This window comes from Aestuariimicrobium soli (genome assembly GCF_051192575.1).
Classification (GTDB): domain Bacteria; phylum Actinomycetota; class Actinomycetes; order Propionibacteriales; family Propionibacteriaceae; genus Aestuariimicrobium; species Aestuariimicrobium soli.
Genome location: NZ_JBPJSQ010000002.1, coordinates 283,888 through 341,558, shown reverse-complemented (window position 1 = coordinate 341,558; position 57,671 = coordinate 283,888). Strand labels below are relative to the sequence as shown.

The 57,671-nt window shown below is 70.9% G+C and carries 46 protein-coding genes and 1 tRNA gene (2 of these 47 only partly in view); 24 read left to right on the top strand and 23 right to left on the bottom strand.

Going from position 1 to position 57,671, the window contains the following annotated elements; genetic code table 11:
* The 6 genes in view from ACSDQ9_RS02870 to araA are tightly spaced (at most 22 nt apart) and all read left to right on the top strand, a layout consistent with a single transcriptional unit that may run on beyond the window.
* Positions 1-1,070: the 3' portion of an alpha-N-arabinofuranosidase gene (locus ACSDQ9_RS02870; RefSeq protein ID WP_435143320.1), read on the top strand. It extends 388 nt beyond the left edge of the window; only the last 1,070 of its 1,458 coding nucleotides appear in the window; its start codon lies beyond the left edge, outside the window; its stop codon occupies positions 1,068-1,070.
* Between the two features lie 9 nt (positions 1,071-1,079).
* Positions 1,080-2,117 (top strand): LacI family DNA-binding transcriptional regulator, encoded by a 1,038-nt coding sequence (locus ACSDQ9_RS02865; RefSeq protein ID WP_435143318.1) that lies wholly within the window; start codon positions 1,080-1,082, stop codon positions 2,115-2,117.
* Positions 2,114-3,403, top strand: coding sequence for an alpha-galactosidase (locus ACSDQ9_RS02860; RefSeq protein WP_435143315.1), 1,290 nt, complete (start codon positions 2,114-2,116; stop codon positions 3,401-3,403). The genes ACSDQ9_RS02865 and ACSDQ9_RS02860 overlap by 4 nt, the downstream gene beginning before the upstream one ends.
* Positions 3,400-4,080 (top strand): L-ribulose-5-phosphate 4-epimerase, encoded by a 681-nt coding sequence (locus tag ACSDQ9_RS02855; RefSeq protein ID WP_435143313.1) that lies wholly within the window; start codon positions 3,400-3,402, stop codon positions 4,078-4,080. Before ACSDQ9_RS02860 ends, ACSDQ9_RS02855 begins: the two co-directional genes overlap by 4 nt.
* Positions 4,077-5,639, top strand: coding sequence for a xylulokinase (locus ACSDQ9_RS02850; protein ID WP_435143311.1), 1,563 nt, complete (start codon positions 4,077-4,079; stop codon positions 5,637-5,639). Before ACSDQ9_RS02855 ends, ACSDQ9_RS02850 begins: the two co-directional genes overlap by 4 nt.
* A gap of 22 nt (positions 5,640-5,661) precedes the next feature.
* Entirely contained in the window at positions 5,662-7,164 is a 1,503-nt protein-coding gene (gene araA, locus ACSDQ9_RS02845; RefSeq protein ID WP_435143308.1) for an L-arabinose isomerase, read from the top strand.
* Between the two features lie 4 nt (positions 7,165-7,168).
* Here the strand turns inward: araA and ACSDQ9_RS02840 are convergent, their stop codons facing one another.
* Positions 7,169-8,953 carry an ABC transporter ATP-binding protein gene (locus ACSDQ9_RS02840; RefSeq protein WP_435143306.1) on the bottom strand — a complete coding sequence of 595 codons (1,785 nt, stop codon included), beginning with the start codon at positions 8,951-8,953 and terminating at the stop codon, positions 7,169-7,171.
* Positions 8,950-10,845, bottom strand: a complete 1,896-nt coding sequence (locus ACSDQ9_RS02835) for an ABC transporter ATP-binding protein (protein ID WP_435143303.1) — start codon at positions 10,843-10,845, stop codon at positions 8,950-8,952. The genes ACSDQ9_RS02840 and ACSDQ9_RS02835 overlap by 4 nt, the downstream gene beginning before the upstream one ends.
* 125 nt (positions 10,846-10,970) lie before the next feature.
* On the opposite strand from ACSDQ9_RS02835, the gene ACSDQ9_RS02830 reads away from it, so the two are divergent.
* A complete protein-coding gene (locus ACSDQ9_RS02830; RefSeq protein ID WP_435143300.1) occupies positions 10,971-12,515 on the top strand; it encodes a glucoamylase family protein in 1,545 nt (514 codons plus the stop codon).
* Here the strand turns inward: ACSDQ9_RS02830 and ACSDQ9_RS02825 are convergent.
* Entirely contained in the window at positions 12,445-12,834 is a 390-nt protein-coding gene (locus tag ACSDQ9_RS02825; protein ID WP_435143298.1) for an MGMT family protein, read from the bottom strand. The two genes, ACSDQ9_RS02830 and ACSDQ9_RS02825, sit on opposite strands and share 71 nt — an antisense overlap.
* The gene (locus ACSDQ9_RS02820; RefSeq protein ID WP_435143741.1) at positions 12,831-14,369 is read right to left on the bottom strand and encodes a DEAD/DEAH box helicase; all 1,539 of its coding nucleotides are present in this window, start codon (positions 14,367-14,369) and stop codon (positions 12,831-12,833) included. The genes ACSDQ9_RS02825 and ACSDQ9_RS02820 overlap by 4 nt, the downstream gene beginning before the upstream one ends.
* A gap of 161 nt (positions 14,370-14,530) precedes the next feature.
* Here ACSDQ9_RS02820 and ACSDQ9_RS02815 point away from each other — a divergent pair, with 161 nt between their 5' ends.
* Positions 14,531-15,184, top strand: coding sequence for a ferritin-like fold-containing protein (locus tag ACSDQ9_RS02815; protein WP_435143296.1), 654 nt, complete (start codon positions 14,531-14,533; stop codon positions 15,182-15,184).
* A 32-nt stretch (positions 15,185-15,216) separates the two neighbouring features.
* Here the strand turns inward: ACSDQ9_RS02815 and ACSDQ9_RS02810 are convergent, their stop codons facing one another.
* From ACSDQ9_RS02810 to ACSDQ9_RS02790, 5 genes are all read right to left on the bottom strand, one after another.
* A complete protein-coding gene (locus ACSDQ9_RS02810) occupies positions 15,217-15,441 on the bottom strand; it encodes a DUF3107 domain-containing protein (RefSeq protein ID WP_435143295.1) in 225 nt (74 codons plus the stop codon).
* Between the two features lie 96 nt (positions 15,442-15,537).
* Positions 15,538-16,410 carry a PP2C family protein-serine/threonine phosphatase gene (locus ACSDQ9_RS02805; RefSeq protein ID WP_435143292.1) on the bottom strand — a complete coding sequence of 291 codons (873 nt, stop codon included), beginning with the start codon at positions 16,408-16,410 and terminating at the stop codon, positions 15,538-15,540.
* A 90-nt stretch (positions 16,411-16,500) separates the two neighbouring features.
* Positions 16,501-17,463: a non-homologous end-joining DNA ligase gene (gene ligD / locus ACSDQ9_RS02800; RefSeq protein ID WP_435143289.1), complete on the bottom strand. Its 963-nt coding sequence runs from the start codon at positions 17,461-17,463 to the stop codon at positions 16,501-16,503.
* A gap of 10 nt (positions 17,464-17,473) precedes the next feature.
* Entirely contained in the window at positions 17,474-18,247 is a 774-nt protein-coding gene (locus ACSDQ9_RS02795; protein ID WP_435143286.1) for a HEAT repeat domain-containing protein, read from the bottom strand.
* Positions 18,248-18,260: 13 nt separating this feature from the next.
* Complete coding sequence (locus tag ACSDQ9_RS02790; protein WP_022910439.1) at positions 18,261-18,467, bottom strand: cold-shock protein; 207 nt, start codon at positions 18,465-18,467, stop codon at positions 18,261-18,263.
* 158 nt (positions 18,468-18,625) lie between these two features.
* On the opposite strand from ACSDQ9_RS02790, the gene ACSDQ9_RS02785 reads away from it, so the two are divergent.
* Genes ACSDQ9_RS02785 through nudC form a run of 3 tightly spaced genes read left to right on the top strand, consistent with a single transcriptional unit; the run spans position 18,626 to position 26,088 of the window.
* Positions 18,626-21,844, top strand: coding sequence for an ATP-dependent helicase (locus tag ACSDQ9_RS02785; protein WP_435143282.1), 3,219 nt, complete (start codon positions 18,626-18,628; stop codon positions 21,842-21,844).
* Positions 21,844-25,101: a UvrD-helicase domain-containing protein gene (locus ACSDQ9_RS02780; protein WP_435143280.1), complete on the top strand. Its 3,258-nt coding sequence runs from the start codon at positions 21,844-21,846 to the stop codon at positions 25,099-25,101. The genes ACSDQ9_RS02785 and ACSDQ9_RS02780 overlap by 1 nt, the downstream gene beginning before the upstream one ends.
* Before the next feature lie 9 nt (positions 25,102-25,110).
* The gene (gene nudC, locus ACSDQ9_RS02775; RefSeq protein WP_435143277.1) at positions 25,111-26,088 is read left to right on the top strand and encodes an NAD(+) diphosphatase; all 978 of its coding nucleotides are present in this window, start codon (positions 25,111-25,113) and stop codon (positions 26,086-26,088) included.
* Here nudC and recD read toward each other — a convergent pair.
* Genes recD through ACSDQ9_RS02760 form a run of 3 tightly spaced genes read right to left on the bottom strand, consistent with a single transcriptional unit; the run spans position 26,057 to position 34,621 of the window.
* A complete protein-coding gene (gene recD, locus ACSDQ9_RS02770; RefSeq protein ID WP_435143274.1) occupies positions 26,057-27,913 on the bottom strand; it encodes an exodeoxyribonuclease V subunit alpha in 1,857 nt (618 codons plus the stop codon). The two genes, nudC and recD, sit on opposite strands and share 32 nt — an antisense overlap.
* Entirely contained in the window at positions 27,900-31,391 is a 3,492-nt protein-coding gene (locus ACSDQ9_RS02765) for a UvrD-helicase domain-containing protein (protein ID WP_435143271.1), read from the bottom strand. Before ACSDQ9_RS02765 ends, recD begins: the two co-directional genes overlap by 14 nt.
* Positions 31,388-34,621, bottom strand: coding sequence for an exodeoxyribonuclease V subunit gamma (locus ACSDQ9_RS02760; RefSeq protein WP_435143268.1), 3,234 nt, complete (start codon positions 34,619-34,621; stop codon positions 31,388-31,390). The genes ACSDQ9_RS02765 and ACSDQ9_RS02760 overlap by 4 nt, the downstream gene beginning before the upstream one ends.
* 58 nt (positions 34,622-34,679) lie before the next feature.
* On the opposite strand from ACSDQ9_RS02760, the gene ACSDQ9_RS02755 reads away from it, so the two are divergent.
* The 4 genes from ACSDQ9_RS02755 (at position 34,680) to ACSDQ9_RS02740 (ending at position 38,096) form a co-directional block, all read left to right on the top strand.
* Complete coding sequence (locus tag ACSDQ9_RS02755; protein ID WP_435143738.1) at positions 34,680-36,791, top strand: UvrD-helicase domain-containing protein; 2,112 nt, start codon at positions 34,680-34,682, stop codon at positions 36,789-36,791.
* Between the two features lie 132 nt (positions 36,792-36,923).
* Complete coding sequence (locus ACSDQ9_RS02750) at positions 36,924-37,115, top strand: hypothetical protein (RefSeq protein WP_435143266.1); 192 nt, start codon at positions 36,924-36,926, stop codon at positions 37,113-37,115.
* Positions 37,116-37,223: 108 nt separating this feature from the next.
* Positions 37,224-37,514 (top strand): WhiB family transcriptional regulator, encoded by a 291-nt coding sequence (locus ACSDQ9_RS02745; protein ID WP_435143264.1) that lies wholly within the window; start codon positions 37,224-37,226, stop codon positions 37,512-37,514.
* Between the two features lie 105 nt (positions 37,515-37,619).
* Positions 37,620-38,096 carry an arsenate reductase/protein-tyrosine-phosphatase family protein gene (locus ACSDQ9_RS02740; protein WP_435143262.1) on the top strand — a complete coding sequence of 159 codons (477 nt, stop codon included), beginning with the start codon at positions 37,620-37,622 and terminating at the stop codon, positions 38,094-38,096.
* Here the strand turns inward: ACSDQ9_RS02740 and ACSDQ9_RS02735 are convergent.
* The 3 genes from ACSDQ9_RS02735 to ACSDQ9_RS02725 form a co-directional block, all read right to left on the bottom strand.
* A complete protein-coding gene (locus ACSDQ9_RS02735) occupies positions 38,083-38,997 on the bottom strand; it encodes a hypothetical protein (protein ID WP_435143261.1) in 915 nt (304 codons plus the stop codon). The two genes, ACSDQ9_RS02740 and ACSDQ9_RS02735, sit on opposite strands and share 14 nt — an antisense overlap.
* 184 nt (positions 38,998-39,181) lie before the next feature.
* Positions 39,182-39,343 carry a DUF5679 domain-containing protein gene (locus ACSDQ9_RS02730; protein WP_022910427.1) on the bottom strand — a complete coding sequence of 54 codons (162 nt, stop codon included), beginning with the start codon at positions 39,341-39,343 and terminating at the stop codon, positions 39,182-39,184.
* Between the two features lie 277 nt (positions 39,344-39,620).
* Positions 39,621-41,033, bottom strand: coding sequence for a zinc-dependent metalloprotease (locus ACSDQ9_RS02725; RefSeq protein WP_435143258.1), 1,413 nt, complete (start codon positions 41,031-41,033; stop codon positions 39,621-39,623).
* 105 nt (positions 41,034-41,138) lie between these two features.
* Here ACSDQ9_RS02725 and ACSDQ9_RS02720 point away from each other — a divergent pair, with 105 nt between their 5' ends.
* The 3 genes from ACSDQ9_RS02720 to ACSDQ9_RS02710 all read left to right on the top strand — a co-directional run bounded on the left by ACSDQ9_RS02720 (position 41,139) and on the right by ACSDQ9_RS02710 (position 45,695).
* A complete protein-coding gene (locus tag ACSDQ9_RS02720; RefSeq protein ID WP_435143257.1) occupies positions 41,139-42,266 on the top strand; it encodes a YlbL family protein in 1,128 nt (375 codons plus the stop codon).
* On the top strand, positions 42,263-42,772 hold the full coding sequence (locus tag ACSDQ9_RS02715) for a PPA1309 family protein (RefSeq protein ID WP_435143255.1): 510 nt from the start codon (positions 42,263-42,265) through the stop codon (positions 42,770-42,772). Before ACSDQ9_RS02720 ends, ACSDQ9_RS02715 begins: the two co-directional genes overlap by 4 nt.
* A 76-nt stretch (positions 42,773-42,848) precedes the next feature.
* The gene (locus ACSDQ9_RS02710) at positions 42,849-45,695 is read left to right on the top strand and encodes a UPF0182 family membrane protein (RefSeq protein ID WP_435143254.1); all 2,847 of its coding nucleotides are present in this window, start codon (positions 42,849-42,851) and stop codon (positions 45,693-45,695) included.
* A gap of 60 nt (positions 45,696-45,755) precedes the next feature.
* Here ACSDQ9_RS02710 and ACSDQ9_RS02705 read toward each other — a convergent pair whose 3' ends face one another.
* From ACSDQ9_RS02705 to ACSDQ9_RS02695, 3 genes are read right to left on the bottom strand one after another with little or no spacing between them, the layout of a single operon-like run.
* The gene (locus ACSDQ9_RS02705) at positions 45,756-47,147 is read right to left on the bottom strand and encodes a M16 family metallopeptidase (protein WP_435143252.1); all 1,392 of its coding nucleotides are present in this window, start codon (positions 47,145-47,147) and stop codon (positions 45,756-45,758) included.
* Complete coding sequence (locus ACSDQ9_RS02700) at positions 47,144-48,439, bottom strand: M16 family metallopeptidase (protein WP_435143250.1); 1,296 nt, start codon at positions 48,437-48,439, stop codon at positions 47,144-47,146. The genes ACSDQ9_RS02705 and ACSDQ9_RS02700 overlap by 4 nt, the downstream gene beginning before the upstream one ends.
* Before the next feature lie 34 nt (positions 48,440-48,473).
* Positions 48,474-49,394 carry a TY-Chap domain-containing protein gene (locus ACSDQ9_RS02695; RefSeq protein WP_435143248.1) on the bottom strand — a complete coding sequence of 307 codons (921 nt, stop codon included), beginning with the start codon at positions 49,392-49,394 and terminating at the stop codon, positions 48,474-48,476.
* Positions 49,395-49,561: 167 nt separating this feature from the next.
* Here ACSDQ9_RS02695 and ACSDQ9_RS02690 point away from each other — a divergent pair, with 167 nt between their 5' ends.
* Positions 49,562-49,744 (top strand): CHRD domain-containing protein, encoded by a 183-nt coding sequence (locus tag ACSDQ9_RS02690; RefSeq protein WP_435143247.1) that lies wholly within the window; start codon positions 49,562-49,564, stop codon positions 49,742-49,744.
* A 30-nt stretch (positions 49,745-49,774) separates the two neighbouring features.
* Positions 49,775-50,761: a cation diffusion facilitator family transporter gene (locus ACSDQ9_RS02685; protein ID WP_435143245.1), complete on the top strand. Its 987-nt coding sequence runs from the start codon at positions 49,775-49,777 to the stop codon at positions 50,759-50,761.
* A gap of 3 nt (positions 50,762-50,764) precedes the next feature.
* Here ACSDQ9_RS02685 and ACSDQ9_RS02680 read toward each other — a convergent pair whose 3' ends face one another.
* The 5 genes from ACSDQ9_RS02680 to ACSDQ9_RS02660 all read right to left on the bottom strand — a co-directional run bounded on the left by ACSDQ9_RS02680 (position 50,765) and on the right by ACSDQ9_RS02660 (position 53,572).
* Complete coding sequence (locus tag ACSDQ9_RS02680) at positions 50,765-51,064, bottom strand: ADP-ribosylglycohydrolase family protein (RefSeq protein WP_435143244.1); 300 nt, start codon at positions 51,062-51,064, stop codon at positions 50,765-50,767.
* Positions 51,065-51,180: 116 nt separating this feature from the next.
* Positions 51,181-51,618, bottom strand: a complete 438-nt coding sequence (locus tag ACSDQ9_RS02675; RefSeq protein WP_435143242.1) for an ADP-ribosylglycohydrolase family protein — start codon at positions 51,616-51,618, stop codon at positions 51,181-51,183.
* 109 nt (positions 51,619-51,727) lie between these two features.
* Positions 51,728-51,801 (bottom strand) — tRNA-Met (locus tag ACSDQ9_RS02670).
* A 64-nt stretch (positions 51,802-51,865) separates the two neighbouring features.
* Positions 51,866-52,360 carry an SRPBCC family protein gene (locus ACSDQ9_RS02665; RefSeq protein WP_435143241.1) on the bottom strand — a complete coding sequence of 165 codons (495 nt, stop codon included), beginning with the start codon at positions 52,358-52,360 and terminating at the stop codon, positions 51,866-51,868.
* A gap of 18 nt (positions 52,361-52,378) precedes the next feature.
* A complete protein-coding gene (locus ACSDQ9_RS02660) occupies positions 52,379-53,572 on the bottom strand; it encodes an FUSC family protein (RefSeq protein ID WP_435143240.1) in 1,194 nt (397 codons plus the stop codon).
* Positions 53,573-53,657: 85 nt separating this feature from the next.
* On the opposite strand from ACSDQ9_RS02660, the gene ACSDQ9_RS02655 reads away from it, so the two are divergent.
* The 4 genes in view from ACSDQ9_RS02655 to ACSDQ9_RS02640 are tightly spaced (at most 4 nt apart) and all read left to right on the top strand, a layout consistent with a single transcriptional unit that may run on beyond the window.
* Positions 53,658-55,178: an ABC transporter substrate-binding protein gene (locus ACSDQ9_RS02655; RefSeq protein ID WP_435143238.1), complete on the top strand. Its 1,521-nt coding sequence runs from the start codon at positions 53,658-53,660 to the stop codon at positions 55,176-55,178.
* A gap of 4 nt (positions 55,179-55,182) precedes the next feature.
* Complete coding sequence (locus ACSDQ9_RS02650; protein ID WP_435143236.1) at positions 55,183-56,151, top strand: ABC transporter permease; 969 nt, start codon at positions 55,183-55,185, stop codon at positions 56,149-56,151.
* Positions 56,148-56,960: an ABC transporter permease gene (locus tag ACSDQ9_RS02645; protein WP_435143234.1), complete on the top strand. Its 813-nt coding sequence runs from the start codon at positions 56,148-56,150 to the stop codon at positions 56,958-56,960. The genes ACSDQ9_RS02650 and ACSDQ9_RS02645 overlap by 4 nt, the downstream gene beginning before the upstream one ends.
* A protein-coding gene (locus tag ACSDQ9_RS02640; RefSeq protein WP_435143232.1) for an ABC transporter ATP-binding protein crosses the window boundary here: on the top strand, positions 56,960-57,671 show its 5' portion. The gene runs 167 nt beyond the window's last position; only the first 712 of its 879 coding nucleotides appear in the window; it begins with the start codon at positions 56,960-56,962; its stop codon lies off the right edge, out of view. The genes ACSDQ9_RS02645 and ACSDQ9_RS02640 overlap by 1 nt, the downstream gene beginning before the upstream one ends.

The following is a 57,671-nucleotide window of genomic DNA, read 5'->3' as shown; positions in this document are numbered from 1 at the left end:
AGCTGCACGACTGGGTGGAGTACATCACTCTCGACTCGACCGGACCGATGGCCGAACTGCGCAAGAGCCACGGTCGCGACAAGCCCTGGAAGCTGCCCTTCTTCGGGGTGGGCAATGAGTCCTGGGGCTGCGGCGGCAACATGCTTCCCCTGCACTACGCGAACCTGTACCGCCAGTTCCAGACCTTCGTGCGCCAGTACGGGGACGAGCGCGTCGCCAAGATCGCCTGCGGCCCCAATGCCGAGGACTACGAGTGGACCGACGTGCTGATGGCCCGAGCCGCCGGCCACATGGACGGCCTCAGCCTGCACTACTACACGCTGCCCACCAAGGACTGGGCCCGCAAGGGACGGGCGACCGGTTTCGACGAGTTCGAGTGGCACGAGACGCTGCGGCAGACCCGTCGCATGGACGAGCTGATCGCCGGTCACGCTCGCATCATGGATCGCTACGACCCCGAGAAGCGGGTCTCGCTGATCGTCGACGAGTGGGGCACCTGGTACGACGTCGAGGAGGGGACGAACCCCGGCTTCCTGTACCAGCAGAACACCCAGCGCGACGCCCTGGTGGCCGCCATCAACCTGAACATCTTCCACCGCCACGGCGACCGGGTGCGCATGACCAACATCGCCCAGATGGTCAACGTGCTGCAGTCGATGATCCTCACCGACGGCCCGCGCATGCTGACCACGCCGACCTACCACGTCTTCGACCTGTACTGCGACCACCAGGACGCCGAGTACGTGCCCACCCAGGCCGGGGCGCTCGGCCCCGACGGCGAGCTGACCGTGTCGCGCAAGCCGACCGACGACGGCGGCAGCGACTGGACGATCAGCACCGCCAACACCTCGCTCACCTCGCCGATCACCGCCGAGTTCGAGCTGCCCGCCGAGGTGACCGGACGACTGCGCGCCCAGGTGCTGGCCTCGCCCGAGCCGGGCTCGTACAACACCTTCGACGAACCCGACGTGGTCTCGCTGAGTGACCTCACGGTGAGCGTCGACGGTGCCCGGGTCAGCTTCGTGCTGCCCCCGCATGCGGTGGCGACCGTGCGAGTGCGCACTCGATAAGTTGCCCTCATGAGCACGATGCAGGACGTGGCCCGCCACGCGGGGGTCTCGGTGATGACCGTCTCGAACGTCATCAACGGCCACCCCCACGTGCGCGACACCACCCGTCAGAAGGTGCAGGCCTCCATCCAGGCCCTCGACTACCACGTCAACACCGCGGCCCGGAACCTCAGGCAGGGACGAACCGGTGTGATCGGGCTCGCCGTTCCTGACATCGATCGGCCCTACTTCGGCCTGCTGGCCACGCTGCTGATCGAGAAGGCCGCGGCGCGTGGCTACGAGCTGGTGGTCGAGCAGACCAGCGCCAACCGTGATCGCGAACTCGACGCGGTCACCCGCTCGCGGCTGCGCAGCTACGACGGTCTGCTGTTGAGCTCGGTGCAGCTGCACGATGACGACGCCTCGCTGCTGCGCGGGGACTTTCCCCTGGTGGTCTTCGGCGAGCGCCCGTTCTCGGCGCCCATCGACCACGTCGGCATGGCCAACGAGGCCGGCACCGAACTGGCGACCGACCACCTCGTCGAGCGCGGCTGCCGGCGGATCGCGATCATCGGCGGCCGGGTGCTCGCCGACACCGTCGACGTCTCGACGACCCGCGCCACGGGCTACCTCACCGCCATGCGACGCGCCGGGCTCGAGGTCGACCCGCGCTGGGTGCGCGATGCCGACTACTCCTTCGAGGGTTCACTGGCCGCCACGGCCGGTCTGCTCGACGATCTGGGGCAGACGGCTGGTGGTGATCGGGTCATCGATGGCCTGGTCTGCGCCACCGACGTGATCGCCCTCTCGGCGATGCGGGCCCTGGCCGACCGAGGTCTGCGGGTTCCCGAGGACGTGCTCGTGGTCGGCTTCGACGACGTGCCCATGGCCGCCTTCACCACCCCGTCGCTCACCTCGATCCGACCCGACCACGACGGCATGGCTTCGGCCGCCATCGACCTGCTGGTCGAGCGCATCGAGGGCAGACGATCGTCCGACGACTACCGCGACCACGTCGGCGAGGTCACCCTCGTCGAGCGCGAGTCGACCAGGAGGCCTGCCCCGTGACCAGTGAGCGCACGCGGACGACCCGCCCGCCCATGGGCTGGAACTCGTGGGACTGCTACGGCACCTCGGTCACCGAGGACGAGGTGCTCGCCAATGCCACGTTCCTGGCCGAGCATCTCAGCGGCTTCGGCTGGGACACGGTGGTGGTCGACATCGACTGGTCCGACCCGACCGCCCGCAGCCACGGCTACAACGCCGACGCCCCGCTGGCCCTCGACGATCGCGGACGGCTCGTGCCCGACCCCGGCCGCTTCCCCTCCAGCGCCGGCGGGGCGGGTTTTCGTCCGTTGGCCGATCGGGTGCACGATCTCGGGCTGAGGTTCGGCATCCACATCATGCGAGGCATCCCGCGGCTGGCCGCCGCCTCGAACCCGGCCGCCGACCCCACCAACGTCTGCGAGTGGAACCCCGACATGCTCGGGCTCGACCACCGTCGCCCCGAGGCGCAGGCCTACTACGACTCGATCCTCGAGCTCTACGCCTCCTGGGGCGTCGACTTCATCAAGGCCGACGACCTGCTCTGGCCCTACCAGGCCGCCGACATCGAGGCCCTGTCCCTCGCCATCAGGCGTAGTGGTCGCGAGATCGAGCTGAGCCTGTCGCCCGGACGAGACCTCAGTCTCGCCCGGCTCGAGCACCTGCGGGAGCACGCCACCATGTGGCGCATCTGCGACGACCTGTGGGACCGCTGGGACGACGTCGAGGCCAACTTCGCCCGCTTCGCGCGCTGGGCACCCCATGCCGGTGGATCCGCATCCGGGGGTGGGTGGCCGGACGGCGACATGCTGCCGCTGGGGCGCATCGGGATCCGTGCCGAGCGCGGCGAGCCTCGCGACGACCTGCTCACCCCCGACGAGCGGCGCACCCTGATGACGCTGTGGGTGATCGCCCGCTCGCCGCTGATGATCGGGGGCGACCTGCCGTCGTCCGACCCGGCGACCATCGCCCTGTTCACCAACGCCGACGTGCTGGCCGTGCTCAACAGTCGCGACAACCGGGAGCTGTTCCGGGAGCGCGACACCGTGCTGTGGGGGGCGACCGGTGCCGACGATGGCCGGATCGCGGCGGTGTTCAACCTCGCCGACGAGCCCCGCGAGCTGGTGCTCGACGTCGCCAACCTCGGGCTGGGGGTGGAGCGCCTGACCGACCTGTGGTCGGGCGAGCTCCTCGAGACCGACGCCGTCACCACCCAATCGGACGACGCCCGCGGCGTCGCTCCCGGCAGCCGGGCCCTGCGCCTGCGGCTGGCTGCCCATGGCTCCGCCCTGCTGAAGGAGGTCGCATGAGCGAGGATCTCGACCGGATCAGGCAGGAACTCACCGACCTGCACGCCGAACTCGTGCGCAACGCGCTGGTCGTGTGGACCGGGGGCAATGTGTCGGCGCGGGTGCCCGGCACCGAATGGTTCGTGATCAAGCCCTCGGGCGTCTCCTACGACGCACTCACTCCCGAGTCGATGGTGGTGTGTGACCTCGATGGCCGCGCCGTGGCGGGACTTCCCGGTTCGGAGCGCAACCCCTCGTCCGACACCGCGGCCCACGCCCACGTCTACCGCGCCATGCCCGAGGTGGGCGGGGTGGTGCACACCCATTCCACGTACGCCACCGCGTGGGCGGCCCGGGGCGAGGAGATTCCGTGCGTGCTCACCGCCATGGCCGACGAGTTCGGCGGGCCGATCCCGGTGGGTCCGTTCGCGATCATCGGTGACGACTCCATCGGGCGCGGCATCGTCGACACCCTGCGCGGCCACCGCTCGCCGGCGGTGCTGATGCGCAACCACGGCCCGTTCACCATCGGGGCGACCGCCCGCGACGCCGTCAAGGCCGCCGTGATGCTCGAGGACGTCGCCCGCACGGTGCACCTCGCCAGGCAGGGCGGCGAGCTCGTGCCGATCGCACCGGCCGACATCGATCGGCTCTTCGACCGCTACCAGAACGTCTACGGACAGCGAGGCACCCCATGACCGCAACCGTGCTCGGCATCGAACTGGGCTCCACCCGCATCAAGGCCTGCCTCGTCGACGCGGACGACCCCGCGCGCGTGCTGGCCGTCGGCAGCCACGCCTGGGAGAACCAGTTCGAGAACCGCCTGTGGACCTATTCGCTCGACGCCGTCTGGGAGGGGCTGCGGGCCGCCGTCGCGGGGATCGCCGACGACGGGGGAGACCTGACCAGCGTGCGGGCGGTGGGCGTGTCGGCCATGATGCACGGCTACCTCGCCTTCGATGCCGCCGGGGAGTTGCTGGTGCCGTTCCGCACCTGGCGCAACACCACCACGCAGCGGGCGTCGGACGAGCTGGTCGCCGCCCTCGGGGTGAACATTCCGCTGCGCTGGTCGATCGCGCACCTGCACCAGGCCGTCATCGACGGCGAACCCCACGTGAGTCGGCTCGACCACGTCACCACGCTGGCCGGGTACGTGCACGAACGACTGACCGGCGCCAGGGTGCTGGGGGTCGGCGACGCCTCCGGCATGTTCCCGATCTCCGCTTCTGGGGCGCCCGGGGGTGAGGGCGTCGACTACGACGCCGGCCTCGTCGCCCGCTACGAGCACCTGGCCGCCGGACGACTGCCCCGTCCCCTGGTCGAGCTGCTGCCGCGGGTGCTCGTGGCCGGCGCCGATGCCGGACGGTTGACGGACGAGGGCGCCCGCCTGCTCGACCCCACGGGAAGCCTGCCGGCCGGGGTGGAATGCTGCCCACCCGAGGGAGATGCCGGCACGGGCATGGTGGCCACCGGGGCCGTGGCTCCGCGCACCGGCAACGTCAGCGCGGGCACCAGCATCTTCGCCATGGTGGTGCTGGAAGGCCCGCTCGAGGGGGTGCACCCCGAGATCGACCTGGTGACCACGCCGTCGGGCGACCCGGTGGCGATGGTGCACTGCAACAACGGGGCCAGCGAATTGGCCGAATGGGCCGGCCTCTTCCGCCGGTTCTCGGAGCTGTCCGGGGCGCCGCTCGCTGAGGACGAGGTCTACGACCTGCTCTTCCGCGAGGCGTCGGCGGGGGACGCCGACGCCGGTGGCCTGCTCGCCTACAACCAGCTTGCCGGTGAACCGATCGCGGGACTGGCGGAGGGTCGTCCGTTGTTCGTGCGCACCCCCGACTCGTCGTTCACGCTGGCCAACACCGTCAGAGCCCAGCTGTACGGCGTCTTCAGCACCCTCGCCCTGGGCATGGCGGTGCTCGCGGACGAGGGCGTGCGGCTCGAATCGATGTTCGCCCACGGGGGCATGTTCCGTACCGCCGGGGTGGCCCAACGCTTCCTTGCCGCCGCCCTCGACGCACCGGTCACGGTGGGCGAGACCGCCGGCGAGGGCGGGGCCTGGGGGATGGCGGTGTTGGCCGCCTTCCGCCTTGCCGAGGCCCCGGACTTGCCGGCCTGGCTCGCCGACCACGTCTTCGGCTCGGCGGCCGTCAACACCGTCGACCCCGACCCCGACGACGTCGCCGGGTTCGCCACCCACCTCGAGCGCTATCGTGCCGGGCTCGCCGTCGAGTCCGCCGCCGTCGACGCCCTCTGACCAGACCTTCAGGAGACCCACCATGACCCTCACCACCGACTTCGCCGGCCAGACGATCTGGTTCGTCACCGGTTCGCAGCACCTCTACGGCCCCGAGACCCTGCAGCAGGTGGCCGAACAGTCCCGCCACGTCGCCGAGGGCCTCTCGGGGCTGCCCGTGCGGGTGGAGTGGAAGCCGGTGCTGACCGACACCGACGCGATTCGCCGGCTCGCGCTCGAGGCCAATGCCGACGACTCGGTGATCGGCATCATCGCGTGGATGCACACGTTCAGCCCCGCCAAGATGTGGATCACCGGCCTCGACACTTTGCGCAAGCCGTTGCTGCACCTGCACACCCAGGCCAATGTCGAGCTGCCCTGGGACGAGATCGACTTCGACTTCATGAACCTCAACCAGGCCGCGCACGGCGACCGTGAGTTCGGCTACGTGCAGACCCGCCTCGGGGTTCCCCGGACGACCGTGGTCGGGCACGTCTCGCACGCGGGCGTCCGCGCGCAGGTGGAGAACTGGCAGCGCGCCGCCGCCGGCGTGGCGGCCCTGCGGTCGCTCAAGCTGGCCCGGTTCGGCGACAACATGCGCTACGTGGCGGTCACCGAGGGCGACAAGACGGAGGCCGAGCTGCAGTTCGGCGTGCAGGTGAACACCTGGGGTGTCAACGACCTGGCCGACGCCGTGGCCCGGGCCACCGACGAGCAGGTGGACGCGTTGGTCGCCGAGTACGTGGCGGCCTACGACGTGGCCCCCGAACTGGTGCCCGGCGGCGAGCGTCACCAGTCGCTGCGCGACGGCGCGGCCATCGAGGTGGGCCTGCGGTCGTTCCTCGAGGCGGGTCAGTTCGGTGCCTTCACCACCAGTTTCGAAGACCTGGGTGCGCTCAAGCAGCTGCCCGGGCTGGCGGTGCAGCGGCTGATGGCCGAGGGTTACGGTTTCGGCGCCGAGGGCGACTGGAAGACCGCCGTGCTGGTGCGGCTGGCCAGCGTGATGGGGGCCGGGCTGCCCGGCGGGGCCAGCCTGATGGAGGACTACACCTACGACCTCACCCCGGGCGACGAGCGCATCCTCGGCGCGCACATGCTCGAGGTGTCGCCGTCGCTCACGACCGCTCGTCCGCGGCTGGAGGTGCATCCGCTGGGCATCGGCGGCAAGGACGACCCCGTGCGGCTGGTGTTCACCGCCGACCCCGGCCCGGCCGTGGTGGTGGCCCTCACCGACCTGCGCGACCGGTTCCGGTTGACGGCCAACGTCGTGCAGAACGTTTCGGCTCCCGACCTGCCGAGGCTCCCCGTCGGACGAGCGGTCTGGAAGCCCGCCCCCGACTTCGCCACGTCGGCGGCCTGCTGGCTGACGGCGGGCGCCGCCCACCACACGGTGATGTCGACGGCGCTGGGGGTGGAGGTCTTCGAGATCTTCGCCGACCTCACCGGCACGGAATTGCTGGTGATCGACGAGCAGACGACGGTGCGCGGGTTCAGCCAGCAGGTGCGGTGGAACCAGGCCTACCACCGGTTGGCCCGGGGGCTGTGAGTCCTCAGCGGTAGGCGTCGGCCTGGAGACGGAACATGCGGGCGTAGTCACCGTCCGCGGCCAGCAACTCGGCGTGGGTGCCGACCTCGGCGACCCGACCGTCGTCCATCACCACGATCAGGTCGGCCATCCGCACCGTCGAGAACCGGTGCGACACCAGCACGGTGATGGCGCCGGTCTCGGCCGCCAGCCGCTTGGCGGTGGCCGCGTACTGGTCGTAGATCGTGTGCTCCGCCTCAGGGTCGAGGGCGGCGGTCGGCTCGTCCAGGATCATCAGCAACGGACGCTCCCGCATGAAGGCCCGGGCCAAGGCGAGGCGCTGCCACTGCCCACCCGAGAGATCCACGCCCCCTTCGAAGTCCGTGCCGAGTTGGGTGTCCAGGCCCGCCTCGAGCTGCGCGATCACGCTGTCGGCATGCCCCGCGGACGCCGCCGTCCTCACCCGTTCGTCGTCTCCGACCCGGGCGATGTCGCCCACCCCGATCGACTCGCGCACCAGGAAGGTGAGGCGGGAGAAGTCCTGGAAGCCTGCCGACATCCGCTTCCGCCACTCACGAGGGTCGAGGTCGGTGAGGGGCACACCATCGACCAGGATCCGGCCGGTGGTGGGGTCGTAGAACCGGCTCAGCAGCTTCACCAGGGTGGACTTGCCGGCACCGTTGCGTCCCACCAGGGCCACGGACGTGCCCGCCGGGATGGTCAGGTCGACGCCGGCCAGGGCAGTGGTGGGCCCGTCGGCTCCCGGGTAGGAGAAGGACACGCCTTCCAGCCTGATGCCGGTGCGCAACTGGTCGGGGGGAGCTGCGGTGCCGTCGTCCCACTGGTGCTCTCGGGAGTAGTCCCGCAGCCATCGGTAGCGGTCGAAGGCCGCCAGCGATTCGATCACCTGCCGGGCGTTGGCGCTGACGGCGGCCGCCGTGGTACTGATCTGGGGGCCGATCAGCAGCAGCAGGGTGACCTGACCGATGGTGGCCTGGCCCTCGGCGGCCCGCCCGGCCAGCCAGACCAGGGCGGCCAGGTGCACGCCACCTTGAGCGATCCAGGCCAGTCCCGCGTACACGCTCCACCGGCTAGCGGTCGACGTGATCGGGGCGTTCAGGGCCATGACGCCCCGGCGAATGGTGCGCAACAGGGGGGTGCGCAGCCCGAACGAGCGCACCTCGAGCCCGTGCTGGGCCTTGGTGAGCAGTTCCACCAGCATCTCGGCGGCCCGCCAGAACTTGATGTTGCGACGGTTGACCTCGACCTCTTTGGTGCGCCCCAAGGCGGACACCCCGGTGGGCACCAGCGCCGCGACCAGCACCAGTAGCAGCAGCGGGTGGATGCTCCACAGCAACCCGACGACCGTGACCACGCTGGCCACGGCGCCAATCGTCTGCAGCAGCCGGTAGATGCCTCCCAATCGCCAGGCGTCCTGCTTCACCAGGGCGAGCCGGTCGGCGATCTCGGGGTTCTCGTGGTGGGCAAGGGAGGGGATCGACCCCACCACCCGCGACAGATCGTGGTTCACGTGGCGAAAGAGACGGTCGTCCACGGTGTCACCGATGGGGCCAGCCAGTCCCGAGGCCACCGCCGAGACCAGCAGGCAGCCCCCCGTGACCAGCAGCCCCGGCCACAGGGACGTCTGGCGGGTGGCGGCGTCGATGGTGTGGCTGACGCCCCACAGGCTCAGGGGTGCCAGCACCGATCCGGCCACCGTGGTGAGCAACATCACGGCGACCAGCCACTGGGCGGCCGCGAACGAGGTGCGCAGCCAGAGCAGGGCCGCGGCGGGGTAGTTGTGCCTCACGAGTCCTCCGTCGCGGTGCGCTCGGTGGCGTCCTCGGCATAGCGGGAGGCCTGCAGGCTGAACATGCTGCGGTAACGGCCACCGGGTACGGCCATCAGCTCGTCATGGCTGCCGTCCTCGACGATGCGCCCGTGCTCCAGCACCACGATCCGCGGCACCGGCCGCACCACCGAGAACCGGTGGCTGATCACCAGCGAACTCGTGTTGCGCGCGAGATCGAGGTAGGTGCGCACGAGCCGTGCCTCGGAGGCGACGTCGAGGGCCGCGGCGGGCTCGTCCAGCACCAGCAGACCCGCTCCGTTGTCGACGGACCGCAGGGCACGCGCCAGCGCGATCCGCTGCCACTCGCCCCCCGACAGGTCGACCCCGTCGGGAAGGGTCTTGTCGAGCGGGGTGCGCCAGCCGTGTGGCAGCTTCTGGATGATCTCGTCCACGCCCGCCCGGGCGGCCACCGCGTCGATGGTGTCGGTGGGTGGGGCGGGCCGGTCGACCTCGAGCTCGCCCGACCACAGCCGACCGCTACCGAGTTCGACGTTGTCACCGGCCAGCATCGGCAGGTGCGCGAACTCCTGGGTGATCGGGGCGATCCGTCGCTGCCAGGCGCGCAGCTCGTCGGTGCTGAAGTCGGCCAGGTCTCGTCCGTCGACCAGCACCCGACCCTCGGTCGGCCGGTAGGCACCGGCGATCAGCTTGACCAGGGTCGACTTGCCGGCACCGTTCACCCCCACCAGGGCCACCGCCTCACCGGCGGCAAGGTCGAGGTCGAGGCCGTCGAGCACGGTGCGCGAGGCCCCGGGATAGCTGAAGCTGACCCCCTCCAGCCTCACCGACGGCGCACCACCACTCGGAGACGGCTCCGAGGCAGCCGTCGTCTCCGGGGCGAGCTTGCGCTCGACCTTGGCCAGCATGCCGAGCGTCGAGGAGCCCCGCTGCAACTGGCCGAACATCCAGGCGTCCGCCCCGCCGATCGCCAGCACCAACGGGATGGCCGTGGCCAGCGCCGTCAGCGAGAGGTCACCGTCGCTGGCCAGCTGCCCGACCACGGCGAGCGCCGCGACGGTCAGGCCCACCCGCACCAGGGAGACGCCCAGCGACTCCACCGTCGTGCGGCGGCGAGCCTTCCAGAAGGGTTGCAGGGCGCTGGTGTACCGGTCCCAGTAACGGGTGCTGAGCATCGGCTCCAGCCCGAACACCCGCACCTCCTTGGCGGCATCACCGGTGGTCAGTCCGAAGGCATACATGGCGTGCTTCTGGTCTTCGGTGCCGTTCACCCAGACGTCGAACTGACTGATGGTGCTGCGCCGGCGGAACTCGGCCTCGGCCGCCCAGCCGAGCAGCAGCGGGAACGGCAGCCACCACACGGTGGTGCCGGCCAGCAGCAGACACGATCCGACGAACCCCAGCAGCGCGGGATACAGGTAGACGAAGGCCATCTGCGCGGCCATCCGGATCTCCCAGTAGCGGGGCCGCAACTGCTGCAGTGCGTCCGCCACGTCGGGGGACTCCAGCACCGGCAGCCGGGGATCCCGGGCCCCGATCGCCCCCAGCCGCAGCTGGATGCCGACGTCCAAGTCCTGGATCAGCTTCCAATCCAGGGGATTGCGCACCTGGGAGAGGAGATGCCCCAGCACCGCGCATCCGACCAGGGCCAGCAACCACCCGAACAGTGCGCGCACCCCCGCGCCGGCGCCCACCAGTTCGGGGAGGGCCCCGATCGCTCGTCCCAGCAGCACCGGGGTGACCACCAGCAGTGCGGCCTCGACGGTTCCGACGGCCAGTGAGATCGTCGCCGGCCCGCGGGCGACGGCCCAGGTGAATCGAGCGATGTTGCCCAAGGGTGCGCGCAACACCGTCCGCACCGCGGCGGCATCATCGGTGATGGGATTCGGCATGGCGTTCCCGAGCCTAGACGCATGCGGTTCAACCGACCACCGAATTGCCGCGGGCAGGCGGGTTAGGCTGACCAGATCGGGGACGGACTCCCCGCCGAGGCTCGACGACGCACTTCGGAGGACCCATGTCGCAGCAGTTCCAGCACACCCACCAGGCGCTGGGCAGGCGCGCACTGATCGCCGGAGGGATGGGCGTCGGCGCCAGCGCCCTCGGGGTGGGCGCCCTGGCGGGCGCCGCGCCGACCGCCGCGGCCCGCGGGAGTGACCGACGCACGCTCCAGCGGTGGGCGGCCGACACCTGGCGCAGCCTGGCGGCGATGGCCGACCGGCGCACCGGCCTGGTCACCGATCTGATCCAAGCAGACCTCACCGACCCGGTGACGGTCACCTCCCCGACCAACATCGGCGGCTACCTGTGGTCGACGGTGGTGGCCCGGGATCTGGGCCTGATCACCGGGGGAGACGCCAGCCGACGGATCCGGCAGACCCTGACGACCCTGGAGCGGATGGACCACCACACCGCCTCGGGGATGTACTTCAACTGGTACGACCCGCGCGACGGGTCGGTGGTGACCGCCTGGCCCGGCAGCGGTGACCCGGTCGAGCCGTTCGTGTCGTCCGTCGACGCCGCGTGGCTGGGAGCGGCGCTGCTGGTCGTCCGCAATGCCGACCCGGGCAACCGACGGCAGGCGGGGCGAATGTTCGACCGCATGCGGTTCGACGTCTTCGCCGACCCCACCTTCTCGAAGCACTACCTCAACTACGGCGGCTTCTACGAGACCGAGCCGACCCGCCTGCCGAACCCGCCGGCCACCGAGGCCCGTGACCTGATCGGGTCGGGCAGTCCGGTGTGGTACACCGCCAGCCACCACTACGACACCATCGTCTCGGAGACCCGCATCACCACCTACCTGGGCATCGCCAAACAGCAGGTGCCCGCCAGCGCCTACTTCCAGGCCTGGCGCACGTTCCCGCCCGACTGGGACTGGCCCGAGATGCCGCCGGTCGGTGAGTGGCGCACCTATCTGGGCGTCGACGTGTTCGAGGGCGCCCACGACTACCTCGGACGACGCACCGTGCCCGGCTGGGGAGGCTCGATGTTCGAGGAGCTCATGCCCAACGTGTTCGTGCCCGAACAGACCTGGGCCCCGAACTCCTGGGGACGCAACCACCCCAACCACGTGGCCGTCCAGCGCGACCACGGGCTCAGCGCCTACGGCTACTGGGGTTTCTCTCCCGCCAGCGATCCGCTGGGTGGCTACGCCGAATGGGGGGTCGACGCGTTGGGGCTCAAGCCCGACGGCTACTTCAGCGATGTCGAACACACCGACCGCACGCCGACCAACCCCGACCCCGACTACGGCAACGGGGTGGTGACGCCGCACGCGGCGTTCCTGGCCATGATGCACGACCGGTCCGGCGCGATCGCGAACCTGCAGGCCCTGCAGCGCGACTTCGACTGCTACGGGCCCGGCGGCTTCCACGACGCGGTGGCCGTCGGTTCGGGTGACGTGGCCCACCGCCACCTCTCCCTCGACCAGGCCATGATCATGGGGGCGCTGGGCAATGTGCTGGGCGACAACCTGCTGCAGCGCGCCTTCAGCGCCGGCGAGGTGGAACGGTTCGTTCGTCCGGTGATCGCCCTGGAGGAGTTCGGGGCGTCGGCCTGACGGCCTCGAAGGCGGTGGCCCAGGCCGGCAGGTCGGCCCGGTGGGCGTGGATGCGGCAGCCTCGTCCGCTGGGTTTGAGGGTGATGCCCTCGTCGGCCCACCGGGAGGCGGCCTCGCCCAGCAGATGCGCCGGCAGCTCACCGGAGGAGTTGGTGACCCGCCACCAGGCCACCGACGACCCCCACTGGCTCATGATGCGGCCCACCAGGCGTGGCCCGGTGCCGACCAGTTCGGCAATGTCGCCGTAGCTGACGACCCGGCCGGGCGGGACGAGCTCGACGGCTCGCAGCACCCGCTCGACCAGATCGTCGGCGATCACTCGCCCGCGGCGGCCGACGAGCCGGACGAACCGCCGCGTGAGCGACGGCGGCGGCGACGGCGCGGGGCCTGGGGCTCGGCGGTGTCGCCGGTCTGGCCCTGGTCCTGGTCAGTCACGGACTCCCCATTGCGGGTGCGGCGACGCTCCCGGGGCTGACGCTCGCGGCGCGGGCGCTCGTCCGAGGTCGACCGACCGCGACCACCGCGATCCTCGCGGGGCTTGGGTTCGTACGGCTTCTCGGGGACGAGCCGCCCCTTGGTGCCCTCGGGAATGTCCAGATCGCTGAACAGGTGGGCGCTGGACGAGTAGGTCTCGACCGGCTCGGGGAAGTCGAGGTCGAGCGACTTGTTGATCACCTTCCAACGGGTGACGTCGGCCCAGTCGACCAGGGTGACGGCGACGCCCTTGGCGCCGGCGCGACCGGTGCGGCCGATGCGGTGCACGTAGGTCTTGTCGTCGTCGGGGCACTCGTTGTTGATCACGTGGCTGACCCCGGTGACGTCGATGCCACGGGCGGCCACGTCGGTGGCGACCAGCACGGTCACCTCACCGGCCCGGAACCGCTTGAGCGCGCGCTCACGGGCGGCCTGGTTGAGGTCACCGTGGATCGAGGCGGCGGGGAAGCCGCGGTCGACCAGGTCGTCGGTGAGCCGCTGCGCGGCGCGCTTGGTGCGGCAGAAGATCATCACCTTCTCGACGTCGGTCGACTGCAGGATGCGGCCGATCACCTCGGGCTTGTCGAGATCGTGGGCCTGGTACACGAACTGGGTGGTGTCGGGCACGGTGGCCTGGGCGTCGTGTCCCTCGGCGCGCACGTTGACGGGGCGCTGCAGCCAGGTGCGCGCCAACGACACGATCGCGGCGGGCATGGTGGCCGAGAACAGCAGGGTCTGGCGCGACTTCGGGGTCATGCCGAGCAGCCGCTCCACGTCGGGCAGGAAGCCCAGGTCGAGCATCTCGTCGGCCTCGTCGAGCACGGCGACGCGCACGTGGGACAGGTCGAGGGAGCCACGGTTGGCCAGGTCGATCAGGCGACCGGGGGTGCCGACCACGACGTCGACGCCCTTCTCGAGAGCCTCCAGCTGGGGTTCGTAGCCGACCCCGCCGTAGACGGTGAGCACCCGAGCCTTGCGGATCGTCGACCCGGTCTCGAGGTCACGGGCGACCTGCACGGTCAGCTCGCGGGTGGGGGTCACGATCAGGGCCTGCGGCTTGCCGGGGTGCTCGAGCTCGTCGAAACCCTCGTCGCCCTCGATCAGCACGCGCTGCAGCGTCGAGATGCCGAAGGCGAGGGTCTTGCCGGTGCCGGTGCGGGCCTGGCCGATCAGGTCGACGCCCTCGAGGGCCAACGGAATCGCCAGCCGCTGGATCGCGAACGGGTGGGTGATGCCGACCTTCGCGAGGGACTGTTCGATCGCGGGCAGCACGCCGAGGTCGGCGAAGGTCTGCTGATCGGTCGGGATGGCGGTGTCGTCGGTGTGGAGAGTCAGGGTGGTGCCTTCGTCGAGCGGCGCAGGGGCGCCGGTGGGGTGCAGGGCTCGTCGACGGCGCGAGGATCGCGGATCGCACGACGAGGGCGCGGAGTTCGACTCCGCAGCGCTTCGCTGCAGGTGGGCACGGTTGCCCAACCTTGGCCAGCCTACCGCGCCGGGCGTGCCACGGCTCAATCGGGCGTCACCATGGCTACCGTGGGGGGGTGAGCACCCTGCTTGGACACGACTCGGCCGGAACCGGCACTCTGCAGACCCTCGTGGTGCTGGGCCAACTCGACGCCTTCGAAACCATCGTCGCCGACGCCCGGCTTGCCCCCGACCTGGCCCGCCGCACCCAGCTCACCCGGCTCGGGCTGTTGCAGTTCGCCCCCGTCGACCACCTGCTCGAGACGGTCGACCAGGCAGAACTGGCCGACACGCTCGCCCAGGCCCTGCAGGGATTCCACCAGTACACGCCCGTCACCTCGTGGCCACAGGCGCTGGTCAAGGCCGTCGTCACCTCGGGCATGGCCGGCGACCTGCTGTCGTTGGTCGACCCCGAGGCCAGCACCGAGGTCGACCTGCGGGCCGTCGCCGTGGCGCATGCCGAGGTGGGCGAATGGGCCCGGGCGCAGTTGGCGGACGTGCTCGCTGAGCCCGGCCCCGAGACCTCGCGGTTGGCGCTGTTCGCCCGGCGCATGCTGGGGGAGGCCAGCGCTCAGGCCCAGCGCGTGGCGGGGCGGGCGACCGACCTGACCGGCATGCTCACCGGTCATGAGCCCGGCAGCACCGACGAGATCGCCGCCACCAGCGATCTGATCGGACGACTGGTCGAACTGTCGTCTCGTCGGCTGGAGGAACTGGGCCTGCAGCCCTGAGCGGTCAGCAGCTCTGACCGGCCGCGGACGACTCAGCCGGCGCCGAAGCCCACCTGACGGGACTGCTCGATGCCCAGCTCGACGTAGCCGATCTGGGAGGCCGGCACGGCGATCGTGCGCCCCTTGTCGTCGGTCAGCCTCAGCAGACCGTCCTTCGTGCGAGCCTCCTCGAGGGCCGCGAGCACCTCGTCCGCAGACGACTTCGACTCGAGCTGAACCTCGCGGGCAACGTGCTTGACACCAATCTTGATCTCCACACCCCCACCGTAGCGGGCCCTACGGACAGATCGTGGTGCCCCGGTTGCGCTGACGGCTGAGGCCCGGTGCCCCGCGTCGAAGGCACCCGGGTGGAATCAGTGCACGCGGGCGAGGGCGACCGTGATGTTGTCGCGGCCGCCCTGCTGATTGGCCCACTGCGTCAACGCCCGCGCGAGTTCTCGCAGGATCTCACCGGACGAGGGTTCGCCCAGCTCGGCCACCAGGCCACGCACGAGGCCATCCATGGCCTCGGGGGCCGAGGCGTAGTTCCACAGACCGTCGGAGCAGACCACCAGCAATCCGGGCCCCTCGGCACGGAAGTGCCGCATGCGCGGATTGAGTTCCGGTGCGTCGGGGCCGATCCAGCGGGTGATGGCGTGCGCATGCGAGCCCGACTCGGCCTCCTCGCGGCTGACCCCCAGGTCCATCTGCGCCTGAGCGAGCGAGTCGTCCACGCTGAGCTGCACGGTCTCGCCCGCGTGGTCGGGCGTGGCGTCGGCCACCCAGTAGGCCCGGGTGTCGCCGATGTTGCCCAGATGGATCTCCCGCCCGGTGACCAGCGCGGCCACCAGGGTGCACGAGCCGACGGGAGAGCCGTCGTGCCCGATCGAGAGCACCTCGGTCTGCGCGGCGGCGTAGGCCTGCCGGAAGGTGGCATCCCAGTCGCCGGGGCGCTCGACGGCGCTCAACAATGCCGAGCGCACGGTGGTGGCGGCCGTCAGCGAGGCCCGCTCGGCCCCGATCGAGCTGGAGACACCGTCGGAGACGACCAGCGCGGCCCAGTCACCGCTGACCCCCGCGGAGTAGGCGTCCTGATTGGTGCGGTGGCGTCGTCCGATCTCGGTCGCGACGGCAACCCACTCGGCGGGCGCCTCGGCGTGGCGGGTGCGCTCGGGCGCCTCGAGGGGGCGCTGCAGCACGCGGGTGGGCTCACTGGCCTCGTCGTACCTGCCGCCGACCTCATTCATGCTGCCCATGATGCACAGTTCACCATGGGGGCGGGTTCGTCGGCCACTCACCCCGATCGCTCACGAGTCGGTCGTTCAGGGGCCGGTCGTTCAGGGGCGGGGGGCGACGAAGGCCGGCAGGGGAGCCGCGGCGTCGGGGTCGAGCAGTCCCTCCCACAGGTCACCGTGTTCGGCGACCCGGTCAGGCACGTCGCGAATGGTGAAGTGCAGGCTGTCGCCCGGTTCGACGGCGGCGACCTCCTCCCACGTGAGCGGGGTAGACACCCGCGGCTGGTCGCGCCCCCGGGCCGAATAGACGCTGATGGTGTTGCGGTCGGCGCGGTTCTGCAGGTGGTCGACGTAGATGCGGTCGGCGCGGGCGGCCTTGTTCATCGTGGTGACGAACAGGTCTGGCCGGGCGTGGGCCAGCCGCAGGCCCAGCAGGCGCACCTGCTCCATCACGGCCCGCCAGTCGCTGGGCTCGAGCGCGCAGACCACCTGCAGTCCCTTCGATCCGGACGTCTTGACGTAGGGGACGAGGCCCTCGCCCGCGAGTTCGGTGGCGGCCATCATGGCGGCGGTGGCCAGGTGGTGGGCCTCGATGCCGGGGCCTGGGTCGAGGTCGACGACCAGAGTGCTGGCCCGCACGGCCCGCTCGCCCTCGAAACCGATCGGTTCACCCGGCTCGGTCGGGGAATCGGTGAGCCGCCACTGCGGGGTGTGCAACTCGATGGCGGCCAGATTGGCGAGCCAGACCAGGGTCGCGGTGTCGTCGGCCACCACGTAGTCGATCCTTGACCCGGCGGCCAGCACCTGCTGAACGTGCACCCAGTCGGGCGTGCCAGCGGGGGCGTTCTTCTCGTAGAACGACGGGGCATCCACGCCATGGGGGAACCTCAACCGGGTGAGGCAGCGCTGCGCCAGGTGCGGCAGCAGGGTGGGGGCGATGGCGAGGTGGTAGGCGATCAACTCGGCCTTCGTGGTGCCGTCGGGGAAGAGCACCTTGTCGAGGTTGGTCAGGGTCAATACCCGACCGTCGACCTCGGTGCGCACACCCTCGGACTCGCCCGCCATGCTCGGCAGCCTACTGGCCGCCGAGCTGGGGATCGCTGGCGCGGCGTTCGGCCTCGTCGAACCCGAGGTCGGGATCGACCAGCAGGTGTCGGGTGGCGCGGGCGTGCAGCAGGGCAGGGTCGTCGGGCTCCACCGACGCGGCCAGGCGCGCCTGCTCGCTCTCGACCACGGGCAGGGCCGCGTCGTCCAGTGCCAACAGGGCCCGGGTGAGGGCCCAGCGCAGGCCGCGGTCGCCTCGTCCGAACTCGGTGCTCAGGTCGGCGGCGAGCTCGGTGCGCTGGTCGCGGGGGACGACCGCGACGGCGGCTCGCCAGGCGGTGCGGGCCAGTTCATCGTCGGCGTCGTGCAGGGTGTGCCGCGGGATCCACGTCCACGTGGCGGGGTCGGCGATCTTCGACAGAGTATGCAGGGCCTGGGTGCGGGCCTGCAGTCCGTCGGCGTGCAGTTCGCGTCCGATGCGGGGCAGGGTCAGCTCGCGGGGCAGCATCGTCAGCGCCCACGAGAGGGTGTCGCGCACGTGGAAGTCGGGTTCGACGCCGCAGCGCTCGACCAGCGGCTCGAGCAGGGCTGGGTCGGGCTGGCTGCCGGCCGCCAGGGCCGCGCGCAGGCGCATGGAGGGGTCGTCGTCGCTGAGGGCGAGAACGAGGCGGCTGGGCTGGGTCACCATCGTGACGGCTCCGATGTTGGTCGGGATGGGGCTGGTGGGGGTGTGGTGTGGGGTGACGACATGACAACGGGGTCCGCCCTTGTCAGGACGAACCCCGTTGGAAGTCTGGAGTGTCACCAGACGGGTGGTGTCAGCCGATCACGCGAACGTTCTCAGCCTGCTGACCCTTCTGGCCCTGCGTCACCTCGAACTCAACGGCCTGGCCCTCTTCGAGGGTCTTGAAGCCCTTGGTCTCGATGGACGAGTAGTGAACGAAAACGTCCTCGCCTCCGCCATCGATCGCAATGAAACCGTAGCCCTTGCCGGCATCGAACCACTTGACGGTTCCCTGTGCCATGTAAATCTCCTCGTGCACCGATCGGGGTGGATGCTTCCGCCCCCTGCCGCCAACGGTCTCTCCGTTGGCTCGACAGTGCCCCCACTCTTGCACAGTGGAGGGCCATGCCACACCTGCGGGCCGAGGAATTTGTCGGGGGCGGCTGATTGGATGGTCGGGTGAGTGAGCTGACGACCATGCAGATCGTGCTGCCGAGTGCCCCCGTGCGGCCCGTGCCCGATCGCGCTCAGAGCCAGGCGTTGAGCTGGTGTGGGCAGGTCGATTCGCTGTTGGTGCTGGGCGGTCCGGGAACGGGCAAGACCAGCCTGGTGGTCGAGTCGGTGTGCGCCCGTGTCGAGGCCGGCGCGGCGTTGGAGTCGTGCCTCGTGCTGGCCCCGACCCGACCCGCCGCCCAGGCCCTGCGGGCGCAGATCGCACGGACGATCGGCGGCTCCCACGTGCGGCCCCGGGTGATGACGCTGCACGCGTTGGCGCACGCCATTCGCAACCTGGCCGCCCCGGCCGAGACCCTCGCCCTCGACCGGCCCGCCCCCGCCAGGCTGCTGACCGCGCCGGAGTCGGAGTTCCGGATCAGGGAACTGCTGGCCCACCACGACGTGTCGGCCTGGCCGGAGCACCTGCGACCCGCGGTCACGACCCAGGCGTTCGCCAGCGAGGTCAGGCAGGCCATCTCGCGGGTGCGTCAACTGGGGCTCGACCCCGCCGCGGTGGCGCAGTTGGGTGGCGAGGCGGCTCGTCCCGAGTGGGTGGCGCTGGCGGAGTTCTTCGAGGAGTACCTCGACGTGCTCGATGCCGAAGGGGTGCTCGACTACGCCGAGGTCGTGCACCGCGCGCGGCTGGCCTTGCTCGACCCGGCCACGGTGGCGGCTGTGCGGCAACCGATCAGCGGTGTGTGGGTCGACGACCTGGGGGAGCACGATCCCGCCCAGATCGGCCTGCTCGCCGACGTGCTCGGTGCCGGCCTGCCCCTGGTGGCCACGGGCGATCCGGGCACCAGCGTCTTCGCGTTCCGGGGGGCCGACCCGCGCGTGCTGGCCGACTTCGACTCCCTGTTGGCCCGCGACGGTCGCAGCAGCCGGGTGGTCACGCTCGAGGTCAACCATCGCAATCGTCCCGGGGTGGCCAGGGCCGTGGCCCGGGTCGAGGCGCGTCTCCCGCGACCGGTGGCCCACCGCCCGGCGTCGCCCGAGTCGGGTGTCGAGGGGGAGTCGGCGGGGGTGGTGAGGGTGCGCATCTTCGACTCCGTCGGGGCCGAGGCCGAACACATCGCCCACACCCTGCGCGAGGCCAGGCTCGACGACCAGATCGCCTGGGAACGGATGGCGGTGATCACGCGCACCGGACGATCCCTGCTGCCGCTGCTGGCCCGCACCCTCACGGTGCAGGGCGTGCCGGTGCGGTTGGGCGCCGACGACATGCCGTTGCACGAGTCGGCCGCGGTGAAGGCCCTGCAACACGGGCTGGAGGCCGCCCTGCTGCTCGCCCAACGCGACGGCGACGACCCGGGCGGGCCCGATCTGCCGCCCGACACCGTCGACGCGTTGTTGCGGTCACCCCTGGGCTCGCTCGACGGTCTCGCCCTGCGGCGACTCGGTCGTCAGTTGCGCAGCCAGGCCGACGACGTTCACCTCGACGTGCTCTCGTCGCAGGCCTGGCGGGCCGCGCTGGTCTCGCACCCCGACCTGCTGCCTCATGTCGGTGCCTCACCGGAGGCGGAGTCTGCCCGCACGCTGGGTCGCCTGCTTCAGCGTGCGGCCGATGTCATCCGACGCAACCAGAGCGCTTCGGCAGCGCTCTGGTGCCTGTGGGACGGCACCGGCTGGCCCGCGCGGCTGGAGGCCCTCGCCCTGGCGGACGGCGAAGGGGCGGCGGCCGCCCATCGCGACCTCGATGCCGTGGTGGCGCTGTTCGACGTGGCCAACCGTGACACGGTGCTGGTCGGGGCTCGAGCGGTGCGGGCCCTGGTCGCCGAGATCGACGCCCACGACATCGCCGCCGACCACGCCCGTGAGACCGGCGCCCGTGCCCGCGGCGTGCTGCTGACCACGGCCCACCGGGTCAAGGGTGAGGAGTTCGACGTGGTGGTCGTCGCCGGCGTGCAGGAGGGCGCCTGGCCGAGCACGCGCCGGATCGGCACGGTGTTGGAGGCCTCGCAGCTCACCGAGGACGGCGTGGCCGGGCCCGAACCGTTCTCGGTGCGGATCAACCAGGAGCGGCGGTTGTTCCTGCTCGCCGCCAGCCGAGCCCGGCAGCGCCTCGAGGTGACCTGTTCGACGGGTGTCGAGGGTGAGGCCGACCAGCCGAGCCGGTTCCTGACCGAACTGTTCGACCCCGGCGAGGCCGGGCCCGAGCGGGTCGTGGGTCGTCCGCGTCGCCCATTGACGATGACGGCGCTCGTCTCCGACCTGCGCCGGGTGCTGGAGGATCCGGCGGCGAACCCGCACCTGCGCGAGCACGCCGCGGCACGGCTCGCCCAGGTCTCCCGGGTGCGTGGCGCCGACCCGCGCTGGTGGTGGGGCGTGCACGAGTACAGCCAGGCGACCACGCCGGCCACCGACCCGCGCCGGGCCGTGCGACTCAGTCCGTCGGAGGTGGAGAGCCTGCTCGGGTGCAGTCGCCGATGGTTCCTCGACCGCAAGGCCCGGGCCCAGTCGACCCGCGGTTCGGCGGCGAGCCTCGGCTCGGTCATCCACGTGTTGGCCCAGCACGCCTCGCAGGCCGATCTGCCCGTGGACGAACTGTCGCGTCGCCTCGACGAGGTGTGGGACCAGATTCCCTTCGACGCGGCCTGGCTGTCGCACTCCGAACGGGTGGTCGCCGAGGAGGCGCTCGGCCGGTTCGCCGTGTGGCATGCGGCGTCCCAGCGACGGGTGCTCGGCGTCGAGGTGCCGTTCCGCGTGGTCGCGGACGTGCCCGTGACCGACGGCACCGACCGGGTCGAACTGGTCGGCGTGGTCGATCGGCTCGAGGTCGACACCGAGGGACGACTGCACGTGGTCGACCTGAAGACCGGGCGCATGACCCCGACCCAGAAGCAGGTGGACGAGCACGCGCAGTTGGGCGTCTACCAACTGGCGGCCGAGTTGGGCGCCTTCGACCACCTCGCCCCCGACCATGCCGGGGTCGGCGGGGCGGAACTGGTCTACCTGCGCAAGGACGACAAGTCCGGCGGGCCCAGCGTGCTCAGGCAGGCGCCGCTGGTCACCGACGCCGATGACGAGACCTGGGTCTCCCGCCAGCTCGGTGGTGCCGTCGAGACGGTGCGCGGGGAGGACTATCGCGCGACCCCCAACGACATGTGCCGCTTCTGCGCCCACGTGGGCTCCTGCCCGGTGTGGGCGACCGAACGCGGCACCGGCCAGCCCGGGAGGCGCTGATGACCGAGGTGAGCCGACCCGCCCACGGGTTCGAACGTCCCGAAGACCTGGTCGATGCCATGGGCATTCCCTTCTCGGACCAGCAGTTGGCCGCCATCACGGCCCCCCTCGAGCCGGCCGTGATCATCGCCGGGGCGGGCTCGGGCAAGACGACGGTGATGGCGGCGCGGGTGGTGTGGCTGGTCGGCACGGGTCAGGTGCGGCCCGATCAGGTGCTCGGCCTCACCTTCACGCGCAAGGCCGCCGCCGAATTGGGTCATCGCGTGCGCCAGGCACTCGTGCGCGCGGGTGTCATCGCCGAGGGGGTCGACGAGCAGGGCGAAGAGGTGGTCATGACCTACGACTCGTTCGCCGGCCGCCTCGTGTCAGAACACGGCGCCCGGATCGGGGTGGAGAGTTCGTCGATGTTGATCACCGGGGCGGCTCGCTACCGCCTGGCCTCGCGCACCGTCAGCCGCGCGCCGGGGCCGTTCGCCCACCTGAGCCGGCTTCGTCCCGACTCACTGACCGAGCGGGTGCTGGGCCTCGAGGCGATGATGAGCTCGCACCTGGTCACCGGCGAGCAGATCACCGAGCACGCTGCCCGCTTCCAGCAGCGGCTCGACGCGGCGCCACTGTGGCGGGGCGCCCCCTACAAGGCCATCGAGCAGGCCGGTGCGACCAGCGCCGAGCGCGTCGAGTTGCTGGGCCTGGTCAACGACTTCCGGGCGCTCAAGGCCTCGCTGGGTGTGACCGAGTTCGCCGACCAGATGGCGACGGCGGCCGCCCTGGCCGAGCGGGTGCCCCACGTCGGGGCGGTGCTCCGCGACCAGTTCCGGGTGGTGCTGCTGGACGAATACCAGGACACCTCGTCGGCGCAGGCCCAGTTGCTGCGGGCCCTGTTCTCGGGCGACGACGTCGAGGGCTCCGGTCTGGGTCACCCGGTGACGGCCGTCGGCGATCCCTTCCAGGCCATCTACGGGTGGCGCGGCGCGGCGGCCAGCAACATTCTCGCCTTCCACCGCGAGTTCCCCCGACGCGCCGGCACCGAGGTGCTCCCGGCGGCCTCGTACCAACTGACCGTGAACCGGCGGTCCGGGCAGCGGGTGCTGCAGGTCGCGAACACCATCGCGGCCTCCCTGCGCGATGACCCCGTGCTGCTCAAGCACGACCCCACGGGCGCGCAGACCCCCGGGGTCCTGGTGGCGCCGGACGACAGGCAGGGCGGCGTCGTGCGGGTCGCCAGCTTCGAGACCTGGCCGGAAGAGGTGGCGTGGGTGGCCGACGACATCGTCCGCCAGCACCACGAGAACCCCTCCTTGGCATGGCGCGACCTGGCCGTGCTGTTGCGCCGCAACGCCGATTCCGCCGACCTGCACCAGGCCCTGGTGGCGCGTGACGTTCCCGTCGAGATCGTCGGGCTGGGTGGGCTGCTCGGGCTGCCCGAGGTGGCCGAGGTGGTGGCCACCCTCAGGTTGGTCAACGACGTCACCGCCAACCCCGAACTGGTGCGGTTGTTGACGGGCCCACGCTGGCGGATCGGGCCGCGCGACCTCGCCCTGCTCGGCGTGCGGGCCCGTGACCTCACCGCGCGTGAGCCCGCCGACCAGGCACCCCTGCCCGACCTGTTCAACGAACTCGCCGAGGCCGTGGCCGACACCGACGTCACCGACGTGGTCAGCCTGCTCGACGCCATGAGCGACCTGGGCGACGCTCCCTTCTCGCCCGAGGCCCGCCAGCGTTTCGCGGCGTTCAGCGGCGAGATGGCGCGACTGCGGCAGCATTCCAGCGAGCCGGTGCTCGACCAGGTCAGGCGGGTCATCACCACGCTCGGGCTCGACATCGAACTGGCCTCGTCGGGGCGGGCCGGCGCCGGAGACCAGCTGGCGGCCTTCATGGATGCCATCGCCGACTACGTCGACGTCGACGGCGACTCGTCGTTGTCGGGACTGCTGGCCTGGTTCCAGGCCGAACTCGACCACGGTGTCGGTCTCGAGCGGGCCACACCCAGCGCCCGCGACTCGGTCAAACTGCTGACGGTGCACCGGGCCAAGGGTCTGGAGTGGGAGGTGGTGTACCTGCCCGCGCTGGTCGACAAGACCTTCCCCTCCGACCGGCTGACCGACAACTGGGTGACGACGGCCAGTGCGCTGCCGGCCGAGCTGCGGGGCGATGCCGACTCCATCGACCAGTTGCCCCACCAGGTCACGAAGAAGGCGTTGGACGACTACGTCGAGGCCCAGCGCTCGTCGAACCGGCTGGCCGAGGACCGGCTGGCCTACGTCGGGGTCACCCGGGCCCGCGAGGAACTGGTCGCCACCAGCCACACGTGGCGCCCGGCTCAGGCGCGCCCGAAGATCACCAGCGACTACTTCACGGCCGTCGCCGAGGAAGCCCTCGAGCAGGGGCGCGTCGACCACCTCGCACCAGATCCGGTGGCGGCCACCAACCCGCTGCTGGGAGGCGCTGAATCGCTGGACTGGCCGGCTCAGTTGGACGAAGCCCAGCGCACCCGCAGGTTGGATGCCGCCGCCCTCGTGCGTCGTCACGCCGCCCATCCGCAGGGAGCCCTGCCGCCGCTGGCGAGCGAGGACCAACGGGTGGTGGACGACTGGGACGCGACGCTGGCGGCGCTCACCCACGAGCAGGACGAGGACCGGTCGGCCCAGCGCCGGGTCACCCTGCCGCCGTCATTGTCGGTGACCCAGGCGATGCGGTTGGCGGCCGACCCCGACGACTACGTTCGCCGCATTCTTCGTCCGATGCCGCAGGCGCCGTCGTCGGCCGCCAATCTGGGCACGTTGTTCCACGCCTGGGTCGAGGCCCGGCTCGGTCAGCAGTCGCTGGTCGACCCGACCGCCGAGGACGAGCGCGATGAGGTGGCCACCGGCGCCCAGTTGGCCACCCTGCAGCGACGGTTCGAGCAGTCCCCGTGGGCCTCGCGAACGCCGTTGGCGCTGGAGGTGCCCTTCGTGCTGACCGTGACGGAGCCCACCGGCGGCACGCTGCAATTGCGTGGCCAGATCGACGCCGTCTACCCCGGTGAGGATGCCGACACCGATTTCGTGCTGGTCGACTGGAAGACCGGACGAGCCGCCGCCGACGAGAACCAGCTGGCGCTCTACCGGCTGGCCTGGGCGCGATCGCGCGGGGTGCCGCTGGAACGGGTGGCCGCCGGATTCGTGCACGTCGCCACGGGTGAGGAGCGGTGGTCGGACCGCAGGCTCGACGAAGCCGGACTGTTGGCGCTGATCGGGGTGGACGGCGCGGCGGACTAGGGTCGAGTCGTGACCGACACCGCGCCCCCCGCCGCCAGCACTGCCCTGAATCCCAGCGCGCCCTTCATCCTCATCCTCGACCGCCGCGCCGACCTGCGCTCGGACGAGGCCGCTCTCGCCGGCCAGTGGGCACGACCCGAGGCCCAGCTGGTGAGCGTCACCACCGCTGGGGGGCTGGCGTCGATCGGCCCCACCGGGGGCACTCACGACCCCGCTCGCCACATCTTCCTGGGGGTGGCCGAGGATCGTCCATGGTTCGCCGTCGAGGTGCGTGATCCACAGTCGAGTGGTACGGGGTCGGGTGCCGCGACACGCACCCTGCGGGAGGGGGGCTTCTCGGCCCTCGAGGAGGAACTGCTGACCGCGGCGGTGGCGGTGCTCGCCTGGCACCGGCTCGACCCTCGGTGCGAGCGCTGCGCCGGGCACACCCGCCCCGTGGAGGGCGGCTTCGTCCGGCAGTGTCTCGAGTGCGGTGCCCAGCTGTTCCCGCGCACGGATCCGGCGATGATCGTGGTGCTGCTCGACCCGGGCACGTCGGTGGTCGAGGAGCGGCTGCTGTTGGCCCACCAGGCGAGCTGGCCACCTCACCGCATGTCGTTGCTCGCTGGTTTCGTCGAGGCGGGCGAATCCCTCGAGGCCTCGGTCGTCCGCGAGGTCGCCGAGGAGGCCCAACTGGCGGTCACCGGCTTCGGCTACCTGGCCAGCCAGCCCTGGCCGTTCCCGCGCTCGTTGATGCTGGGCTGCGTGGCCACGGTCGCGCCGGCGCCGCCCGTCGTCGATGGGGTCGAACTCGACGAGGCCCGCTGGTTCACCCGCGCGCAGATGGACGAGGCGGTCGCCTCGGGCGAACTGGTGCTGTCCGCACCCGGGTCCATCGCCCGCCGGCTGATCGAGGGGTGGCGGGCGGGGCAGATCACCGCCGCCCACGCCGGCGTTCCCGTGGTCACGCTGCCCATCACGGGGTCGTCGTCAACCTCAACCCGCTGACTCGCCGGGTGTGGTGGTCGATGGCCGCCCGCACGGCGGCGGCCGTTCCCACCACCCGTACCCGCTTCCGGGCGCGCGTGATCGCCGTGTAGAACATCTCGCGGGTCAGCAGGGGAGACGTCTCGGGTGGCAGCACCACCGTGACCCGCTCGAACTGCGACCCCTGGGCCTTGTGCACGGTGAGGGCGTACATCGACTCCAGACCGTCGACCAACGATGGGCTCAGCAGCCGGGGGCCGTGCGGCGTCGGCAGCGCCAACTGCGGGCCACCGCGCCCGTCGGGTGAGTTCACGATCACTCCCGAGTCGCCGTTGAAGACCGCGATGTCGCGGCTGTTGGCCGTCACCAGAATCGGACGACCCGGGTACCACTCGGCATCCCTGGCGTGAGCGCCGGCGCCGCCGTAACCGTCGATCGCGTGGCGCAGCAGCCCCTGCACCTGCCGCGACCAGCCGCCGACCCCGTGTCGTCCCTCCCGATGGGCCACCAGAATCCGGTGGGTGTCGAGCGAGGAGAGCGCGACGGCGGCATCGCCCGCCAGCGCGGCCGCGTGGCTCGTCCGGGCCTGGTCGACCAACTCCCCGGCCAACCCCGGCACATCGGCCAGTTCGGGACCGTCCAGTTCGTCCCACACGAGGCTGCCGTCGGTGCTCGCCCCCAGCAGGGCGATCGCGGCGTCGGCGTCACCGGCCTTCACCGCTCGGGCCAGAGCGTCGATGTCGCCCGTGTTGCGCCAGTTGCGCTCCAGTTCCACCACCGCCGAGGTCGGCTGGTCGCCGCCGGTGGTGAGGCCACCCGCGGCGATGTCGGCCAGCACCCGGCCGGCGTCGACCGAACTGAGCTGGTGCGGGTCACCGACGATCACCAACCGGGAGGTGGGGCGCAGCGCAGCCAGCAGCGCGGCGAACATGGCGACGTCGACCATGCTCGCCTCGTCGAGCACCACCACGTCGTGCGGCAGCGGATTGCCGGCGTGGCGCGTGAAACCGTTGCCCACACCGCGGGCCCCCAGCAGCCCGTGCAGGGTCTGCCCGGCCGGGATCGGGGGAAGTGTGCGGGTCAGCTTGCCCGCCTCCTCACGCACGGACTGCTCCAGTCGCGCCGCGGCCTTGCCGCTCGGAGCCGCGAGGGCGGCCGTGAGCGGCCTCTCCGACTGGTCCTGCAGTGCGGCCAGCATGCGGGCCACCGTGGTCGTCTTGCCCGTGCCCGGCCCACCGGCCACCACCGACGTCCAACTGCGGGCAGCGACCAGCGCAGCCTGCCGCTGCAGGCCATCGCCGCCGCCGGCGTCGTGCTCGAACAGCGCGGTCACCGTGGCCTCGAGTCGCGGAAGGTCGACCCGGGGCGGGGGAGCGGACTCGCGGGCCCGCAGGATGGCGGCGATGTCGCGCTCGTGTCGCCACCAGCGAGCAAGGTAGAACAGGGTGCCCTCGAGCCGGTACGGGTGGTCGTCGGACGCCGAGACCTCGAGGGACGAGGCCCACGTCGCGGCCTCCGGCCACGGCAAGGACTCCACCAGGGCCAGGCGCTCGCGGATCGCGGAGTCGGCGGCACCCGCGCCGTCGCTGAGGCCCTCGCCGGTGAGGTCGTAGGCTCGCAGTTCGGCCAGCACCTGGTCGCGGATCGTGGCCAGGTCGACGCAGACCGACCCTCGACGCAGCTCGCGCACCGCGAGCGCGGCCGCCAGTTGGGTCGCCGGATCGTCGATGCGGCTGAGGCGGCAACTGACCTGCGCCAGTTGCACATCGGCCACCTGCAACACGCCGGCGGCGTTGAACTCGGCCAGCACCCCGGTGGCGCTGATCACCGGCTCATCGACCCTCATGATGGGCTCCCTCCACGCCGTCGGTCGGTGCGTTCCTGCCGGCCAGCACCCGGTCGGCCGCCAGCACCAGCGCAGGGCTCGGTTGCCAGGTGAACACGCCCAGGGGCATGGCCGCGGCGCCGCCGGCGCCCCCCTGGTCGAGGGGCGCGTCCGGCCCGGCCATCCCACGCACGAACAGGTACCCGACGCCGCCCAGGTGCACCGCCGGGTCGTAGCCGGGCTGACGCAGGCGCAGGAATCGGTGCAGGGCGACGCAGTACAGCAGGGCCTGCAGGGGGTAGTGGGCGGCGATCATGGCGTCGGTCATCGCCTGGGCCGTGTAGTCCTCGACTCGCAGGGGCGTGCCCGGAGGCAGCCAGATGCGGTTGGTCTTGTAGTCGACCACGACATGGCGCGGCTGACCGTCGGCCCCCGGCACGCGCAGCACGGCGTCGATCGACCCCGTCAGCCATCCGGCCAGCACCTCAGTGGCGGCGGGGCTCTCGGCGAGGGCGGTCCCGTAGGCGGCCAGTGGATCGTCCGCCGGTACGAGCTCGGGGTCGCCGAACAGCGCGGCCACGTCGGCCAGCGTGCCAGCATCGGACGACGACCCGGCCAGCGGCAGTTCGAAGTCCAGCTCGGGAAGGCGATCGCGCACCGGCAGGTCGAACAGTGCCCGCCCGCCGGTCAGGGTTCCGAGGGGGGTGCGCACCACCAGATCGAGGCCGGCAGCCAGGTCGTCCAACCCGACGTCGGGCACGGGATGTTCGGCATGGGCGCGGGCCACCACCGCGGTCAGCTCGGCCCCCAGATCGGCGGCCTGCCAGTCGAGCCGCTCCATCACCAGGTGCACCAGCCCGCCGAACTCGGTGCCGCCGGGCAGCGCCGTCAACGGCTGCGGGAACCGGGTCTGGGGCACCGCATCGGCAGCGTCGAGGGGTGACGATGGCATCTCGTCGGCCGCTTCGTCGGGGGCGAGCGGTTCGGGCTCGTCCGTCGTCACGGCGGGGCCGGTGGGCAAGCCGTGGGCCGAGCGGGTCAGCGCCGAGTACGACGTTCGCCTCCAGGTCTCGTCGATGTGGCGGTCGAAGGCACGCTCCCGCTCGGGCAGAACGGCGAGGCCGACCTCGACCGGCGGCAGGGCGGGGGTGCGTGCCTCGCTCACCCGACGCACGTCGACCACGCTCGACCACTGGTCGACGATCTCGTCGGCCCGCAGCCGATCGGCCGTGACGTGGGCAGCCGGAACCCCTGGCTGCCCAGGCTCGTGCAGCAGTCGGTTCACCGCCGACTCGCCGGCCGCCGGTTCGGCCACCCACCACAGTCGCAGCAGGTACTGGGGGCGGGTGGCCGCCACGTAGGCCAGCCGCAACAGTTCATCGCGGTCGTCATCGTCCAACCGGGCCAGCTGGGCCGTCGTGGGAGTGGTGGCGATCACGGGGTGGCCACTCTCGTGCAGCACCACCGGATCGTGTCGCGAGGGCTTGCGTCGACGAGCGTGGCTGAGGTCGGGCAGGAAGACCACGGGCAGGCTGAGCCCCTTGGCACGGTGGATCGTCATGATCTGCACGGCCCCACCGTCGGCCTCGAGTCGTCGGGTCTGCTCGTCGGCGGCCGCTCGGTCGCCGATGCGTTCACCGAGCCAGCGAGCCAGGTGGACCGCCATGACGGCGCGCGGTTGGGAGGCCGACAGCGCGACCGCCTGCTGGTGCAGCAGTTCGGCGACATGGCGCAGGTCGGTGAGGCGTCGCTCGCCACCGGGGGTGGCCAACAGACGCGCCGGCACGCCTCGTCGCCCCGACAGTTCGTCGAACATGGCCGCCACCGAGGACTGTTCCAGTGTGCGGGCGGCTCGGCGCACGTCGAGCCCGAGGTCGGCGAGCTCGGTCTCGGGGGCGGCGGCCAGTTCGGGTGCCGTCAACCCGAAGAAGTCGGTGAGGGCAACCCGTCTCAGCGTGGCACTGGTGGGGCGGGTGATCGCCTGCAGCAGCGCCGCCCAGTCGAGGGCCGCGGGTGAGCCGAAGACGGAGTCGGCGCCGGCGAACACCGCCGGTACCCCCGCCGCGGTCAGGTGGGCGCGAACCTGCTCGGCGCGCCGGTTTGCCCGCACCACGATGTTGATGTCGTGCGGACGAATCCTGCGCCCCGGCTCGTCCGCGGCCAGCCCGGGGTCGCGCACCTCGACCTGGGCCAGGGTGTCCTTCACCTGCTGCGCCAGGTCGTGCAGCACCAGCTCCCACTGGTCGCCGTCGCCATTGAACTGGGGAGCGTCGTCGGGCGTCACCAGCCGCAATTGGAGGGGAGAGAGGTCGGTTCCGTCGGTGCGGGCGACCCGGTGCCCGGTGCCGCCGAGCGCCGGTGGGCAGGTGATCTCGCGACCCAGATCGCGGCGGCCGAACAGTCGGTCGACCTGAGCGACCAGTTCGGAGGTGCTGCGCCGGTTGTGGCGCAGGGTGAACTGTCGGTCGGCCGTCGCCCGGGCCGTCAGATAGGCGTAGACGTCGGCACCGCGGAAGGCGTAGATCGCCTGCTTCGGGTCGCCGATCAGGAAGACCTGGCTGTGGTGGTGGAAGGCGGCGCGCACGATCTGCCACTGCAGCGAGTCGGTGTCCTGGTACTCGTCGATCATCACCAGCCGGAAGCGTCGGCTGAGGGCGTCGCGGGCGGTGGCCACGGAGGCGGGCAGCTGCGTGCGGTCGAGCCGCTCGTCGTGGCCGGCGACGGCCCGGTGCAGGCGCACCACCATGTCGTCGAAGTCATAGGTGCGGCTGTGCCACTTGCGCCGCTCGACCGCGTTGCGCAGGTCAACCCCCAGGGCAACCCGCTCCTCGCCGACCGCCCCGTGCGCCGGGTCGAAGTCCACCTCGCCCGACGTGACCAGCTCGGCGAGTTGGCGCGCGAAGCTAACGAACGGCGGACGGATCTCGGTGGCCTTCAGGTAGCGCCGCACGTAGGTCTCGTGCAGCACGTCGTCGACCAACTCGTCGGGATCGTCGACGAAGGCGGCGGTCGCGTCGAAGTCGGCCAGCACTCCCAGCTCGGCGAGCATGGTGTGGCAGAACTGGTGGGTGGTGGCGATGGTGGCCCGGTCGAAGTCGAGCCGGGCCTGGCGCAACCGGGCGAGCCGACGACGCCGGTCGTCCTCGGAGCCGCCCAGCAGTTGCGCGCGGGCGCCGTCGAGGATGACCCCGTCCGTGGCCTCCGGGCGTCCGGCGAGCACGTCGTCCAGGGCCGTGATCGTCTCGAGCAACCGTTGATGCAGGCTGGCCCGCAGTTCGCCAGCGGCCCGACGGCCGAAGGTCACCAGCATCACCTCGGAAACCTCGTACCACCCCTCGGCCAGGGCCAGGGTGGTGAGCGCGGCAATGGTGGTCGTCTTGCCGGTGCCGGCGCTGGCCTCGATCAGGGTGGTGACCAGCTCTGGGCGCACACCGACGGGGTCGAAGTCGGGCGCAGTCTCGTGGAGGGCCGGCCGGGTCGTGGTGGTCTGGTCGGTCACTGTTGCACCATGGCCTTCCGCATGGGGGCGAACAACCGCTCACCGAGGTCGGCCACGCTCAGGGGAAGGTCGGCGTGGGCGGGGGCCTGTAGGAGGGCCTGCAGAGTGGTGGGCAGGAATGGCTGCCAGTCGGGGTCCTGCCCCAGCCGGCGGAACTCGGAGGTCAGGCTGCGCTCGAGCCGGCTGCGTTCGTCCGGCGGCATGCCACGGGATTGTTCACCGACGAGGTACAGCACCCGGGTCGGCGCCAGCAGCACCGAACCCAACCCCAGCCCACGCCAGTCCAGCAGGTCGACCAGCAGGTCGCGGCAACGGGCCGGCGAGGGCGCCTGCAGCACCAGGTTGCGGGAGTCGAGGTGCACCCCGTGGGCCCGCAGGGGCCGATCGAGTTCGACCGAGCAGGCGAGCACCTGCAGCCACAGGTCGAGCAGGGCGGAGCCATTGAGCCGACCGTAGGTGACGTTCGTGACCAGATCGCCGGTCAGTCGCACCACTCCGGTGAGCTGCCAACGACCCAGGGCGAGCGAGATCGGCCGGTCGAGCTCGGCCCCGGTGTGCTCGGCGGCGGCCGTGGCCAGCTGGCCGGCCGTGGTCAACACCTGGTTCAGTTTCACCTCGCCGAGGCTTCCCGGGGGAACGTCGCCGCCGAGCACGGCCGCCGCGCGCGCCTGCTCCGGGCTGGCCCCGGCCAGCAACTGCTCGAGAGCGGTCTGCCCGACGGTGTACTCCGACAGGCCCCACAGCTCCAGCGGCACCTGCAGGCTGGAGGCCCGATCGTCCCGCCCCAGGCCGGTACCCAGCGCCTGTCGCAGCATGACCCGCGCAGGGTGGCGCCAGAACGACTGCAGCTCGGCGAGCGCCACGGAGTTCTGGGAGAGCGCATCGTGCGCCGGGAACCGCCAGTCGCGCGGTTCGACCACGACCACCGGCGGTGACTGCTGGGCCTGGGCCAGTGCCTGGGCGGCGGCCAGGGCTTGAGCGTCGAAACTGAAGGGTTCCTCGGACGAGCCGCCGTCGGGATCGGTCACGAAGTTGACCGGGCTGTGCGGCTGCAGTGACATCGATCGAGCACGGAACCCGGGTGCGACCGCGCGCACGGCTCGCTCGATCTGGGTGACGGCAACGGGCGGTTCGACGCTGGCGCCGGTGCGCTGGTCGGTGCCCTGATGCACCACCAACAAACGGTCGCGGGCCGCCATCAGCGTGCTCAACAGGGCGCCCTGCGACTGGGTGCGTGGGTCGTCCTCGGGGCTCACGTCGGCTGGGAGAAGATCGTCGCCGATGCGGGCCGCCTGCCGGGGGAACGTCCCGGCGTCCAGACCGAGCACGGCCACCACCCGGTGGGGAACACCACGCAGGTCGTCGAAGCCCACCACGTGCACCGCGCCATTGCCGAACGACGGACGCGCGGCCCACCCCTGGGCCAGGTGGGCGACCACCTGGCGAACGTCATGCTGGTCGAGGGGTGCGGACGACGACGCCTGGGCCCAGCGACGCAACGAGGCGACGGTGGCGGTCATGGCCCACTGCTGGTCCCACGGGAGGTCGACGAACAGCTCGATCGCCCGCACGAGCCAGTCGGCCCAGGCCGATGCCGGTGCCGGTGTGGCGAACTGGCTGTCGAGCCAGCGGACCCGGGAGACCAGCTCGGCCAACTGACCGATCAGCCGCAGATCACCCGCCTCGATGTCGTCGACGGGCAGCGCGGTGCCCACCCAGGTGAGCGGGGTCTCGGGGAAGTGGGCGCCAGCGACCAGGCGTTCGATCGCGTTGAGCCACGTGCCCTGGGGCACCCCCGACATGCCGTGCTCGGATCGGGTGCGGGTGTCGAGGCCCCAGCGCAGGCGCGCCTTGTCGACCAGGTCGCGGATGCGGGCATGGTCGTCGGCGGAGAACCCGAACCGACGCGACACCGGCTGCAGCGCCACCAGGGCATGCAGGTCTTCGGCGGTGGCGCGCCCGATCGCCAGGTCGAACAGGCGGGCGAGCACCTCGTTCACCGGGCCGGCGCCGCCAGAGCCGGGTACCTGTACGCGCAGGCGGTGCCCGGGGTGGGCCAAGGGCTCGTCCCGATCGCCGAACGTGGCCTCGAGCAGCGGCGCGACCGCCTGCACGTCGGGACACACGATCACGACGTCGCGCGGCTCCAGCGTGGGGTCGTCGGCGAATGCCCCGCACAGCGCCTCGCGCAGCACCTCGACCTGACGATTCAGGCCGTGGCTGCGCAAGATCTGCACGCTGGCGTCCGGTTCCGTGACGGTGTCGTCCGCGCGGGCCAGCACGGAACGCTGCAGCCGCTGCAGCACCGAGCGGGACTGCCCCGGGGCGGGGATGTCATCGGGGTCGACCACGCGCGCTCCCAGCTCACGCCACCCCGAGACGGCGAGCTCCGTGGCGGTCTGCAGGGGGGCGAACACCGGATCGCCGGAGCCGGCGACCAGTTGGAGGCACTCGAGGTCGGTGACGCCTGCCAAGGCTGCCACCAGCTCGCGGTCGGCCCGTCGCACCGGGGCGGTGGCCGCCACCGTGACGCGTGCCCATGGCAGCTGGGTCCGGGGCAATCGGGTCGGGTGCAGCGGGGCAGCCGTGACCGACTCCCGCAGCCGCTTCTCCCGCTCCCAGGGGTGCAGCGGACCGCAGGCCTCGACGCAGGCCCGCCACAGTTCGAACTGCCAGCGGTCGAGGGGGCCCAGATCGGCGCCACCCGGGCCGACGGCACGCCCCTGCGACCAGGCGGCCACCAGCTCGGGTGCGGTCATCGAGTAGCGCCGGAACAGCCTCGCCACTCGGTGCGCCGTGGCCCACAGTCGACCGGGCCGATCGGTGCCGGTGGCCGAGGGAGGCCGCAGGTGGGCGATGAGCACCTCGGCCCACGGCGGCGGGGGCGTCTGCAGCAGAAGTTCGGCGATCACGTCGGCCAGGGTCAGGGTGAGAGCGTCGGCCGCCCAAGGGTCGTCGTCGTCGGGCCGCAGGCGTCGGCGCAGCTGCGCCACCGTGAGCAGGTCGACGCCCGCCGTCACCCCCCACCGCGTGGCGATGGCCTGCGAGAGCCAGCGGGCCTGCCCGGCACCCTGCACGACGACGAGTTGGCTGGCGAAGGGGTCGCCGAGCGGCAGGCCCACCCGGTCGGACACCAGGGCGGCGAGGGTCTCGCCCCGGGTGCACAGCCGCACCGTCAGGGCCCCCGTGGCTGGCGGGGTTCCGGGCGTGATCGGCGTCGTCGAGTCCATGATGGAACGAACCTAGCGGGCCGCTGTGACATTTCCGGTGGGGCGGGCGTTTCAGGAGTTGTCGGTGCCCCCGACTACAGTCACAGCCGTGAATCCGACCGCCGACGCCATCCTTGACGCCCTCGACCCCGAGCAGCGGCAGGTGGCCTCGGTGCTGGATCGTCCGATGGCGGTGATCGCCGGAGCGGGTACCGGCAAGACCCGGGCCATCACCCACCGCATCGCCCACGCCGCGGTCTGCGGGGCGAAGGATCCGCGGCGCACCCTGGCGGTGACCTTCACCACCCGCGCCGCCGGTGAGATGCGCGGACGACTCGACCGGTTGGGTGTTGCCGGGGTGCAGGCGCGCACCTTCCACTCCGCGGCGCTGCGGCAACTGCAGCACTTCTGGCCGCGGGTGCACCGGCGAGAACTGCCCCCGGTCTCGGGCTCCACCTTCCCCTTGGTGGCCGAAGCGGCGGGTCGGCAGCGGATCCGCACCGACACCGGGCTGCTGCGCGACCTGTCGGGCGAGATCAGTTGGGCCAAGGTCTCCAATGTCGCGCCGGGGGAGTACGCACGGCTCGCCCCCGCGGCGCACCGGTCGATCTCGGGGCTCGACGCCACCACCATCGCGCGGGTGCTCACCAGCTACGAGCAGGTGAAGACCGAGCGTGACCTGATCGACTTCGACGACATCCTCCTGCTGACCGTCGCGCTGCTCGGTGACCATCCCGACATCGCGGACGAGGTGCGCGGCCGCTACCGACACCTGGTCGTCGACGAGTTCCAGGACGTCTCTCCGTTGCAGCGCAACGTGCTCCACGCCTGGCTGGGGGATTCCGACGATCTGTGCGTGGTGGGTGACCCCCACCAGTCGATCCACGCGTTCGCGGGGGCTCGTCCGCACTACCTGACGGAGTTCACCACGACCCATCCCGATGCCGCCGTCGTGCACCTGGTGCGCGACTACCGGTCGACCCCGCAGGTGGTCGAGCTGGCCAACACCGTGCTGCGCGCCGGTGCCGGGTTGGTGAGCGGCCCGGCGACACTGGTGGCGCAGCAGCCCCCGGGGCCCCGCCCCGAGATCGCCGGGGCGACCACCGAGGCCGACGAGGCCCGCGACGTGGCCCGCTGGCTGCGCACCCGGCATGCCGACGGGGTGGCCTGGGACGAGATGGCGGTCCTGTTCCGCATTCGCGCGCAGTCGCCCGCCATCGAGGCCGCCCTGGACGACGCAGGCGTTCCCTACGTCGTGCGGGGCACCGAGAAGTTCTACGAGCGCCCCGAGATCCGTCAGGCCCTCGGGCAGGTGATGGCCCACGCCGCGCAGGGCCCCGACCAACCGGGGCTCAGCGCCCTGCAGGGCATCCTGGCCGGGCTGGGGTGGCGCGACGTCGCTCCCGAAGGGGCCGGTTCGGCCCGGGAACGGTGGGAGTCGCTGAAGGCTCTGCTCGACCTCAGCCAGGACTTCGACGACGAGTACGACGGGGTCACCCTCGGCGTGCTGGCCGAGGAACTGCAGAAGCGGGCCGACCTGCAGCATGCCCCCGTCGCCCACGGCGTGACTCTGGCCACCATCCATTCGGCCAAGGGGCTCGAGTGGGACGCGGTCGCGGTGACCGGCGTGCACGAGGGCAGCATCCCGTTCGTGCTGGCCACCACCGACGACCAACTCGACGAGGAACAGCGTCTGCTCTACGTGGCAGTGACCCGCGCCCGTTTCCACCTGCGGGTCAGCTGGTCGCGCAGCGCCACCCAGGGACGCGGGAACCGGCAACCCTCACGATTCCTGGGCGGGCTCGCGCCCCGGGTCGCGGCGCCCGCCCGGCTCGAACCCCAGGGCGGACGACGCCGGCGCGGCACCAGTCAGAGCGATGTCTGCCGAGTGTGCGGCCAAGGACTGCGCACCGGCTCGGAACGCAAACTCGGGCGCCATGGCGACTGCGCCAACGACGTCGACGAGGTGGTGTTCGAGGCGCTGCGCACGTGGCGCAAGCAGGTCGCGGACGAGGCGTCGATGCCCGCCTTCGTGATCTTCACCGACGCCACCCTGATCGCGTTGGCCGAGCGCCGGCCCACCACCGATGCCGATCTGCTGAGGGTGCCCGGGGTCGGGCGGACGAAGGCGGATCGGTACGGCGAGCAGGTGTTGGCGATCCTTGCCGACCATGCTGGCGAAAAAAACTGAAAGTCCTCGTCAAAAATGGGTTGTCACCGACCCCGCCCCAGCAGGTAGTCTTCTGGGCAGGTCGTGGAACCCCAGGACCAACAAGCAAGCTGCACCGCACGGTGGAGCGATCATCGAGAGGAGGGCAAGCCGATGTGGAACATCAAGATCGAGTCGATCATGACTGAGGTGACGGAGAACGTGTTCGTTCTGCCGACCGTTTCGCGTGCCGCCCTCCCCGTCCTCTCGACTCGCTATGGCAAGCCCTTCGGCGCCGATTTCGGCGTCTCGGCTGTCGCCGACCCCACCCCTGCGGATCGCCGCTTGAGCGGAGCCACCTGCTGACCCAGGTACCTCCAGACAAGGCTCAGGCCGTGAACCCGCCCCCGGGATTCACGGCCTTCGTGTTTCCCGGCCCAGACCAGACCACACCACACCGGAAGAAACCACCTCATGAGCCTCGACATCCTGCTACCCGACCTGGCAGCCGATGACTTCGACCTTCCTTGCCACCGTGTCGACCCCGAACTGTTCTTCTCCGACGTGCCCGCCACCGTCGAAGAGGCCAAGGCAACCTGTGGGCCCTGCCCGCTGCGCGCCGAGTGCCTGGCCGGCGCCCTGGAGCGGCGTGAGCCCCACGGCGTGTGGGGCGGCGAACTGTTCGAGAACGGCGTCGTGATTCCTCGCAAGCGCCCCCGAGGGCGTCCGCGCAAGCATCCGCTGCCCGAGCACGTGGCTGCCTGATGATCACCTCGTCCGTCACCGCCACCCACCCCCCAGAGAACCTGGCCCTCCACGGAAGGCCAGGTTCTTTGCTTTCCGGCGCCGCCGCTCGGCAGACTCGGTGCCATGGCTGAGCTCGTGTTCGTGTGTTGGGGCAACATCTGCCGCAGTCCGATGGCCGAGGTGCTGGCGCGGGACTGGGCGCGCGACCACGGCATCGACGCGGTGGTGGCCAGCGCGGCCGTCAGCCGTGAGGAGGAGGGTCGCCCCATGGACCGGCGGGCCCAGCAGGTGCTGCGTGAGGCCGGCCACGACGTGGCCCGCGGCCGGGCGGCCACCCTGATTGACGACGCGATCTTCGGCTCGGCTCGGCTGGTGGTCGCAGCCGAGCAGCACCACGTGGCCCGGATGGCCCCGCTGGCGGAGCGCCACCGGGAGGTGTCGGTGCGGCTGGTCACCGACTTCATTCCGGGCGCCACCCCCGGCTCGCCGTTGGACGACCCGTGGTACGGCGACGTGACCGACTTCCGCGAGACGCTGGGTCTGCTCGAGGCCGCGATGCCGCAGATCTTCGCCGAACTGGAGCGACTCAGGCAGCGTTGACGGCGACGTCGACGCGGCAGGGGCAGTCGGGGTGCGGCGCCCAGTCGCGCGACCGGATCCCGCCCGTCACCGACGCCGACCACAGCTGACCGGGGACGGCCCGATCGAGCCCGCCCGCGACCGTCAGCGCCGCCTGCTGGGCGGCCCAGTCGAGCATGCGCGGGTCGCCGGTGGAGGCCGTGCGCGACAAGGTGGCCACGCACCCCGGCCACGCCGGATCGGCGGCCGAGCGCACGATGTCATCGCAGCACAGGCAGGCGCCTCGTCCGGGAACCACCACGGGGCCCACGTGTGCGGCCTGCCGGTGTTGGTTGGTCACCAGATGGGGAATGCGGGTGCGCACCAGGTGGTCGGTGATGGCGCGGTCGGGCAGCACCGTGGGGGTGGCGACGACGGCGACGTCGACCTGCTCGCGGTTCAGGTCGATCCAGTGCCCGCCGACGACCAGGTCGTGTTCGACTCCCACCTCGGCGCGCAGGGCCTGCTGCAACGCGGCCGCCCCGGTCGAGGCGAGCGTTCGCGGGTAGAGCATCATGTCCGGTGGCCCGACATCGGTGAGCACCAGCCGGGCCGGCCCCAGGGCGCACAGCGCCAGGCAGGTGGCGAGCGCGAGTCGTCCCGATCCGATGACGGCCACCCGGGCGCCCGTGGAGACGGGGCGGAGCACCCCGGCCTCGGCGAGGTCGTCGATCAGGTTCCAGAAGGTGGCGAGCACGTCGTCGGGCAGATCGCCCGCCAGAGCTGCCGGGCTGAGGTGGCCGGTGCACTGCTGCAGGGCCCGGACGACGGCCGGTTCGACCTGCCCGAGCCGCCAGACTCGTCCGAGGTCGTCGAGCACACGCCAGCCGTCGACCTCCCGGACGAGGTGGCCGGCCAACACGACGGGGGAGAGGTGATCCATGCCCTCATCCCAGCGGGACGACCGGGGTGCGCGGAAGGGCCAGGGGTGGCCGGACAACACTCGGACAACACTTCAGCCCTGAAGTGTTGTCTCCGCGGGCGACCGGGCCCGGACACGCAGCCCCCGGACACGCAGACAGGGCGGGGGTTCCCGAAGGAACCGCCCGCCCTGCCGTGGGAAGAGCTCAGGCCTTGCCGAGAATCCGGTTCAGGTTGGTGCCGCACTCGGGGCACTTGGCCTTGGCCATGCGGGTGCCCTTGTCGTTGACGACGACGTTGCCCTCAGCGGTCCGCTTGGCCTTGCACTTCACGCAGTAGAACTCGCCGTTGTAGGTCTCGTCAGCCACTTTTCCTCCTTGTGTATGGGTTCACCCGCACGGCGATCGGAGTGATTCCGAGCGGGTAGCTACCGCATCACTGTAGCCAACTGAGCGTGAATCACGCTCAGCCACGCCTGAACGCCCCGAAAAGTTGGCGCCACCGGTGGGTGACATGGTGAAACCCCCGGAACCGGATCGCTTGCCTTCCCCTGCACGCGATCGGCCCTCCGGGGGCTTCACGAGAAACCGTAGGGGGAGCCTCGACCGCCCGTCAAGTGGTCGGTCGAGACCCTCGAGTGGAGTCTCAGACCTCGTCGTCGCGACCCGACTCCTCGGCCAGGAGTTGGGCCAATGCACGGTCCATGTCGTCACCCTCGCCCGCTTCCTGCTGGTCGGGGTCGGCGAACCCGACGGGGTCGTCGAGGGCCGCGGCCGTCGGCAGCAGATCGGGGTGGCTCCAGAGTCGGTCGCGCTCGACCTGACCACGCAGTTCGGTCACGGCCGCCCACAGGTTGGCGGCGTCCCGAACCCGTCGCGGACGAAGCTCCAGCCCGACGAGGGAGGCGAAGACCTCCTCGGCGGGGCCACCGGCCCCGCGGCGTCGCCGCCAGGTCTCGGCGAGGGCCGCATGGTTGGGCATGTAGCGGCTGGCCGCCTTCGCCACGAGTTCGTCGACCCAGCCCTCGGTGAGCGCCAACAGGGTCTCGAGTCGGCCCAGCACCTCGATCTGCTCGGGGGTGCGGGTGGGCTCGAAAAGCTTGCCCTGCAATTGCTGCGACAGCTCCTGCATGCGCTCGGGGGTCAACTGGTCGAGCTCGTCGGCATCGAAGACGCTCTCGACGGCCGACTGATCGATCTTGGTCTCCGACGCATAGTGCTCCACGTAGGCCAGCAGCTGCGGCCCGAGCCAACCGACGTGCGCGAAGAGGCGCTGACGGGCGGACTCGCGCAGGGTCAGGTAGAGGCGGACGTCGTCCAGAGGGAGCTCCAGCTCGCCGAACTGTTCGCCCATGTTGTCGGGCAGGATCGTGACCCGGGGTTCGGAGAGCAGCTGGAACCCGATCTCGGCACCGGAGACGACCCGCTTCGACAGCGCCGCCAACGCCTGCGCGAACTGCAACTGGTACATGCCCGCAGCCATCTGCCGCATCATCGGCGTGAGCATCTGCGACAGACCCGCCAGCGGGTCGTCGGCGGCCAGATCGGCCTGCTGCTGCGTGAGCAGGCCGGTCATCGCCTCACCCAGCGAGCCCACGATCGGTTCGACGATCGGCTTCCAGGAGGCCACCGTCGACTCGATCCATTCGGCCCGGCTCCACGCCTGTGGGGTGGTGGTCACCTGGGGGAACTCGCACACCTCGTCGAGCCACAACTCCGCCAACCGGGCCGCTGCGCGCACGTCGTTCTGCTCGTGCAGGCTGGGCGTCGGGTCGGGGCCGGCCTGGGCCGACAGTTGGCGGGTCAGCTGCTTGACCTGGGCCCAGTCGAGGGCACCACCACCGGACGAGCCCGAGCCCTGCCCGGGCATGCCGAAGCCCAGGAAGCCGGGCATCGACCCGGGGGCACCGGCGCCACCGAACATCTGTTGCAGCCGGGAGGCCAGCTCGTTGAAGTCCACCTGTCCGCCCTGGCCCGACAGACCCAGCTGTTCGAACAGCGCCTCGAAGGGATCCCGGGGCTGGTCGGGATCGTCCTGGCCGGGGTTGTTCGTGGTCAAGGGGTACCTCCTGGGACTGCACGGCTGTCGACCTCCATTGAACCGCAGCCGACCCCGCGACCCAAGGGCTCGGCGGCCTTCGCCCGGCACGGTAGGGTTCAGCCCATGACCGCCGGGCCGAGGACCACCCTGCCGGGTTGGCGTGCCCAGGAGGGACGACGCCTCCGCCAGAGCCGCGGCGGCTGGTCGTCCAACTCGGTGACTGCGATGGTCGCCGCCGGGGCGTTGGTGCTGTTGGCGGTACTGGTGTTCCTGCTGCCGGTTCCCTACGTGGCGTGGTCGCCCGGGGGCACTGTCGACGTGGCCGGGCGCACTGCCGACGGCACCCCGATGATCGAGGTCAAGGGCTTGCCCACCGAGCCTCTGCACGGTCAACTGCGCATGACCACCGTGTCTGTGACCCGGGTCGACGCTCGGCTCGCGTTGCCCGAGGCCCTGGCGGCCCACTGGTTGCCGCGGCACGACGTGTTGCCCCGCGACTTCTACTACCCGCCGAACAAGTCCGAGGAGCAGGTGAAGGCCGAAGAGGTGGCCATGATGGACACCTCCCGCGCCGACGCCGTCGTCGCCGCCCTGCGGGCCGCCGGCCAGCCGGTGCTCGAACTGCCGCAGGTGCAGGGGGTGTCGCTCTCGGGTGCCTCCCACGGCAAGCTGCAGCCCGGCGATCTGCTGCTCAAGGTCGACTCCGTGGCCGTGCAGACCCTCGAGGACGTGCGCGACCGGATCCGCCGCCACAAGGTGGGGGAGCAGGTGGTGTTCACCGTGGAGCGCAACGGCAAGCAGCTGACCCAGACCGTGACCACACAGGCATCGGCGAAGGATGCCACGGTTCCGGTGGTCGGCATCACCACCGGCATCGGGTACAAGTACTCCGCCGAGGTCGTCTACCACCTCGACAACCGCATCGTCGGGCCCAGCGCCGGACTGGTGTTCGCCCTCGGCATCTACGACCTGGTGCAGCCCGCCGACGTGCTCGCGGGTCGGGTCGTCGCGGGCACCGGCAGCATCGGCCCCGACGGGAACGTGGGCGCGATCGGCGGCATCCAGGAGAAGATCGCCGGCGCCGAGAAGGCCAAGGCCGACATCTTCCTGGTGCCGGCCGCCAACTGCAAGGACCTCGGGGGCCTGCAGACCGACCTGCAGTTGGTGAAGGTCGGCACCCTGCGTGACGCCATCTCGGCGCTGTCGCAGCTGCAACAGGATCCATCAGGCAAGGAGGTGCCTCGCTGTTGAACGAGCAGACCGACATCCTGATCGCGGCGTTGGCCGAGATCGACCGTCACGTGGCCCGTGCGGGGTGGGACCAGCCCGCCCGACTGTTCGCCCTGGTCTCGACCGAGGTGCTCATCCGGCAGGAGCCCAGCCTCGCCGCGCACCTGACCTCGGGTTCCCCCGATTCGCTGTCGAGCATCGAACAGGAAGACTTCGTCATCGGGGACGACGTGTTCGAGACCCTGGGTCGGATGCAGTGGCCGGCCACGGTGCAGGGGTGCGCCATCGTGATGGAGCGCACGTTCCTGGGGCCTCGTCACGAGGCCGACATTCCCTCCGACCCGGCTGCGGCCGAGGCGTTCGTCCGGGAGCATCCCGATCGGCAGGAGGCCCGCGTCGTGGTCGGGGCGATGCGGGAGGACACCGTGCACGGCCTCGCGCGACTGCGCAGCCACCCCGAGGAACTGTTGTCCTCCGACGACCTCGTGCCCGCCCTCTCGCGGGCACTGTTGGCCACCCTCCGGTGAGCCACCCCGCCCCACCTTTCACCGCCACCCTGTCTTTCACCGCCACCCTGTCTTTCACCGCCCCGAGGAACCCGTCATGACGACCGCCAGCATCCGCCGCCCGGCCACCCATCACCGGCGCCCCAGTCTGGGCTGGGTGCTGCTCGCCGTGGCCGCACTGGTGGTCGCCTGGCTGGTGGCCAGCCGGATCACGACCACCGTGCTGTGGTACCGGTCGTTGGGCGTCACCTCGGTCTACGTGACCCGACTGGTGACCTCGCTGGTGCTGTTCGCGGTGTTCGCGGCGGTGATGACCACCTGCGTCGCGCTCACCGTGCTGGTGGCCCATCGGATGCGGCCGAAGGTGCGCACCCCTGCCGCGTCGCCCGTGCTGGCCCGCTACCGCGAACTGATCGAACAACGGTGGTGGATGGCCAGCCTGGTGCCGGCCGGTGTGCTGGGGCTGCTGGCCGGTCTCGCCGCCGCCGACCAGACCGACCGCTACCTGTCGTGGCGCCACGCGACCGACTTCGGGGTGAGCGATCCCTACTCGGGCCACGACGCCTCGTTCTTCGTCTTCGACCTGCCCTGGTGGCGGTTCGTGGTCGGTTACGTGATCGCGCTGCTGATCGCCTGTCTCGTGGTGGCCGCCGTCACCCATCTGGCCAACGGCGCCCTGCGCGCCATGACGCCCCGGCTGGGGCTCGCCGGTCGTCCTCAGCGGCCGCCGGCACCGTTCGACTCGCCCGCCCAGGCCCACCTGTCGCTGCTGATGGCCGGCATCCTGGTGGCCTACGGCGCGCTGCAGCTGCTCGACCGCTACTCCTACCAGGTGAGCCCCAACTACCTGTTCACCGGTGTGGGGTACGCGGACGACCACGCCCGCATCACCGGCAAGCTGGTCATGGCCGTGATCTCGTTCCTGTGTGCCGTCGGCCTGATCGTGAACGCCCGGCTGCGTCGCTGGCCGCTGGTGGGGTCCACGCTGGTGGTGATGCTGGCCACCTCGGTGGTGATCCAGGGCATCTACCCCGCCGGCCTGCAGCGATTCAGTGTTCGTCCGAGCTACCAGTCGAAGGAATACCAGTACGTCGCCACCAACATCGCTGCCACCCGGGCGGCCTACGGGATCGCCGGCACGGAGGTCACCGACTACCCGGCCGTGACCACCGCCACTGCCGGGCAGTTGAAGCAGGACGCTGCCGCCCTGCCCTCGATCAGGCTGATGGACCCGGCCGTGATCTCGTCCGCCTTCGACCAGCAGCAGCAGGTGCGCGGCTACTACTCCTTCCCGGCGGAGCTCGATGTCGACCGCTACACCGTCGACGGTCAGGTGACCGATGCGGTGGTCGCCGCGCGCGAGGTCGACGTCAACAAGCTGGCCGACAAGTCGTGGAACAACCTGCACACCGTCTACACGCACGGCTACGGCCTGGTGGCCGCCTACGGCAACCAGCGCGAGTCCAACGGCGAGCCCGTGTGGCTCGAGGGCGACCTGCCCTCGCGCGGCAAGCTGGGCGTCGAGCAGCCCCGCATCTACTTCGGTGAGAAGTCGAACCAGTACGTCGTCGTCGGAGCCCCGACGGGCACCGCGCCGGTGGAACTCGACCTGCCCACCAGCGGTGATCTGGGTAAGGACCAGAAGGTCACCTACTCGGGCACCGGTGGGGTGTCGCTCCGCAACTGGCTGGTGCGGCTGATGTACGCCACCACCAATGTCGACATCAACCTGTTGCTGTCGAACCAGGTGAGCGCCGATTCCAAGATTCTCTACCACCGCGAGCCGAGCGCCCGGGTGCAGCAGGTGGCGCCGTGGTTGACGATCGACCAGGACCCCTACCCGACCGTCGTCGACGGGCGCATCGTCTGGGTGGTCGACGGCTACACCACCAGCGACTCCTACCCGAACTCCGAGCGCATCGACCTGCGCGCGGCGACCACCGACTCCCAGTCGATCGGGGCGGTGCAGAAGAACATCAACTACCTGCGCAACTCGGTCAAGGCTGTCGTCGACGCTTACGACGGCACCGTCACGCTGTACGCGTGGGACGAGTCGGACCCGATTCTGCAGACGCAGATGCAGGTCTATCCCGGGGTGGTCAAGCCCAAGTCGTCGATCCCCAGCGCGCTGCTGAGCCACATGCGCTACCCGCAGGACCTGTTCAAGGTGCAGCGGCAGGTGTTGGGCAAGTACCACACCACCAACCCGCTCACGCTGATGCAGAACTCCGACCTGTGGCGGGTGCCCGCCGACCCGACGCAGACGGGCGGCAAGCTGGAGCCCCCGTACTACCTGAGCATCAAGTGGCCGGGGGATTCGGCGCCGGTGTTCAGCCAGACCTCGGTGTTCGTGCCCGACAAGCGCGAGAACCTGCGCGCCTACGTGTCGGTCAACGCGGACGCGACCAGCCCCGACTACGGCAAGATCCGCATCCTGCGGATGGACGACTCCCAGCAGATCCCGGGGCCCTCGCAGACCATGAACGCGATCACCACGAACCCCGTGGTGGCCGAGAAGCTGCGCCCGTTCCTGAACCAGGGCTCCGCCCAGGCGATCTTCGGCAATCTGCTCACCCTGCCGCTCGGCGGAGGGTTGCTGTACGTGCAGCCCATCTACACCCAGCGCCAGTCGAGCGCCAACGGCGGGTACCCGGCCCTGCAGTTCGTGGTGGTGCGCTTCGGCGAGCACGTCGGCATCGGTGACACGTTGCAGCAGGCCCTCGACCAGGTCTTCGGCGGTGACTCGGGCGGTCAGACCGAGGAGAAGCCCGACCAGCCGAGCGACCCGGGGTCGAATCCGACGGCAGCGAAGCTGCTGGGCGAGGCCCAGGCCGCGTTCGTGGCGGCCGATGCCGCCCTGAAGCAGGGGAATCTGTCGGAGTACCAGAAGCAGGTGGGCATCGCCCAGACGAAGGTGGACGAGGCCCTCAAGCTGGTCAAGTAGGCGCAGCTCGTCACGTGGGCGCAGCTCGTCACGTGGGCGCAGCTGGTCAAGGGGTGGGGCTCACTCCTCGACGTCGTGGCTGACCACCCGGAACCCGCGCGCCTCGAGGTCGGGGGCCAGCGTGTCGGCGGGGCCGACCACGACCACCTGGTGCCGGTCGGCCGCCACCACCCGTGAGAACACCTCGGTCGCCTCGTCGGGGTCGATGGCGCTCATGCGGGCGAAGTGTCGGTTGATCCAGTCGACGTCGAGCCGGTCGACCGCCAGAGAGGCGGCCTGCCCGACGATGGCCGAGGCGGTCTCGTAACGCAGCGGGGCCATGGTGACCAGCTGCGCGCGGGCGTCGGCGAGTTCTCGATCGGTGAGGCCGTGGGTGGTCAGGTCGAGCAGGGTCTGGGTCTCGTCGAGGGCCGCCGCCACCACCTCGGTGCGCACGCTGGTGCTGACCTGCCACCGCGGGGTGGTCGGGTTCGGCTGGTGCCCGAACGAGATGCCATAGGTGTAGCCGAGCTCCTCGCGGATGCGCTTGTTCAGCCGCGACAGGAAGCTGCCGCCCACGGCCACTCCGGCCAGCTGAAGCGCGGGCAGGTCGCGGTCGCGCCGCGAGAGCCCGATGCCGCTGATGCGCACGTCGGCCTGCACGGCCTCGGGTCGGTCGACGAGATGGACGACCCGGGCACCGCCGGCGGGCAAGGCGACCGGCGACTCGAGGCTGGTGACGGCCTCCACGTCGGGACGAGCCCAGCCGCCCAGGCCGCGGGCCACCTGGCCGATCAGATCGGGGTGGTCGCCGGCGATCACGATGCGGGCGACGTCGGGGCGCCACGTGCGCTGATGGAACTCGGCCAGATGGTCCCGGGTGAGGCGACCGAGGGTGTGCGCGTCTCCGCCGCTGGGTCGTCCCCGACGCTGCTCGCGACCCCAGACCACCTGGCGGGTCGCCCGGCTGGCGGTAGCGGGGCCGGAGGCTCGTCCCTGTTCGATCTCGGCCAGCCGTAGGGCCACGTGCCTGTTCAGGTCGGCCGGGTGGTGTTCGGGCCGGGTGAGGATCTCGCGGAACAGGTCGAGTGCCGTGTCGATGCGGGTCGCCGGGGCGTCGAGACTGCAGCCGGTGAACTGGTGGTTGATGGCCCCGTCGTAGACGGCGCCGGCCGATTCGAGGGCCTCGGCCAGACGGGCACCGGGATGGTCGAGGCCACCCTCGTCGGAGGTGCGCAGGGTCATCGTGGCCACGCCCTCGAGCTCACGGGGCTCAACCGAGAGGTGGACATCGAGGGTCAGGTCGAGGGCGATCACGTGCTGCCCGGGTAGGCGGTAGGCCCAGACCTCGAGCCCGTTGTCGAGCCGGGCGATCTCGGGGGTCGGGAAGAGCCACGGATTGGCCGACAGCACCCCGGGGCGCACGTGGCGGGGGTCGCGGGGAGCGGTGATGCTGGGCTGGGTGGCGGTCATCGGGCGACTCCGTCGGTCGACAGGTAGTTGAAGGTGAAGACCTGCTCGGGCGCCAGGTGCGCACGCAGGGCAGTGGTGACGTCGTCGGCGGTGACCGCCAGCACCTCGGCGAGGTGGCGGTTGATGCCCTGCGGGTCACCGGTGGTCGAGGTCCAGTGGTTGATCTCGTCGGCGCGGGCCTCGACGGTGGCCAGTTCCTCGAACCACTCCCGTTCGGTCTGGGCGTCGGCTCGATCGAGCTCGGCCTCGGTGGGCCCCTCGCTGGAGAGGCGGACGAGCTCGGCGAGCAGTTCGTCCCGCACCCGCTCGGGGGTCGATTCGGGGCGCACCCGCGCGCTGATCAGGGCGAGGTTGGTGTCGGCGGTCAGCCCCAGGGTCGAGGCGCTGACGCCCTCGGCGACCTCGAGTTCGCGGACGAGGCGCTGGTGCAGGCGGGCCGACTGGCCCCCCGACAGCACGCCCATGGCCACGTCGAGGGCGACGTCGTCGCCCGAGTGTTGCGGTGGGCACCGCCACACGAGGTGAACGCTGTCGCGCGGCACGTCCCGGTGCACCGTGTGGGTTCCGCCCCGCAGGTCGACCTTCGGCAGCCCGACCACCGGACGATCGGGGCGCGGCCTGGCCTGGATGGCTCCGAAGTGGTGCTGGGCGCGGGTGAGGGCCTCGTCCGCGCCGATCTGCCCGGCCAGCACCAGCACGGCGTTGGCGGGGGAGTACCAGTGGTCGTAGAAGGCCTGCACGTCGGTGAGGTTGGCGGCGTCGAGATCGGCCATCGAGCCGATCGGGGTGTGGCCGTAGGCGTGGTCGGGGCCGAACGCCAGTTCGGTGAGCAACTGGAAGGTGTCGCCGTAGGGCTGGTTGTCGTAGCGCTGGCGCTTCTCCTCCTTGACCACCTCACGCTGGGTGTCCAGGTTGACCTGGTCGACGCGCAGCGCCTCCATGCGCTGGGCCTCCAACCACAGCGCCAGATCGAGGGCGCCGGGCACGATGGTCTCGAAGTAGTTGGTGCGATCGAAGCTGGTGGTGGCGTTGGCTCCGCCGCCGGCGGCCTGGATGGCCGCCAGGTGTTCGCCGACGCCGACGCCGGTCCAGGTGCCCTGGAACATCAGGTGCTCGAACAGGTGCGCGAAGCCGGTGCGGCTGGGATCGCCGAGGGCCTCGTCGCGCGAGCCCACCTGGTACCACAGGTTGACCGCCACTCCCGGGGAGGTGGGGTCGGGGTTGACCACCACGCGCAGCCCGTTGTCGAGGGTGTGGTCGACCAGGTCGTAGTGGAGCTCGGGTGAGGACATGAGGTTCAGCTTGGCACAGGCGCCCGCGCGGGGCTCATTCATCCAGTCCGGCCGAGGCCTCGGGGTTCAGCGCCCCGGGGTTCAGCAGCGCCGCGATCACACGTTCCACGTGCGGGTACTCGGCCACCAGGTCGTCGAGCATGTCGGCGAAGAAGTCACCGTGGAAGGGCTGGGCGTGCAGCGTCGCCTCGAGGCTCACCGTCGGGCCGTCCCGCACGACGTCGAAGACCCCGCCGACGGGATTGTCCATCCCGTGCTCTCCGCAGCCCGCACACTCCCGGGTCAGCAGGGCATCGAATCGGGCGGGATCGTCCATCTCGAGGTGCAGCACGGCGCTGAGAACCACCGTGTCGAGCCCTTGTGCCGTGGCGCACACCTCGACCCCGCGCCACGAGCCCTGGACGCGGCCGTCGCCTCGCGTGGCAGTCCCACCCCGGGCTCGGAAGACAAGGCTCAGCAGGTCGACGAGGTGGTGCACATCGACCACCTCGACCTCGTCGGTCAGATGGTCGGGGACCTCGGGCGCCTCGTCGGCGCGAATGGCCTGGGTCGGCACCAAGGGCTCGGCGAGCAGTGCGGGGTGGAGCACCTGATAGGCACGCCGCAACGCCTCGACGACGTGATCGGCGGCCCGCTGGTGCAGGCCGGGGGCGAAGTGGGCCAGGTAGTACCCCGGCACGTTGCGCCACCGCTGGAACCCCAGTCCGCGCAGGGCTGCCATGCCGGCCCGAGTGATCGCCCGGTCCTTGGGCAGGGAGGTGTTGTCCAGCGCCCACACGGTGAGCCCCGACCTGGTCTTGGCCAGTCGCATGAGCTTCTGGCTGCGGTGACCGGCCAGCCGGCGGATCACCAGCTCGTGGTCGAGCTCAAGCGCGTCGAGCCGCTCCTCGAGCAGATCGGTGAACCAACCGAAGGCTTCCTCGGTTGCAATGTCGAAGTCCAGGTGACGAGCCATGACCTCCCCCTTTCGTCGGCCGACCATCCGTCGGCGTCCTGACAATGACGGTAGGGAGCGGTTCCGACAATTTTCGTGAGCGTGCGGCGTGGCCCGCGCGTAGTCGAACACCTGTATGATATTGGGCGCGTGGAAACCTCAGGTTCCCCCTCCGTGCCCCCGCCGGGGTGGCTGGTCCCGTCGTCATCCCCCTCACCGTCGTGTCGGGGGCGACGTCGTTCACCACCTCCGATGGTGTGCCCCTCGACAAGGTGCTGGGTCGGGAGATCCGCAAGGCGCCGGCGCAGTTCTACGTCAACGTGCACACCACCACCTACCCGGGAGGGGAGATTCGGTCCCAGCTCGGCTGATGACGGCTGTGGGCGGCCTACACTCGGCCAGTGACCGCCCAGCCAGTGACCGCTCAGCCAGCTTTGCCGCAGCCGCCGTCGTCCGAGAATGAGTCTCTGCTCACCGTTCTGGTGGCGCTGACCGCGAACACCCTGATCGCCATCGCCAAGTCCGTCGTGGGCGCGCTCACCGGGTCGGCGTCCATGGTCGCCGAGGCCGCCCACTCGTGGGCCGACACCGGCAACGAGATCTTCCTCCTCGTTGCCGAGAAGAGATCGTCCAAACCAGCGGACGAGAAGCAGCCCCTGGGGTACGGCCGCGAGGCCTACGTGTGGTCGATGATCGCCGCCTTCGGCCTGTTCGCGGCTGGCTCCATCGTGTCGATCTGGCACGGGATCACGTCGCTGACCGCCCCGGAGGTGGAGGCGGACTACACGTGGGGCTACGTGGTGCTGGCCATCTCGTTCGTGCTCGAGGGCATCTCGTTCCTGCAGGCGCTTCGCTCGGTGAAGTCGCAGGCCAGACGCCTCAGCATGCACCCCCTGCGCTTCGTGAGCTCCACCTCGAACCCGACCCTGCGGGCGGTCTTCGCCGAGGACTCCGCCGCGCTGGTCGGCCTGCTGCTGGCCGCCGGTGGCATGGCCCTGCACCAGGTGACCGGCAACCCGGTGTGGGACGCCGTCGGCTCGATTCTGGTCGGGGTGTTGCTGGGCTTCGTCGCAGTCTTCCTGATCGGTCGCAACCGCGACTTCCTCACCGGTCAGTCGGTGTCGGCCGAGATTCGCGAGGCGACCATGTCGGTGCTGTTGGCGCAACGCGCCATCGACTCGGTGTCGTTCCTGCACCTGGTCTACGTCGGTCCCGGCAAGGTGCTGCTGATCGCGGCCGTCGATCTGGCGGGGAACCTGCCCGAGGACGAGGTCGCCGTCGAACTGCAGGCCTTGGAGGACCAGTTGAACGACCACCCCCTGGTGGAGCGGGCGATTCTCACCCTCAGCGCCCCGGTGCGTGCGGACGGTGAGCGCGGCGGGCTGTGAACCTCACACGCCCGGGTAGCGCTCGAACCATCCGGTCTCGAGGCCGTACGGGCCGCGGAGCTGCTTGCCCTGGGTGAACTCGAGCACGAGGTCGTCGGCCAGCTCGGCGATGGTCGCCCGACCTTCGGTGCGGAAGAGCAGTGCGGCCGGCAGGGCGCCCTCGCCGTGCAGTGCGCCCAGGATGTTGCCGCAGATCGATCCGGTCGAGTCGCTGTCGCCCGAATGGGTGACGGCCAGCGCCAGGGCATCCAACATCTCGTGCTCGCCGGGGTGGCAGAGCGCGGCGTAGATGCCGATGGCCAACGCCTCTTCGGCGACCCACCCGCGTTGACGGCCGGGTCACCGAACCTGTCCGGATCTGGGCCGCGGCGCCGTTCTTGCAGGGCTGTCAGACAGGTCACGCCCGGTTCACGCCGGGCCTACAGCCATGGTTCCCGGACGAGCCAGCCGCCCCCGGGTCGCTCGACCCCGGGGCCGGGCAGCAGCTGGGTGTCGAGCCAGCGATCGTAGGCGTGGTGGATGGGTGCGGGCCCGAGGGCCGTACCCCGGGTGGCGGAGCGGACGGTGGCCCGGATGAGCCCCTCGACGGTGAACAGGGTCATCTGGGTGTCGTCGGTGATGTGCCCGATGATGGGGTGGTTCCCCTCGTCGGAGGTGTGGCCGACGAGGCCGTCGTCCGGCAGATAGTCGCGCACCCCACGCGGTCCCACGCGTGAGGTGATCCGGTCGAGACTCCAGAACTCGACGGGCCCGCCCAGGGCGTCGCCGATGGCGCCGCCCAGCAGGCAGCCTCGGACGTGGGATCGGTAGCGATCCAGGTCGCGGGTGGGGGAGTTCGGCGCTGGTGGTGACCGCATGGGCCCAGCATGACCGACGGCTCTGACACTTCTGCCGCGGACCAGCGGGAAAAGCAGAACTCCCGAGCCCTGATGGGCCCGGGAGTTCCTCGTCCTACGTGGACTTGTGTAGCGGGGACAGGATTTGAACCTGTGACCTCCGGGTTATGAGCCCGGCGAGCTACCGAGCTGCTCCACCCCGCGTCGGCATTCAGCAACTCTACACAGGCCCGACGCGGGAGCCAAATCGAGCCCCGTCAGGCGTCCGTCAGCCCTCAGTGGAGCCCGAACCCGCCTCCGCGGCCGCCGCCAGCCGGTCGATCGAGGCCAGCAGCGCCTCGGGCTTGAGGTTTCGTCCATACTCGATGCGACCCTCGTGCGTCTGCTTGGAGTAGTCGTAGATGTGGGTGACCAGCGTGCCGTCGTCGGCGGGCTCGAGGTCCCACCGCCAGACGTGACCGGTGGGCTCCTGGCCGGCGTCGGCGGGCGCCCAGGCGATCGTCCGGCCCTCTTCGAAGGCGACGACGTGGTTCTCCTTGACCTTGCCCGGCTTGCCGGGTTCGCGAGACGAGTTGTGCATCACGAAGACGTCACCGACGGCGTGCACGCGCTGGCCCTCGTCGGCGTGGCTGAGGTTGTCGTTGCCGTCCCACCGCGGCTGGTGTGCGGGATCGGCGATCAGCTCGAAGACGATCTCGACGGGGGCGTGCACGAGGCGGGAGGCGGTGACGACGGCCTCGGCGGGGGTCTGTGGATCGGTCATGCCCCCATCGAAGCAGCCTCAGTCCATCTCGGGGACGAGTTGGCGCGCATCGGCGTAGTCGAGACCCGTCAGCTCGAGCAGGTCGACGCAGAGGGAGCGCAGCTGGGCCACGATCACCGTGCCCGAGAGGGTGTCACCCACCGGCAGGTGGCTCGTGGCCTCCGCCACCTCGACCACCCGCTCCCGGGCCCTGGTCGGCAGGCGCCTGGCGTGCAGTTCCGCGGCGCAGAAGTCGGTGACCAGCGCCAGCTCTCCGATCACCCGCAGGTGTGCCTCCGAGATCTCCTCGGAACGCCAGACCGCCACCACGGCCCGCCGGGCCAGCACGCGCAGATTGCGGGTCAACCGGTCGAGCGGTGCCACCAGGTCGGCGACCTGCTGCACGTGCTCGCGATTGCCCCGCTGGAACGGGGAGTAGCGGACGACGGCCACCCCCTCGGCGGCGGCCTGCGTCAAGGCCGACAGCGCCTGTTCCGACCCGCGCGCCATCTCGAGGGTGCGGTCGGCGGCGTCCTGGTCGTGGGCGGCCAGGGCATCGCGCGCCGAGTACAGCGTGCGGCCGGCCAACCCCAGCACCTCGGCGGCTCGGATGCGTGGCCGCTGCACCGGTGAGGTCGGCGCCACCAGCGCGAACACCAGCGCAATGGCGCACCCCAACAGGGCGTCGAGGAAGCGCGAGCCCGACCGGGTCGGGTCGGGCAGCAGGGTCATCACCGTGGCCGCCTGAATGCCGGCCTGGTTGATCATCAGCGGACGAGCCCCCACCCACGTCGCCACACTCATGGACGCGAAGACGACCAGCGCCACCTGCCACCAGCCGGTGCCGAACACCAAGATGAACAGGTCGCCCACCAGCACGCCGATGGCCACGCCGAGACAGACCTCGAGCACCCGGCTCGTCCGCTGACCGAACGACATCCCGAGCGCCAGCATGGCCGACACCGGCGCGAACACCGGCAGGTAGCGGTGCAGCACGTCGTCCGCGATGAACCAGGCCAGCGCGGCCGCGAGCGCCGACTGGGCGATCATGAACGCGCGACCCCGCCACCGGGCCACGCGGGCGTGCTGTTCGGCGCGCGACCAGCGGGCCGTGCGTTCGCTGAGATCGAACGCGCGCAGGGTCAAACGGCGGGCCGCGGCCAGCGGTCTCCCCGTGAATGGGGCTCGCGGGGGCGTCCCGGGGGTGTCGGGGGCGGCGTCGGGCGATGTCACCCCACCAGTCTCCACCGGCTCACCCGGTAGACTCCATGCCGTCGCTGGACCGAACGGGTCGAGGACTGACGGAAGGACCCACCCCATGGGGCACATTCTTGGTCGACGCGCCCTGCTCGGGGGCCTCGCCGCCGCCACCCTGGCGACGGCAGCGGCCTGCACCTCCGGTCCCGCGCAGACCACGCCCTCGTCCAACCCGGGTCGCAACCTGATCATCGGTGCCGTGACGATGCCCGAGACGTTCGACCTGGTCACCAACAACGACGCGGCCATTCCGCAGCTGCTGCTCTACAACGTCTACGAGACGCTGGTGAAGATCGACGGTGACGGCCAGATCAAGCCGCTGCTCGCCACCGCCTGGACCGTCAGCGAGGACCGGCTGACCTACACCTTCACCCTGCAGGCCGGGGCCAAGTTCGCCAGTGGCACCCCCGTCAACGCCGATAGCGTCAAGCAGTCGCTCGACCTGCTGCGCGACAAGGGCAACGCGGTCATCAAGGCGCGTCACGCCGTCGTCGACAGCATCGAGGCCACCGACGACAAGACCGTCACGGTCGTGCTGTCGAAGCCCAGCTACGAGTGGCTCTACAGCCTGACCTCGAGCTCGGGAGTGATCATCGACCCCGCCGGTTTCGCAACCCTGGCCACCAAGCCGCAGGGATCGGGCCCGTTCGCGTTCGACTCGTGGAACAAGGGATCCGACATCACCCTGGTGAAGAACGGCGCCTACTGGGGCACGGGAACCCGCTTCGAGAAGGTGACCTGGCGCTACTTCAAGGACGCCAACGCCATGAACGCCTCGATGCTCGCGGGCGACCTCGACATCATCTCGAACGTCGCGGCCCCGCAGACCCTGCCGCAGTTCGCCGACACCTCGAAGTTCACCGTGCTCGAGGGCACCACCAACGGCGAGGTCGTGCTCGGCTTCAACCACGACACCCCGGCCCTGAAGAACCTCAAACTGCGCCAGGCCATCTGCCATGCCATCGACCGGCAGGCCGTGATCGACACCGTCTGGGGTGGCAAGGGTTCGCTGATCGGCTCGATGGTTCCCCCCACCGACCCGTGGTACGAGGACCTGTCGAACACCTACCCCTACGACGTCGAACTGGCCAAGCAACTGGTCGCCGAGTCGGGCATCAAGAACCCCACCCTGCGCCTGCGCGTGCCGAGCCTGCCCTACGCCTCGGGTGCGGTGCAGCTGATCACCGCGCAGCTGGGCGCCGCCGGCATCACCGTGAAGGCCGACGTGCTCGAGTTCCCGGGCCGCTGGCTCGATGTCGTCTACACCAAGGGCGACTACGACCTGACGATCGTCGCCCACGTCGAATCGCACGATCTCGTGAACTGGGCCAACCCCGAGTACTACTGGCACTACGACAACGCCCAGTTCCAGACGCTGATCGCCGAGGCGGACGCCTCCGACGAGCAGGGGGCCATCGAGAAGTACAAGGAGGCAGCGACAATCCTGGCCGACGATGCGGCCGCCGACTTCCTGTTCCTGCTGCCCAACCTGATCGTGACCAAGCCCGACATCCATGGTGTCTCGCCCAACGCGACCGCGCTGAGCTTCGACCTGACCACGGTCACCTCCAAGCTCACCTGAGCCGATGAGCGGACGACTGCGGCTGGTCGTCGAGCGCGTCGTGGTGCTCGTCGTCAGCCTGCTCCTGGCCTCGGTCGTCGTGTTCGGCCTCGTCAACGCGCTGCCCGGTGACGTCGCGCAGGTCATGCTCGGCAACTCCTCCGACCCTGCGTCGGTGGCCGAACTGCGCGCCAGGCTCGGTCTCGACCGCCCCCTGACCGTGCGCTACCTCGACTGGGTCACGGGCCTGGCCACCGGAGACCTGGGCACGTCCGCCTTCACGGGCGAGAGCGTCGCGGGGCTGGTGGTTCGTCCGTTCACGATCACGTTCTGGCTGGTGACCCTGGGCACCCTCGGATCGTTGCTGGTCGCCGTGCCCGCGGGGCTGTGGGCCGCCCATCGCCGGCGTCACTGGGACGGTTTCGCCGTGAACGCGCTGAGCCAGCTCGGCATGGCGGTTCCGGCCTTCCTGGCCGGCATCGCCCTGGTGGTGCTGTTCGCCGTGCGCCTGCGCTGGCTGCCGGCCAATGGCTGGGTGGGCTTCTCGTCCGACCCCGTGGGGTGGCTGCGGACGATGGTGCTGCCTGTGCTGTCGATCTCGCTCATCCAGGGGGCGGCGCTCACCCGCTACGTGCGCTCGGCGTTCGTCGAGGTGGGCACCTCCGACCACATTCGCACCGCCCGTTCGATCGGTTGGGGACGATTGGCCGCCCTGTGGCGTCACGGACGACGCGAGGCCTCGCTGCAGGTGGTCACCGTGCTCGGGCTGCAGGTGGCCGCCAGCTTCGCCGGTGCCATCGTGGTCGAGCAGGTGTTCGTGTTGCCGGGGCTGGGGTCGATGCTGATGAGCGCCGTCGCCAGCCGCGACCTGGTGATCGTGCAGTCGGTGGTGATGGTGCTGGTGACCGTCGTGCTCGTGGTGATGGCCCTGCTCGACCTGAGCTATGTGGCACTTGACCCCCGGTTGCGCTCCCGGCGTGGGGGGCAGCGATGAGGCGCGCCTCGCTGGTGATCGGCGTGACCCTGGTGACCCTCACCGTGGTCGCCGGCCTGCTCTCGCTGGTGTGGACACCCTTCGACCCGGTCGGTGTCGACCCCCGATCGGCCCTGCAGGCGCCCGGTGCCACGCACTGGCTGGGCACCGACCAGCTGGGAGCCGACGTGTTCTCGCGGCTGATCACCGGCGCCCAGATCTGCCTGCTCGTGGGCGTGGTGTCGGTGGCGATCGCGGCCGTCGTGGGCATCCCGCTCGGGCTGCTGGCCGGCATGGCGCCCGGGTGGCTGTCGCGGCTGGTCGTGCGGGTGACCGACGTGCTCTACGCGTTCCCGGCGGTGCTGCTGGCGATCCTGCTGGCGGCGGTGCTGGGCGGTTCGACGGTGACTGGGTTGATCGCCATCGGCATCTCGTCGGTTCCGGTGTTCACACGCATCACGCGAGCGGGCGTGCTGCAGGTGATGAGTCAGGACCACATCACGGCCGCCCGGGTCTCGGGCATCGGCTGGCTGACCATCGCCCGGCGGCACGTGCTGCCCAACGTCGCCCCGCTGCTCGGCGTGCAGGCCTCCGTCAGTTTCGCGATGGCGGTGCTCGCCGAGGCCGCGCTCAGCTACCTCGGGCTGGGCACGCAACCGCCCACCCCCACCTGGGGACGCATGCTCTACGACGCCCGGGTGATGCTGTTCACCCATCCGGGGCTGGCGCTGTGGCCCGCAGCCGCCATCGCGGTCGCGGTGCTCGGCTTCAACCTGCTGGGCGACGGGTTGCGCGATCTTCTCGACCCCCGACTGCGGGAGGTGCGCTGATGGCCGACGCTGCTCCCACCCCCCACGACAGGGGTCTGCGGGTGCGCGACCTGACCGTGCGGTTCGGACGGCGCCAGCAGGTGGCCGTCGAGGGCGTCAACCTCGACATCGCCCCCGGTCAGCGCGTCGGCCTGATCGGGGAATCCGGGTCGGGCAAGTCGGTGACCGCCCTTGCGATCATGGGGCTGCTGCCCGAGAACGCCACGGCCACCGGGTCGGTCACCCTCAACGGCGTCGAGTTGCTCGGACGACCCGACCGCCACCTCACCCGACTGCGGGGCGAGGCGCTGGGCATGGTCTTCCAGGAGCCGATGACCGCCCTCGACCCCACCATGAAGGCGGGCCGGCAGGTGGCCGAGGTCTTCCGGCTCCACGGTGTCGTCAAGGGTGCCCGGGACCGACCCGTGCGCGGCACCACCCGGGTGGCCGTGCTCGACGAACTCTCCGCCATGGGCATCGCCGACCCGCAACGAGTGGCCGACTCCTACCCCCACCAGCTGTCCGGCGGCCTGCGCCAGCGGGTGCTGATGGCGATGGCGCTGGCGAATCGTCCCGACCTGCTCATCTGCGACGAGCCCACCACCGCGCTCGACGTCACCGTGCAGGCGCGGGTGCTGGCCACCCTGCGGCAGCGGCTCGACGAAGAGTCCGCCGGGTGCCTGTTCATCAGTCACGACCTGGCCGTGGTCGCCTCGATGGCCGAGGAGTTGG

What these genes read in the sequence shown, in the direction of transcription:
- ACSDQ9_RS02865 (WP_435143318.1), top strand. Translation starts at nt 1,080, where the DNA reads ATGAGCACGATGCAGGACGTGGCCCGCCACGCGGGGGTCTCGGTGATG.
- ACSDQ9_RS02855 (WP_435143313.1), top strand. Translation starts at nt 3,400, where the DNA reads ATGAGCGAGGATCTCGACCGGATCAGGCAGGAACTCACCGACCTGCAC.
- ACSDQ9_RS02850 (WP_435143311.1), top strand. Translation starts at nt 4,077, where the DNA reads ATGACCGCAACCGTGCTCGGCATCGAACTGGGCTCCACCCGCATCAAG.
- araA (WP_435143308.1), top strand. Translation starts at nt 5,662, where the DNA reads ATGACCCTCACCACCGACTTCGCCGGCCAGACGATCTGGTTCGTCACC.
- ACSDQ9_RS02835 (WP_435143303.1), bottom strand. Translation starts at nt 10,845, where the DNA reads ATGCCGAATCCCATCACCGATGATGCCGCCGCGGTGCGGACGGTGTTG.
- ACSDQ9_RS02830 (WP_435143300.1), top strand. Translation starts at nt 10,971, where the DNA reads ATGTCGCAGCAGTTCCAGCACACCCACCAGGCGCTGGGCAGGCGCGCA.
- ACSDQ9_RS02805 (WP_435143292.1), bottom strand. Translation starts at nt 16,410, where the DNA reads ATGAATGAGGTCGGCGGCAGGTACGACGAGGCCAGTGAGCCCACCCGC.
- ligD (WP_435143289.1), bottom strand. Translation starts at nt 17,463, where the DNA reads ATGGCGGGCGAGTCCGAGGGTGTGCGCACCGAGGTCGACGGTCGGGTA.
- ACSDQ9_RS02790 (WP_022910439.1), bottom strand. Translation starts at nt 18,467, where the DNA reads ATGGCACAGGGAACCGTCAAGTGGTTCGATGCCGGCAAGGGCTACGGT.
- ACSDQ9_RS02780 (WP_435143280.1), top strand. Translation starts at nt 21,844, where the DNA reads ATGACCGAGGTGAGCCGACCCGCCCACGGGTTCGAACGTCCCGAAGAC.
- recD (WP_435143274.1), bottom strand. Translation starts at nt 27,913, where the DNA reads ATGAGGGTCGATGAGCCGGTGATCAGCGCCACCGGGGTGCTGGCCGAG.
- ACSDQ9_RS02760 (WP_435143268.1), bottom strand. Translation starts at nt 34,621, where the DNA reads ATGGACTCGACGACGCCGATCACGCCCGGAACCCCGCCAGCCACGGGG.
- ACSDQ9_RS02750 (WP_435143266.1), top strand. Translation starts at nt 36,924, where the DNA reads ATGTGGAACATCAAGATCGAGTCGATCATGACTGAGGTGACGGAGAAC.
- ACSDQ9_RS02745 (WP_435143264.1), top strand. Translation starts at nt 37,224, where the DNA reads ATGAGCCTCGACATCCTGCTACCCGACCTGGCAGCCGATGACTTCGAC.
- ACSDQ9_RS02740 (WP_435143262.1), top strand. Translation starts at nt 37,620, where the DNA reads ATGGCTGAGCTCGTGTTCGTGTGTTGGGGCAACATCTGCCGCAGTCCG.
- ACSDQ9_RS02735 (WP_435143261.1), bottom strand. Translation starts at nt 38,997, where the DNA reads ATGGATCACCTCTCCCCCGTCGTGTTGGCCGGCCACCTCGTCCGGGAG.
- ACSDQ9_RS02720 (WP_435143257.1), top strand. Translation starts at nt 41,139, where the DNA reads ATGACCGCCGGGCCGAGGACCACCCTGCCGGGTTGGCGTGCCCAGGAG.
- ACSDQ9_RS02710 (WP_435143254.1), top strand. Translation starts at nt 42,849, where the DNA reads ATGACGACCGCCAGCATCCGCCGCCCGGCCACCCATCACCGGCGCCCC.
- ACSDQ9_RS02705 (WP_435143252.1), bottom strand. Translation starts at nt 47,147, where the DNA reads ATGACCGCCACCCAGCCCAGCATCACCGCTCCCCGCGACCCCCGCCAC.
- ACSDQ9_RS02700 (WP_435143250.1), bottom strand. Translation starts at nt 48,439, where the DNA reads ATGTCCTCACCCGAGCTCCACTACGACCTGGTCGACCACACCCTCGAC.
- ACSDQ9_RS02695 (WP_435143248.1), bottom strand. Translation starts at nt 49,394, where the DNA reads ATGGCTCGTCACCTGGACTTCGACATTGCAACCGAGGAAGCCTTCGGT.
- ACSDQ9_RS02675 (WP_435143242.1), bottom strand. Translation starts at nt 51,618, where the DNA reads ATGCGGTCACCACCAGCGCCGAACTCCCCCACCCGCGACCTGGATCGC.
- ACSDQ9_RS02665 (WP_435143241.1), bottom strand. Translation starts at nt 52,360, where the DNA reads ATGACCGATCCACAGACCCCCGCCGAGGCCGTCGTCACCGCCTCCCGC.
- ACSDQ9_RS02655 (WP_435143238.1), top strand. Translation starts at nt 53,658, where the DNA reads ATGGGGCACATTCTTGGTCGACGCGCCCTGCTCGGGGGCCTCGCCGCC.
- ACSDQ9_RS02650 (WP_435143236.1), top strand. Translation starts at nt 55,183, where the DNA reads ATGAGCGGACGACTGCGGCTGGTCGTCGAGCGCGTCGTGGTGCTCGTC.
- ACSDQ9_RS02645 (WP_435143234.1), top strand. Translation starts at nt 56,148, where the DNA reads ATGAGGCGCGCCTCGCTGGTGATCGGCGTGACCCTGGTGACCCTCACC.